The organism is Streptomyces sp. NPDC048361, assembly GCF_040651795.1.
Taxonomy (GTDB): domain Bacteria; phylum Actinomycetota; class Actinomycetes; order Streptomycetales; family Streptomycetaceae; genus Streptomyces.
This window is the reverse complement of sequence record NZ_JBEZKW010000052.1, coordinates 1-57,375: the sequence shown is the minus strand read 5'-3', so window position 1 is coordinate 57,375 and position 57,375 is coordinate 1. Positions and strand designations below refer to the sequence as shown.

The following is a 57,375-nucleotide window of genomic DNA, read 5'->3' as shown; positions in this document are numbered from 1 at the left end:
CAGGCCAGGGCCACATCGGCGGGCTGTTCGCCGATCTCGGCGCACAGCGCCCCGTACGCCCGGGGGGCGGTGCTGTTCGACAGTCTCCCGCACTGCGATGTCGCGCGGCGCCCGTCCTGTGCTTTCTTCAGGCCGCCGCCGAGCAGGCCGCCGCCCAGCGGACTCCAAGGAACAGGCCCAGGCTGTAGTGGCGCAGTGCCGGGATCACTGGTGCGGGGCGGCGGTATCGGTGTAGCCGGGTTCGACGAGCGGGGGTCGCGGAGTGTCGGACGCGAGCATTACTAGGAGTCGGTGTTCTCGGTCCGGTGCAGGCGGACTTCTTCGATGTCGAGGGCGGCCTGCATCTGCCGCAGGACGGTGTCGTCGATGCGGTGGGTATCGCGGAGTTCGATCATGGTGTTGCGTTTGTGCTCGATGACGGCCAGGCGCAGGGCGGTGTACTGCTCGGCCTGTCGTAGTGCGAGGTCGGGTTCGTTGTCGTCGTCGGTGTTCTCGGCGTGGGCGTGCAGGAGATTCAGTTGCTGTTCGAACTCGCGGCGTACCCGGTCGACGACGTCGGTGTCGGTGCCCAGTTGCGCGGCGAGGTCCGGCAGGGCGTTGAGAGCGTCCGTTGAGGTTTGTGTTCGGGCGAGGTGGCGTTCTTCGGCCAGGGCGGTGTCGGTGGGCAGGCGGGCCCAGCGGACGACGCCGGGCAGGGCGGCGCCTTGCAGGATGAGGGTGATGAGGATGACGCCTGTGGTGACGAAGACGATGGTGTTGCGGTCAGGGAAGGGCGTGCCGGCGGTGAGCGTGGTGGGCACGGACAGGGCCAGTGCCAGGGAGATCGCGCCACGAAATCCGGTGAAGGCGCTGACAACGCGGGGTCGGGCGCCGGTGCGGCGCTCTCGTTGCTGGGGGCGGCGGTCGATCAGGCGGATGAGGTAGGGGGAGGTGAACAGGAACGCGAAACGCACGGTGATGACCACGCCAGTAACTGCTACGACCGTGAGGGCGGCGCTGACGAGTTCGGTGCCGGGCAGGTTGCGGGCGACGGACTGGGCTTCCAGACCGACCAGGACGAAGAGGGCGCCGTTGATCAGGAAGGTGGCCAGGGACCAGAACGCCTCGGTCTGCCGACGGCCGGCGGCCTGTCCGACGCGGGGCCCGGCCTGGCTCATGATCAGCCCGCAGATCACGACGGCGAGGACCCCGGAGGCGTGGATGGCCTCAGCCCCGAGGTAGGCGGCGAAGGGGAGGGTGAGGATCGCGGTGTTTTCCAGCAGCGGGTCGGCCAGGCGTTTGCGCAGTTGGATTCCGAGGCAGGCCACTACGGCTCCGGTGAGGGCGCCGCCGCCGTAGGAGAGCAGCGTCAGCCAGGCGACATGGGCAGTGCTGAGGTGTTCCTCGCCGACGGTGATACCGACAGCGAGCCCGTAGACGACCAGGGCGGTGCCGTCGTTGACGAGGCTTTCGGCGCGTAGCAGGGTCACGGTGCGGCGCGGCAGCATCCGCGCCATCGCCCCGACCGCGGTTGCGTCCGTCGGCGCGACGGCAGCGCCCAGCACCCACGCCGGCCCCCAGCCGAGACCGAAGGCGTGGGCGGTGGCGGCGACGGCTCCGGCGCTCAACACGACCAGGATGGTGCTCATCAGGATGATTGGGCGCAGGTTGTGGCGGATCTCCCGCAAGGACGTGGTCAGGCTCTCCCAGTACAGCAGGACGGGCAGGAAGATCAGCAGCACCACTTCGGGCGGGAGGTATGCCTCACGCAGGGCGGGGACGAAGCCCAGGAGCAGCCCGAGGATGAGCAGGACGATCGGTGGAGCGATCCGCAAGCGGGATGCGGCCGTTTTCCCCAGCAGTAGGGCCAGGCCCAGGACGACGATGACTTCGAGACCGAGCACAGCCAGCTTCCTCTTCCAGCGGGGAGGGTCAGTGGGCGGCGGCGACGGCTTGGGCGATCGGTGTGCTGGCACCGGTCAGTGAGTTCGGCCAGCACGGCGGCCATGTCGTCGCGGGGGACGTCGCCGTAGTCGAGGACGGGCCCCGGTCGCACGCTATCGGTGCCGGGGTGGCTGGCCAGGGTGCCGGGCCGCAGGATGACCCAGTCCAGTGCGGTGGCGGCTACGTCGGACCGCTCGTCCGCGGACAGGGCCCCGTTGGTGGTGGCGTTCTCCTGGACCCGCTCGATCCGGCGGGTGCCGGGGATCGGTACGATCGAGGAGTGCCTGGCGAGCGCCAGCGCCACCTGCCCCAGCGTGCCGTTCTTCGCCTAGGCGTCGCGAGCGTGGCACTCGCCTGGCGTCACTTGCCGCTGTAGACGGGGAAGGCGCTGTGCTCGCCGTAGTCCACGTCGCGCAGGTCGCGCAGGGCGTTCATATCATCGCCGGAAATCTCGAAGTCGACGTCGGCATTGGACCGCATGTGCTCGGGATTCGCCGTCTTCGGCAGCGACACGGTACCCAGCTGAAGGGTGTATCGGATGCACAGCTGGGGGACGGATACGCCGTACTTCTCCGCCATGGCCTGGACTTCGGCGTTCTGCAGGATCGCACCGTGGGCGATCGGAGAGTACGCCTCGACGAGGATCTGCTTGCTCTCGCAATAGGCCAGGAGCTCGGAGGGGGTGTTGCCGGCGTGGACGAGCAGCTGGTTCACGTGCGGGACGACGGTCGCGCCCTGCAGGATGTTCTTGAGGTCGTCCTGCTGGAAGTTGGAGACGCCGATGGACCGGATCTTGCCCGCCTGGTGGGCGTCCTCCAGGGCACGCCATGCCTCGCGGTTGCCCTGGGCGTAGTCGCCGCCGCGGAAGTCGTCCCACGGCTGCGGGCTGTGGATCAGCATCAGGTCGATGCGGTCCAGGCCCAGCTTGTTCAGGGAGCCGTCGATCGCGGCGAGCGCCTGGTCGTAGTCCTTGATCTCCGCGGCGAGTTTGCTCGATACGAACAGCTCGTCACGGGGTACGGAGGCGGTGCGCACCCCCTCGCCGACGCCGCGTTCGTTGCCATACGCCTGGGCGGTGTCGATGTTGCGGTAGCCGATCTCCACGGCCGCGCGGACCGCGTCGGCCGCCTGGTCATCGTCGATGAACCAGGTGCCCAGCCCCAGCTTGGGGATCTCGACGCCGTTGGACAGCGTGTAGGTCTCGTCCAGGATGGTCATGCGTTCCCTCCGATCTTCGGCAGCTTGCCGTACACCTCGTCGGTGACGGGCTCGAGCCATTCGTTGCTGACGTCTTCGCCCGGCGTGATGAAGGCGACGTGGGAGAACCACGAGTCGGCCTTCGCGCCGTGCCAGTGCTTCGTGCCCGCCGGGACGCGGACCACCGTTCCCGGCTCCATGTTGACGGGCTCCTCGCCCTCGGCCTGGTACCAGCCGCTGCCCGCCGTGCACAGCAGAATCTGGTCTCCTCCGCCGCCTGCGCCGTGGTGGATGTGCCAGTTGTTGCGGCAGCCCGGCTCGAAGGAGACGTTGCTGACGGGAACGCTCCCCGAGGCGAGCGGGGCCAGGTAGCTCTGGCCAATGAAGTACTGCGCGAAGGCGTCGTTCTTCTCCCCGAGGGGGAAGATCTGATCAAATTCGTGGACAGCCATCTCGTTCTCTCCTTTGAGTCAACGCGCCCCGCTGCCCGTGCGGGGCACCGGTGCGCTGGTCGCGCTGGTGGTCAGGCGGACTGCTCGTCCGCGATCTTCTTCAGTAGCGTGATCGCGGTCATGGCGTTGGGCCATCCGGCGTAGAACGCCAGGTGGGTGATGGCCTCGGAGAGCTCTTCGACGCTCAGTCCGTTCTCCAGGGCCTTGCCCAGGTGGTGTGGGAGCTGCTCGGTGCGGTAGAGCGCGGCCAGCACGCTCACCGTGATCAGGCTGCGGTCGCGGGGGGAAAGCCCGGGGCGCTCCCACACATCGCCGAACAGCACATCGTTCGAGATTTCGACGAGCTTGGGCGCGATCTGTGCCAGCTCCTGAGGCGCGGACTGCTTTGCCATGCGATGACTCCTTGCAATGTACGAACACGGATCCGGCAGATTCACTCTCTATGAGGGCTGCCTGCCCGGCAGCCGCAGCCATCCCGGAGATCAGGGCCGGGGCGGCGTCGTTGCCTTTCTATTGGTTCCTGGGCGATGTCCGCGGACTACCTGATCACGGTCCTCGGGACCCGCACTCCGCCGCTGAAGGTCACTGAGCGGTGTAGCCGCCGTCGATGGGCAGCGCGATGCCGGTGACGTAGCTGGCGCCGTCGCTGCACAGCCACAGGACGGCCTGGGCGATCTCCTCGGCGGTCCCGAGCCGGTCGATGGCCTGGCCGGCTTCGGCCTGGGCGCGGTCGAGTTCCCCGCCTTCGACCATGGCGTCGACCATGGGGGTGGCGATGGTGCCGGGACAGACGGCGTTGATCCGGACGCCGCGGGAGCCGTATTCGAGGGCGGCGCTCTTGGTCAGGCCGATGACGCCGTGCTTGGTGGCGTGGTAGGCGGCGCGGCCCGGGTTGCCGACGAGGCCGCCGAGGCTGGAGCAGTTGACGATGACGCCGCTGCCCTGGTCGCGCATGTGGCGCAATTCGTGCTTCATGCTCGCCCAGATCCCGCGCAGGTTGATGTTCTGGACACGGTCGAACTGCTCGGCGCTTTCGTCGGCGGCGTCGGTGGGCGGGGGCATGATGCCGGCGTTGTTGTAGGCGATGTCGAGCCGTCCGAAGGTTTCCGCCGTGCGGTCAACGGCGGCGGCGACCTGATCCTCGTCGGTGACGTCGCAGACCAGGGCGAGGGCCTGGTGGCCCCCGTCGGTGAGTTCCTTGACGGCCATGGTGACGGCTGCCTCGTCGATGTCGGCGAGGGCGACGGCGGCGCCAGCTTCGGCGAAGGCACGGGCGGTGGCCAGGCCCATGCCGGAGGAGGCGCCGGTGACGAAGGCGACCTTGCCGGTGAAGTCGTAGGTGGGGTTCATGAGTCTCCTTCAGGGTGACCGGGGGTGAGCGGGCGATCAGTGCCGTGCTGAGGCCGGTGCCGCAGGTGCCGCCGGTTCTTCGCAACCGTGCTCGCGGGGCAGGCGGTAAATGTGCTGGGCCACGATCCGGGTCGGGTTGCGGGTGCCGGTGAGGGCGATGAGCGGGACGGTCGTGAGACCGGTCGAACTGCACCACGCCATCCAGGTAACCCGTTCTTCGCGCCGGGAGCGAGACACCATCAAGGGGTGTACCGGCAGTACATCCCTATGGGCGCGGGCGGGACGTACCGTCGAAGGCGTGGACAACCAAGCAGAGGTCCGCGAGTTCCTGACCTCGCGACGCGCCAAGATCACCCCCGAGCAGGCCGGCCTGCCCTCCGGGAGCCGCCGACGGGTACCGGGCCTGCGCCGCAGCGAGGTCGCCGCGCTCGCCGATGTCAGCGTGGAGTACTACGCCAAGCTGGAGCGCGGCAACCTCTCCGGTGCCTCCCCGGCCGTCCTGGAAGCCGTCGCGCGCGCCCTCCAGCTCGTCGACGCCGAACGTGCTCATTTGCTGAACCTGGCGCATGCCGCCGACGGCTCCGACGTCCTCACTCGCCCCCGGCGCCGCGCCGCGCAGTGGAAGGCCCACCGCAGCCTGCAGTGGGTCCTGGACGCCGTCACCGCCGGCCCCGCCTTCGTCCGCAACGGCCGCATGGACCTGCTCGCCGCCAACAACCTCGCCCGCGCCTTCTACGACGACGTCTACGCCTCGGCCGGCAACCAGGCCAACCTGGCCCGCTTCCAGTTCCTCGACCCCGTCTCGCGCCGCTTCTACCCCGACTGGGAGCAGGCCGCCGACATCGCCGTCGCCATCCTGCGCACAGAAGCCGGCCGCAACCCCCACGACAAGGAATTCCACGACCTCGTCGGCGAGCTGTCCACCCGCAGCGACGCCTTCCGCACCCGATGGGGCGCCCACAACGTCCGCCACCACGGCACCGGCACCAAACGCTTCCACCACCACACCATCGGCGACCTGACCCTCGCCTACGAGGGCCTGGAAATGGCGGCCGAACCCGGCCTCACCCTCACCATCTACACCGCCGAACCCGGCTCACCCTCCGAGGAAGGACTGCGGCTGCTCTCCTCCTGGGCCGCCACTGAGGAGGCCGAGCGTTCCTCCCACCAAACAGCCGACTGACTGCAAGAGAACCGAGCGGCCGACCGATCGAGGGCGGTGCCTTCGGCCTAGGACAGCCGTGCGGCAGCGCGGCGGCATTCGGGCGGCGCCTCCGCCCTGCACTGACACCTCTGTCAGGGCCGGCGCCGCCGACGGGTGAGGTCAGGAACGGCGGACTGGGCGGCCACTTGCTGCTCCAGGGCCGTGATGGTCTCCTTGAGCTTGCTGTTCTCGATCTCCAGGACGTGGAGGATCCGGGCCAGGAGCTGTGCCTGTCCGCGCAGATCGTCGCGTTCGGCTCGGACGCGGGCCAGGTCCTGCTGCTGCTTGGCCGCGCGGGCCCGCGCCGAGTCGGGCAGCGCGTCGGGGACGGCAGCGCGGTCCTTGACCAGGGCGTAGAACAGGTCCTTGAGGCCGGTGTGCTTGTGGGTGAGCTTGTTGCGGCGCAGGCCGGCTTCGGTGGCCAGGGAGACGACGGTCAGCTTGCCGTCGGAGTGCAGCGGGGTGCCGATCAGCAGACGCACCATGGCGTCGGTGATGGCTCTGATCTCCTTGGCGTCCTCGGTGTCGTGGCCCTGGGCGCGGGTGAGGGCTTCGCCGACGAGCTGGGCCAGCGCCGCGCCGTCGCGCGGGCCGGACGGGGCCGCGGCGGGGGCGTTCATCGGCGCTCCGTGGGTTCAGGGTCGGCCGGCTGCTGGGCGTCATGGCGGCGGATGATGGCGGTGAGGTGGTCCTTGCGCTGCTGTTCGCGGGCGGCGATGGGGTAGGGGTCGAGGCCGGCGTCGGCATCCGCGTCGATCCGAGCGACCTCGGTGCGCAGGGCGGTGATCTGGCTGTCGGTGCGGCTGATGTTCGTGCACGCCGGGTGGCAGCGGGAATGGTCGGGGGTGCTGCGGCCGCCGTCGCGCACCCGGTCTCGGTCGGGGTTGCACAGCGCGGTGAACGCGTCATGGTTGCAGGTCAGGAACGCCTTCGGGTCTTCGTAGACCTGGAGGCGGGGATTGGCGACCAGCGCGCGCAGTTCGCGCCTGCCGAGGTAGGTCCCGGCGTAGCGGTCGGAGAACTCCGTGGCCGCGGCGCGGTAGCGGTCGGCGGCCGGCCCGCTGACCTTCTCGCCGGCGGCCAGGCGTTCGCCGGCCTCGGTGAGGGTCTCGGCCAGGGCCAGGCCCTTCTCCTGGTCCAGGACCTCGAGCATGTCGGCCTTGGAGCGGCCGGCGTAGGACTCCGACATGGCGGTGGCCGCGTGTCCGTACTGCACCGCGAGCGCGATCCGGCCGCCGGGCTGGCGGTAGATGAACCAGGCGACGGTGCGGCGGAAGCGGCGCAGGGCGACGGCGCCGTCGGGATCGGGCGGGATCAGCTCGTGGGGCCGGTCGTGGGCGGCGGCGAGTTGGTTGGCCCAGGCGGTGAAGGCCCGGATCCGCTCCACGGCGGTGTCGGAGGACAGGCCGGTGCGGGGCATGCAGGTGCCCTTGGCGTACCGGTAGAGGGTGCGGGTGAACAGTTGCTCGCCGTCTTCGAGTTCTTCGACTACGCCGATGGCGCGCGCCACGGGCTCCAGCACGATCCACGGGTCCGCTCGTACTTCGCCTTCGCCGATCGTGTTGCCGTCCTCGTCGAGCACGCCCTTGAAGTGCCGGCCGCGGACCTCGAACCGTACGGTGCCGTCGTCGCGCTCCGCGCGGGTGCAGCAGCCGCGGCGCAGGGCCAGGACCTCCTCGGGCCTCATGCCGGAGAGGTAGGCGCAGCAGATCAGAGCGGCGGTGGACAGGTGCAGCATCAGCACGTCCACGTCGTCGAAGCCGACCTGCTCGCGCCACGGGGCGGCGCCGATCCGGGCGGCGAGCGGAACGTCGAGGCGCGGGGCGGGGCCGAAGTCGGCCGGGTTGAGCTCGTCGGTCAGGAGGCCGCGGGCGCGGGCGATCTGGGAGGTGGTGACGCCGAGGGTGCCCGCCAGGAAGGTGTTGGCCATCGGCGGCAGCGGCCCGCCGAAGCGGGCGCGCACGGCGGTAGCGCCGGGCGCACCGCTGGAGGGCAGCTTCTTCCCGGCCGCGAGCAGGCCGCGCAGGTGGGCCACCGCGGTCTCGGTGCCGCCGCGCGGGGCGCGGTCGGGGATGGCGGCGAGGAGCCGGCGCTGCGCGCGGGCGGCGGCCAAGATGTCCGGGGCCAGGTCCAGGACCGTGCGCAGCGCCCACACCAGCAGCGGGGCCATGACGGCCGGGTGCACGATCGCGACGGCGTTCTCACCGTCCGGGGTGTCGTCGTTGGTGCCGAGGAAGTCGGACATGACCGCGGCCGGGTCTTCCCAGGGCGGCATGACCAGCCGGTCGCGCTCGGGCAGGTAGGGGGCGTAGGCCCACAGCCGGGAGATCACCCACAGGGCCTTGGCGTCGGTGCGCCACTGGCGGCCGAGCGGGCGCAGGTGGTCGGCGTACGCCTCCAGGTCGCCGGTGGTGACCTGGGAGAGCTCGGTGATGCCGCGGCCGCCGAGCCAGACGGCGAAGCGGATCCAGATCTGGAAGTTGTGGCGCAGGGTGCCCGGTTGGGTGGTGGAGCGCGAGGCCCGCTGCTGGAGCAGCACCGCCGGGGTCGGGATGTTCAGCTCGGCAAAGGCCGCGCGCATCACGCCGGGGCGCAGCCCGGCGGGGCAGCGGCTCCAGTCGATGACCAGCGAGCGGTTCGATTCCCTGGCGCTGATCAGCGCCAGACGCCATGCCAGATCACGGAAGCGCGGCAGCTGCTCGGGGTCAAAGCCGGGCCGCAGCCGGTTGAACGGAAGGACGAAGGCGTCCGGGGCCGGGTCGACGACCTCCGGGCCGGCGGGCACGGGCGAGGTCGCGGTCACGGGTCGAGCCTCCGTTCCAGCATCGCGTGGATCAACTCCCGCTCGCTGTCGTCGACGGCGGTGACCAGCTGGGGTCGCGCGTCGGTGGTGGTGTAGGTGGTGAGGAAGTCGCCGATCCGGGCGTGATGCGTCGCCCAGTCCGCGGCCCACACCGCCGGCGTCACGGCCGAGCGCAGGGATTCCAGCGCTTGGTGCAGGTAGGCGATGCGGGGCAGATCGCGGCCGGTGGCCACGGCGTTGCGGCAGGCGAAGCACAGGAGGAACGACACCGCGCACGGCATCCCGGCCGTGCTGTGGTCGGAGTTGAGGAAGTCCGCGCACGAGGCGACCGGGGTGCGCAGCCGGCCGGCCACGATTCGGCGCGCCACCTCCACGTCGATCCCGGCCTCCTTGGCCACGAGCTCGGCGCTCACCTCGCCGGCGGCGTCTTCCTTCTCCACCAGGCGCATGGCGACCGTCTGCCGGGCGGAGGCCAGAGCCTGGGCCAGTCCGAGCTCCACCGCGCCGCGCGAGGCTGTGCGGACGTCCTCGTCCTGAAGCTGGTAGTCCCGCTCGTGGGTGGTCTGGGTGTTGTTGCGGGCCCGGCCGTGGTGCGCCTGCGCGCTGTGGCGCAGCGCCTGGGCGTGCACCCGGGCGGGAAGGTCGACGCCGCCTTCGCGGGCCTGCTGCTGCCAGCGCCGAATCGCGCCCTCCAGGGCCTTGCCGATCTCGTGGTCCCGGAGATTTTCGGCTCCACCCAGACCGCGGTGGCCGACCAGCAGCTTCGTCGTGGGCCGGCCGAGCGCCTCCAGGGTGGTCCGGGCCTGTGCGGTCAGTTCCAGCACGTGCCGCAGGGCGCGGCCGCTGGAGCCCTCGCCGACATCGACGAGCGTGTTGCTCGCGTGGCGGCGCCGTCCGCGCCGGGCCTTGTCCGTGTCGACCTGGTGCACGGCAGGGTCCTCGCGGTCCGCGTTCGGCCACCAGGTGGGCACGTCCATCTTCTTGAGCACCGACTGGTTCCACGCCTCGTGCACGATCAGCAGCACGGCCGCTGCCCCGATCTCCGCCGGCGTCGGAAAGAGCCGGCTCAGCGCGGCGGCGTTGCCCTCGAAGCCGCACGCGCGCTCCGCGTACGCGGTCACCGCGCGGTCGGCGCTGTTGAGGCAGCGCGGCAAGTCCCCGGTGCGGGCCAGTACGTCCAGCACCTCCCCGAGGGGCCAGTCGCCGTCCCCGCGCTCGATCGCCCCGGCCTGCCACCGCTGGAGGAACGCGGTGTTCGCCGCGATCCGCAGCCGCCCGGCGCGCACCGTCGCGGCGGCCGCGTCCCGGATCCGGCGCAGCTCCTCCCGGGTGTGGGCCTGCTTACGCGGCCGCCCGCGCCGTGCCGGCGGCCGACGCCGCGGCGTTTCCATGAACACCTGGGTCGTCTCCGGCACCCCGGGTGCCCGCCGGACGACTGCGGCCAAGACCCGGCGGACGTGGATATCGCCGCTCCACTGCTTCCACCACTCCACCGTGATCTGCTCGGTCGCGGCGACGGGCGGGTCAGCCGCCGCCGCGTCCTTGAACAGCAGCTTCAGCGTGCCGGCGTTGGTCTGGTAGGTGTCCTGGCTGCCCCAGCCTCGGCCCTGTGCGGCCAGCGCGGCCACCAGCGCCCGCCGGAAGTCGACGGAGCCGGGGCTGTTCCGGAAGTCCCATACGCCCAGCGGCCTCCCGGCGCCGCTGACCGGGCGGATGACCAGCCCGTCGGCGTCCAGCACCGGCGCCTTGCAGTAGTCCGCTGGCGGCAGCGTCGCCCGGCGCCCCCGCCCGCTCACGCCGCGTCCAGGATCAGGCCCGTACGCGCCGCCAGCTCCGCGATCTTCTCCGCGTCCACGGGGTTGTCGTCGTCGCCGAGCAGCGACTCCAACTGCAGCCCGCGCACCGGCTCCAGGTACACATCCCGCGTCACCTGGTCGCTGCGGTGCCCGAGCATGTCCTTGACCATCAGCCAGACCTGCCCGTACACCTCCTCGTAGTGCAGACGCTCGGCCGGCGTCAGCCCGAGCCGACGGTCCAGCGCGTTGTGCAGCGCGATCAGGGTCCGCAGGGCCATGGAGTGCCGCAGCATCTTCGGCGTCGCGAAGACCTCGAGCCCCGCGGCCGCGCACCGGTCGCTCGCCCGCTCGAAGACCTTCGTCCAACTCGTGTACCGCAGCGGCAGACCGCTCTCGGTCAGCCACAGCATCGCCGGCTCCAGGCCGTCCTCACCCTCGACGAACAGCAGCATCCGCTCGGCGGCCGTCAGCCTCTTGAGCGCGCTCTCGCCCGTATGCCCGTCCGGGCCCCTCCACTGCACGCGGCCCGCCCGGCTGACCGCCTGGATGATGCGCAGGTCGGGCAGCCGCTCGTAGACGCCGCGCCGGCGAGCGCGGGCCACCGCAAGGGAGCGCGTGCTCATTCGGTAGCCCTCGACGCGCTGAAGCGCCGGATGTCCGAGGTAGAAGGTGTAGCCGGCCCGCTTGGCCACACCCTGGCCCACCCGGCCCGGGTAGTAGTTCCGCCGCCCGAGCGTCGGCAGCTCGCAGAGCAGCAGGGTGCCGCCCTCTCGGCGCCGCAGGCCGCTGGAGTACATCAAGTCGGCGTACGCCGTGTCCCGACCGGCCGAACGGCCGCGCCACGCCTCGTCCTCCAGGCCGCTCGGCAGCATGCCGCCGAGCCCGACGTTGCGCCACAGCCGAAAGGCCCGGGGCGAGAGCCACTTCACGTCCGAGGTCTTCACGTCCGACGGTGGGGCGAGCGTCACCGGGTTCGACGGGACGAGGCCGCGCTTGGCCGCGATGCCGTACAGCAGCTTCATCGCGGCCTGCTCCTTCGCCCACGTGCCGCCGTCGACCGGCGCCGGGTTCGTCGCCCCGCGCCGGCGCCAGTCCTCCCAGTCCTCGACGTCGACCTCCGACGCCTCGTCCCAGTCCAGTCCGCGCTGCCACAGGAACGTGAAGAACAGCCGGTAGAGCGGGGCGTACGTGACCTGCGTGCCCTGCGCCTTGGCCGAGAACGCCGAGCGTCGCAGGCACTCGCTCAGCCGGGGATCGACCCGACCGTCCGGCGCGACGAGGATCGGCTGCCGCTCGCGCAGCCCGAGCGCCCGCTCGCGCACCTTCAGGTCCTCCCAGCCGGGGACGGGTCGATCTCCGACGGGATCGCCCCCGTCACCAACCCAGAACAGCCGCCATTCGTACGCCATTTGACTCCCTCAGCCGCAACACGACATGAGGCAACACAGCGTATGTCCACAGAACACCGGTATCGGCTGGGCCTGGACGTCGAAGATATGGACCGAGGCGGACGGCACGATCTGGTCCCGCGGCACCAAGGCCACCGCCGGTATCTGGGTCCTCGGCATCGTCCTGCGGGTGGGGCTCGCCGGGCTCGGCGCCCTCGCCGGGATCCACCTGGGCACGGGAGCCATCCTGCTCGCCCTCGCCGCCTCCCTGCTCGTACGCGGCGCCATCATGATCTGGCGGACCCAGTCGGCCGTCCCGTCGTACGGTGGTGCCGCCCCCGGCGCCGTCCGCGGGCCGGCCCGGCAGGTGTGGAAGGACCGTGTGTGACCGTGGAGACCTGGCTCGACTGGCCCTCGCGGGAGGCCCTGTCCCGCACCGGCCTGACTCCGGCCAGACGCAATCTCGCGTGGGGCGTCCGGGCCGTCGTGCTCGGCGCTCTGCTCTGGTCCACCTTCTCCCGCGGGCAGGGGCCGGGCCGCTGGGCCTGGGTGGCGGGGCCGGCCCTCGTGGGGGTCTGCGCCGTGCTGGGCCGGACGTTCTACCGCTGCACCTACGCACACCGGCTCGGGCCGTCGCTGGCCTCACTCTTCCTGGTGATGGCGGCCGCGGCCGGGGCGCGGGCCGGAGGCTGGCCGGTGCTGGCGCTGGTCCTGTGGTGCGGCTGCGCGGTGACCGCGCTTGAGCGGCTTCCGCTGGCGGCCGCCGTGCCGTGCACCGCCCTGGCTCTGGGCGCGTACACCCTGGTCGACAACGACAACTGGCTGACCACCGCGGTGACGGCGGCGGGGCTCGGCCTCGCCGGATATGTGCTGCGGCTCGACGCCGAGGCCCGCGGCACCGCCCACCGGCTGCTGAACCAGGAACGGGCCGCGCGGGCCGCCGAGGCGGAGTCCGCCGCGCTGGACGAGCGGGCCAGGATCGCCCGCGAGATCCACGACGTCCTCGCGCACAGCCTCTCGGCTCAGCTGGTCCACCTGGAGGCGGCGCGGCTGCTGATCGAGCGGGAGCCGCCGGGCGAGTTCAGGGAGAAGATCCTGGAGCGGGTGGTGGCCGCGCGGGGCATGGCGCGCGAAGGCCTCGCCGAGACCCGCCAGGCGCTGTCCGCGCTGCGCGGCGAGATGACCCCGGTCGAGGACTTCCTGCACACCCTGGTCGAGGGGGCCGGAGCCGGTACCGGGCTCGCCGCGGGCAGCGGGGTCCACGTGAAGGGGGAGCGCAGGGCGCTGCCGGCGGAGGCGTCGGGAACCGTGCGCCGGGTGGCACAGGAGGCCCTGACCAATGTGCGCAAGCACGCGCCGGGCGCGGCCGTCGCCGTCCGGCTGGAGTACCTGCCGCACGAAGTGACCCTGGAAATACGGGATTCGGGGGGCCTTGGGCCGGCAGGGGAGCTCGCTGTCAGTGGCTCCGGTTACGGTCTGTTGGGGATGAGGGAGCGCGCCGAACTGCTCGGCGGCACCCTGGAGGCCGGGCCGGACGAGGAGGGCTTCGTGGTGCGACTGAGGGTGCCCGCATGACCGGGGCAGGCCCCGGGACACGGGGGGTGATCAAGGTGGTCGTGGCCGACGACCAGTCCGTGGTGCGCGAGGGCATCGTCATGCTGCTCGGGCTGCTGCCCGGCATCGACGTCATCGGCTCGGCGCGCGACGGCGAGGAGGCGGTGACCCTCACGGCTCAACTGGCCCCGGACATCGTCCTGATGGACCTGCGTATGCCGCGCTGCGACGGAGTGGAGGCCACCCGCCGCATCCGGGCCGAGCACCCCGGCACCGAGGTGGTGATCCTCACGACGTACGCGGACGACGACTCGCTCTTCCCTGCTCTCCAGGCCGGTGCCCGCGGGTATCTCACCAAGGACGCCGGGGGAGAGGAGATCGTCAAGTCGATACAGGACGTGCTGTCCGGGCAGGCCGGGCTCGCCCCGTCCATCCAGCGCCGTCTGCTGGAACGGGTGACCACGTCTCCGCCCGTCGCGGTCCCCGGCGAGCTGCCCGACGGGCTCACCACGCGTGAGGGCGAGGTCCTCCGGCTCGTCGCTGAGGGGATGTCCAACCCCGAGATCTCCCGGGCCCTGCATATCTCGACGGCCACCGTGAAGACCCACATCAACAACATCTTCGGCAAGTCCGGGGTGCGCGACCGCGCCCAGGCCGTGCGGTACGCCTATCGGAACGGATTGGCCGATCCGCCCGGAAATCCGCTTCCGTAATTCCCGCTCCCTCACCTAATGGGGTGAAACGACGCCGTAGGAGAGCCTTCGGCCCGTCCTCTCCACCCATCCTTGGGCTCGTGGCCGAACGGGGCCGTGGGGCAAGGAGAGTTGTTCGGTGGAGAAGCAGGAAGGGCGTGATCCCGCGGCGGCGCGGATCGACGACCCTTGGTATGACGCGCTCGCCTCAGGGTGGGGCGAGCTGGACGGTGGGACGGCAGCCGCTACCGTGCCCGCCCAGCAGCGGGCCGGCGAGGACGAACGTCTCAGCCCGTCCGAGATCTATCTGGAAGTGCACCGCAGCGCCGCCTTCCAGGAAGTGCGCCGACGCTACCGCCGGTTCGTCGTCCCGGCCGCTCTCGCCTTCTTCGCCTGGTACCTGGCCTATGTGATCACCGCGGTCGGCGCCCCGGGCTTCATGGCCCGCCCGGTGGCAGGCGCGGTGAACGTGGCGATGATCGCCGGACTCGCCCAGTTTCTGACGACCTTCCTGCTGACCTGGGCCTACGCACGTCACGCCCGGCTGCGCCGGGACCGGGCCGCGCTGGAACTGCGCTGGGTCGTGTTCGAGCAGAACCACCAGCACCGGCACGGCCGGCGGACCGGGCACGCCGGCGGGGTCCGCCGGGACGACGGACAGGGAACGACACGGGAGACCACCAAGTGACCGTCGGCCAAGACCATCAGACTCTGGCATTGCTGCTGTTCAGCGCGTTCGTGGCGGCGACGCTCGCCATCACCACGTGGGTGAGCCGCAACCGGCACGGCTCCGCCGAGGAGTTCTACACGGGCGGCCGATTGTTCTCTCCGATGGAGAATGGTTTTGCCATCGCGGGCGACTACATGTCGGCTGCTTCCTTCCTCGGTATCTCCGGACTGATCGCGCTCTTCGGCTACGACGGCATGCTGTATTCCGTCGGATTCCTCGTGGCCTGGCTCGTGGTGCTGCTCCTGGTCGCGGAACTCGTCCGCAACTGCGGCAAGTTCACCCTTGCCGACGTCGTCGCCGCCCGGATGAGTGAGCGTCCCGTCCGGATCGCGGCGGGAACTTCCTCGGTCACCGTGTCCGTTCTCTATCTGGTGGCCCAGATGGTCGGCGCCGGCAGCCTCGTCGCCCTGCTGCTCGGCGGCACCAGCGGCGCCGCGCGGAACTGGACGGTCATCGGGGTCGGCGCCCTGATGGTGGTCTATGTGTCGCTCGGCGGAATGCGGGCCACCACCTGGATCCAGATCGTGAAGGCCGTCCTGCTCATGGCCGGCACGATCACCCTCACCGTGCTCGTGCTGCTGCGCTTCCACGGCGACATCAACCTGCTGCTCAACACGGCGGCCCAACACAGCGGCCACGGAAAGGAGTTCCTGGCACCGGGCCTCAAATACGGCGGAGACTGGACGGCACGGCTCGACTTCATCAGCCTCGGCCTGGCCCTCGTCCTCGGCACGGCCGGACTGCCGCACATCCTCTCCCGCTTCTACACCGTGCCCACCGCACGGGCCGCCCGCAGCTCGGTCATCTGGTCCATCGGCCTCATCGGCGGCTTCTACCTGATGACGATTGTGCTCGGGTTCGGCGCTGCCGCCCTGGTCGGCTCCGCGGAGGTCAAGGCGTCCAACCCGGCGGGCAACACCGCCGTCGCGCTGCTCGCCTACGACCTGGGAGGCGGAGCGGGCTCCACCGGGGGCACGGTGCTCTTCGCCGTGGTCGCAGCCGTCGCCTTCGCCACGATCCTGGCCGTGGTCGCGGGTATCACCCTGGCCTCGTCGGCATCGGTCGCCCACGACCTGTACGCCTCGCTCAGACGCCGGCACGCCAAGCAGCGCAGCGAGGTCGCGGTCGCGCGGGTCGCCGCGGTGGGGATCGGAGCGGTCGCCATCGCGCTCGGTCTGCTGGCCCGCGACCTCAATGTGGCGTTCCTCGTCGGCCTCGCCTTCGCGGTGGCCGCGTCGGCCAACCTTCCCGTGCTGCTGTACTCCCTGTTCTGGCGCAACTTCACGACCCGGGGCGCCGTGTGGTCGGTGTACGGAGGCCTGGTCCCGGCGCTGATCCTGGTCCTCGTTTCACCCGTGGTCTCCGGCAGTCCGGAATCGCTCTTCCCGGATGTGGACTTCCAGTTCTTCCCGCTGCAGAACCCGGGGCTCCTCTCCATCCCCCTGGGCTTCCTCGCGGGCTGGCTCGGCACGGTGACCTCGCACGAGGTCCCGGACGAGGAGAAACTCGCGGAGACGGAGGTACGGGCTCTGACGGGGGCGGGAGCGGTATAGCCGGGGGCCGCCGTGGCGGCCCGCTCGACGAGCCCGCCCCGGCAGGGCTGGATCCGGCAGGACCGTCCCGGCGGGCCCGCCCCGGCAGGCTTGGCTTCGGCGGGCCCGCTCGACGAGCCCGCCCCGGCAGGCCAGGATTCGGCGGGACCGTCCCGGAGGGCTGTTCCCGCGGGACGGTTCCGGCGGCGGAACGTGCGGGTGCCACGCCCCCGCGCTCACACCGCCCAGGCCCTCACACCGCCCAGGCGTACCGGTGTTCCGGGCGCCCCGTCTCGCCGTAGCGCAGGGTGAGACACAGGCGCCCGGACTGTTCGAGGAGCCGCAGATAGCGCTGGGCGGTCGAGCGGCTCAGGCCGGTGCGGTCGGCGACCTCGTGGGCGGAGAGCGGATGGTCGGCGTCGTGCAGCACGTCGCGGATCAGCTCCGCCGTCGGCACCGAGTGGCGGCTGGGCAGCCCGGTGCGCAGGGCCGCGAAGATCCGGTCGACCTGGTCCTGGTCCTGGTCCTGGGGTTCGGCTCCGGAGCGTCCCGCCGCCCGGTCCACGGTGCGCCGCAGCGTCGCGTACGAGTCGAGCTTGGCCCGCAGCGCGGCGAACGTGAACGGTTTCACCAGGTAGTGCAGGGCGCCGTGACGCATCGCGGCCTGGACGGTCGCCACATCGCTCGCCGACGTCACCATGATCACGTCGGTGTGGTGGCCCTGGTGGCGCATCCGGCGGACCAGGCTGAGCCCGGTCTCGTCGGGCAGGAAGTGGTCGAGCAGAACGAGATCGATCCGGTGGCGTTCCAGTGCGGCCAGCGCCTGGGCGGCGCTGTGCGCACGCGCCACGACCCGGAACCCGGGAACCTTCCCCACGTATGACGCGTTGATCTCGGCAACACGGAAGTCGTCGTCCACGACCAGCACGTCGATCACGTCGCTCTCCTCTCCGGCGCCGGCCCGGCGTTTTCCGCGCTCCGGACCCCGCAGTTGTATCGCGCGCAAAACGAGCACAACAGGGGTTTGCGCGCACAAGTGCGTCCAGTGCCCACAAGGCTGACGCCGGGCAGCGGCCCGCGCCTACGGTCCCGCTCCATGAACACAGACACCGGCCCCGCCATCGAGCTGAGGGGCGCAGGCAAAGCGTTCCGTACGCCGTCCGGGACGCTGCACACCGCCGTACGGGACCTCGATCTGAGCGTGCGACAGGGCGAGTTCGTGGCCGTCGTCGGCCCCACCGGCTGTGGAAAGTCGACGACGCTGACCCTGGTGAGCGGCCTGGAGGAGCCCACCGAGGGCGAGGTCCTCGTGGCCGGGGAGCCGGTCGACGGCATCGGCGACAAGGTCGGCTTCGTCTTCCAGCAGGATGCGGTCTTCCCCTGGCGCACCGTGCTCTCCAACGTCATGGCCGGGCCGCGCTTTCGCGGCGTACCGAAGGCCGAGGCGAAGGAGACGGCCCGTGCCTGGCTCGCCCGGGTCGGGCTGACGGCCTTCGAGGACCGCTATCCGCACCAGCTCTCGGGTGGTCAGCGCAAACGCGTCGCCCTCGCGGCGACCTTCGTCAACGATCCGCGGATCCTGCTGATGGACGAGCCGTTCTCCGCGCTCGACGTACAGACCAGGGCCCTGATGTCGGACGAGCTCCTCGACCTGTGGTCCGGCACCGGAGCCTCCATCGTGTTCGTCACCCACGACCTGGAGGAGTCCATCGCCCTGGCCGACCGGGTCGTTGTGATGACGGCGGGCCCGGCCACCGTGAAGCGGATCTTCGACATCGACCTGCCGCGCCCGCGCAGAGTCGAATCGGTGCGTCTGGAGCCCCGCTTCATCGAGATCTACCGCGAGATCTGGCAGTCCCTGGGCGAAGAGGTCCGGATCACCAGGGAGCGGGGTGCGGCCGATGTCGCCTGACACCCACGGGCCGTCGCCGCTGTCGTCTGGGATCCAGGGGCCGTCGCCGATGTCGCCTGACACCCACGGACCGTCGCCGGTCTCGCCTGGGATCCAGGGGCCGTCGTCGACGAGTCCGACTGCGGCCCTCACCCCGACTGCCGCCCTCACCCCGACTGCCGCCCTCACCCCGGCCGGCGCCACGTCCGCGGCGCGGACGTCGACGCGCGCCCGCGCTGCCCGCAACCGCCGCTACCTGGTACACGGCAGCCGTGTCCTGCTCCTGGCCCTGGTCTTCGGCGCCTGGGAGCTCCTGGCCCGTGCCGATGTCATCGATCCCTTCAACTTCTCGATGCCGTCGGCCATTTGGGACCAGATTCGGGAGTGGGCCCTGCACGGCACCGCGCAGGGATCGCTCTGGGAACAGATCTGGTACACGCTCTACGAGGCGCTGCTCGGCTGGGTCGTCGGGGTGGTCACGGGCGTCGTACTCGGCATCACGCTCGGCCGCATCCGCTTCTTGTCCGATGTCCTCGGCCCGTACATCAAGGTGCTCAACGCCATCCCGCGCATCGTGCTCGCGCCCGTCTTCCTGATTTGGTTCGGGCTGGGGCCGGCGTCCAAGGTCGCGTCCGCCGTCGTTCTCGTCTTCTTCCCCGTCTTCTTCAACGCCTTCCAGGGGGCGCGCGAGGTGGACCGGAACCTGGTGAACAACGCCCGCATCCTGGGGGCGAGCAACCGCAGAGTCACCCTCCAGGTGGTCGTTCCCTCCGCCACCTCCTGGATCTTCACCAGCCTGCACGTCAGCTTCGGGTTCGCGCTGATCGGGGCGATCGTCGGCGAGTACATCGGCGCGACCAAGGGCCTGGGGCTCCTGGTCGCCGCCTCCCAGGGGACCTTCAACGCCGCGGGGGTGTACGCGGCGATGGCCATCCTCGCCGTCGTCGCCCTGCTCACCGAGGGGCTGCTCACCTTCGGCGAGCGGCGGCTGTTCCGCTGGCGCCCGGCAGAGCCCGGCACCGAACGCTGACACCGGGCGCGACCGCGAGCACAGACCGCGAGCACCGACCGCGAGCGCCGACAAGCACGGGGCGCGCTTCCCGTTCCCGCCCCATCCGATCAGTGATCACAAGGACGTGAGGATCATGCGTATCAAGCCCAACCCCTCGCTCGCGCACGGCGTTTCACACTCATCCGCCGCCCACACCCCGCGCAGCGCGCCCTCGGCCCTCCTGGTCGGCGGGCTGTGCGTCGGTCTGCTGATGACGCTCTCCGCGTGCGGCGGCGATACGGCGTCGGACACCAAGAGCGCGTCCGGGCAGGCCACCGTGAAGGTGATGGTGGGCGGTCTCGACAAGGTCATCTATCTGCCCGCGATGCTCACCCAGCGGCTGGGTTACTTCAAGGCCGAGGGCCTGGACGTGCAGTTGCTCACCGAGCCCGCCGGGGTCCAGGCCGAGACCGCGCTGATCTCCGGCGACGTCCAGGGCGCCGTCGGGTTCTACGACCACACCCTCGATCTTCAGGTGAAGGGCAAGAAGGTCGAGTCGGTGGTGCAGTTCTCGCACGCGCCGGGCGAAGTGGAGATCGTCGCCGACCAGGCCGCCGCGACCTTGCAGTCCCCCAAGGACTTCAAGGGCAAGAAGCTGGGGGTGACGGGGCTCGGTTCCTCGACGGACTTCCTCACCAAGTACCTCGCGGTGCGGGACGGCGTGAAGACCAGCGAGTTCACGCCCGTCGCGGTCGGCGCGGGGCAGACCTTCATCGCCGCCCTGAAGCAGGGCTCCATCCAGGGCGGGATGACCACGGATCCGACGGTCGCCGCCGTCGTCGACCAGAAACTCGGCAAGGTCCTGATCGACATGCGCACACCCGAGGGATCGCAGCAGGCGCTCGGCGGCCCGTACCCCTCCTCCAGCCTGTACATGAACACGCAGTGGGTGAACGGCCACCGGCAGACGGTGCAGAAGCTGGTCAACGCGCTGGTGAAGACGTTGCGTTGGATGTCGGCACACAGCGCGGACGAGATCGCCGCGAAGATGCCCGCGGACTACGCGCAGGGCGGCAAGGCGCTGTACGCGCAGGCGATCAAGAGCACCCTGCCGATGTTCACCAAGGACGGTGTCATGCCCGAGAACGGCCCGGAAACGGTCGAGAGGGTGCTCAAGGCGTTCAACCCCAACCTCAAGTCGGCCAAGGTCGATCTCTCCCAGACGTTCACCACGGAGTTCGTGAAAAAGGTCCCGCAGGGCTGACCTCGACGGGCCCAAGGGTGGTCGGGCCCAAGGCCGGTCGGTCCCACGGCTGGTCGGCCCCAAGGCTGGTCGGCCCTAGGGCAAACCGGCCCCGCCCGGGGGGTTTCCTACACCGACGCCACCCATGTGTAGCGGTGCTCTGGGCGGCCGGTCTCGCCGTAGCGCAGGCCGAGCCGCACGCGGCCGGCCCGTTCGAGGAGCTTGAGATAGCGCTGCGCGGTCTGGCGGCTCACCCCGGCCCGCTCGGCGATCTCCTGCGTCGAGAGCGGCCCATGGGCCGCCTTCAGGACTCCGCGCAACAGGTCGGCGGTGGTGGGGGAGTGGCCCTTGGGGAGGTCGGGCTCGGCGGGCACGGACAGCGCCCCGAAGATCTTGTCCACCTCCGCCTGCTCGGCCTCGCCACCGCCGTCCAGGGTGCGGCGCAGCACGGCGTACGCCTCCAGCCTGGTACGCAGCCCGGCGAAGGTGAAGGGCTTGACCAAGTACTGCAACGCGCCCTGACGCATCGCCGCCTGGACAGTGGCGACATCGCGGGCCGCCGTCACCATGATCACGTCGGTGTGATGGCCGAGCCGGCGCAACTCCCGTACGAACGCGAGCCCGTTCTCGTCCGGCAGATAGTGGTCGAGCAGCACCAGGTCCACCGGTTGCGCGACGATCCGGGCGAGCGCCTCGGCGGCCGAATGCGCCTCGGCGACCACCCGGAAACCAGGAACTTTCCCGGTGTACGCGGCATTGATGGAGGCCACCCGGAGATCGTCGTCCACGACCAGTACGTCGATCACCGTGCCTCCTTGACGGTCCCGGGCCGGTTCTGGTCGGCCCCCGCATCCTGACTCGAGCCGGGCGCCGGGCTCGGGTCATCCGGCGTCCCACTCGTCACCCCGCCCGGCTTCCCTCCACCCGACTTCGCTCCCAACCCCACGCCCGCGTCCGCGCTCAGCGCCTCGCTCAGCGCGTCCGGCAGCACCACGGTGAACTCCGCGCCTCCATCGGGGCCGGACCCGACCCGCGCACTGCCGCCCATCCGCTCCGCGAACCTGCCGACCAGCGCGAGCCCGAGACCCCGCTTGCCGTGCGCGGGTGCCTCCTTGGTGGTCCAGCCCTCGGTGAAGACCAGCTCGCGCCGTTCGGCGGGGACTCCGGGACCGTTGTCGCGGACCCGCACCACGACGGTGCGCCCCTCGGCGCGCAGCTCCACCTCGACCGCGGCGCCGGGCGACCCGGCCGTCGCGTCGAGCGCGTTGTCGACGAGGTTGCCGGTGACCGTGACCAGGCCGCGGGGATCGACGAGCCGGTCGGGCAGCAGGGTGGCGGGGGAGAGGCTCAGGGCGACCGCGCGCTCGGCGGCGACCGTCGCCTTGCCGACCAGGACCGCGGCGAGCAGCGGGTCCCTGATTTTCTCGGTGACCTGCTCGGCGGTGGCCCGGTGCACCCCGACCACCTCGGTGACGAAGTCGACGGCCTCGTCGTACAGCTCCAGTTCGAGCAGGCCGAGCAGGGTGTGCAGCCGGTTGGCGTGCTCGTGGTCCTGAGCGCGCAGGGCGTCGATCAGGCCGCGTGTGGAGTCCAGCTCGCGGCCCAGGCGCTCCAGCTCCGTTCGGTCACGCAGTGTCGCCACGGCGCCGCCGTCCTCGGTCGGCATGCGGTTGGCGACCAGGACGCGGTGTCCGCGCACGGTCAACAGGTCGGTGCCCTCGACCCGGCCGGCGAGCACCTCCGTCGTACGGCCCGTGCCCAGGGCCTCCTCAAGGGCTCGGCCGGCGGCTTCGGGGCCGACGCCCAGCAACCGTTGCGCCTCGTCGTTGAGCAGCCTGATCCGGCCGCCGCGATCGAGCGCCACCACGCCCTCGCGGATGGAGTGCAGCATGGCCTCGCGCTCCGCGAGCAGCCCCGAGATGTCGGAGAACGCCAGGTCACGGGTCTGTTTGTGGATGCGCCGCGCGATGAGGTACGCGGCGAGCGCGCCGACCGCGAGCGCGCCGCCCGCGTAGGCGAGGAGCCCCGGGATCGCGTGCAGGAGCCGGGCCCGCACGCTGTCGTACTCGATGCCCACCGAGACGGCGCCCACGATGGTGCCGCTCGCGTCCCGCAGCGGGACCTTGCCCCGGGCCGAGCGGCCCAGGGTGCCGCTGTCGATCTCCATGACGTCACGGCCGGCGAGGGCGTCCGTCGGGTCGGTGGAGACGACCTGGCCGATCTCCCCCACGTCAGGGTGTGACCAGCGCACCCCCCGGGTGTCCATCACCACCACGTACTCGGCGTGCGTCGCGTGCCGCACGCGCTCCGCCTCCACCTGCACCGGGCCGTCGGCGGACGGCCGTGAGGACAGCAGGTCGTCGGCGATCCTCGGCTGGGCGGCGGTGGCCGACGCGATGGCGAGGGCGCGCCGCATGGCCTGGTCGTCGAGCTGGGCGCCGAGCGGGGCGAGGAAGAGCCCGGTCGCGAGGACGGCGACCCCGGCGGCGATGGCCAGCTGCATCAGGAGCACCTGCGAGAAGACGCGCCGCGGCCAGCCCAGGCGCCGCCGACGGGGGGCGGTGGCGGTCGGTGGGGCGGTCATGGACAGGCACGTTAGACGGCTCGGGTCGCTTCTCGAAATCCCCTCGGGATCACGGTGCGGTCTCCGTGGGCGCCTCGACACACCGTGTTAGCGCGATGAAATTCGCTTGCGTTGTTTGCGGATATCTTGCGGGCGCCTGTCGTGCTGTCGGCAAAGCCGCAGGACGCGCCGGTGACAGGGAGGAAAGCGATCGTTCCGGTTCGCCGCGCGGGGCGGACGCCGGTTCGTCGGGGTGGTCGCAGGGATGGACGCCTCGGCACATCTCTGCAACTCTCTCACCGCTCAGCGCAAAATTCGTGGTTCTTCCCTGCAGAAACCCTAGTCGGCAGAAATCCAGTCGCGCAGATCGGGGACACATGAGAACGCACCACTGGAGATGGCGTACGCGGATGAGAATGCTCGCCGCGCTGCTCGCCACCAGCCTGTTCATGATCGGTTGGCCGGCACTCGCCGCCTCGGCGGCGACGGCGGCCGGTCCCGACCTCGCCGCCGGAAAGCCGGCCGCGTCGTCCGGGGCGAACGGCTCCTACGGCGCCAAGAACGTCACGGACGGCGACCAGTCCACCTACTGGGAGAGCGCGGGCAGCGCCTTTCCGCAGTGGGTCCAGGCCGATCTGGGCGCCACCAGCGGCATCGGTGACATCGTCCTGAAGCTCCCTGCCGCCTGGGGCGACCGCAAGGAGACCCTCTCCGTGCAGGGCAGCGCGGACGGCACGAGCTTCAGCACCCTGGTGGGCTCCGCGCCGTACAGCTTCGCGCAGAGCTCGGGCAACACCGTGAAGATAGGGCTTGACAACGCGCGGGCCCGCTTCGTACGGGTCGAGATCACCGCGAACACCGGCTGGCAGGCGGCCCAGCTCTCCGCGCTCGAAGTGCACGCGGCCGGCGGGTCGAGCGACAACCTCGCCCTCGGCAAGACCCTCACCGCGAGCAGCGCCACCCAGACCTATGTCGCCTCCCACGCCAACGACGGAGACAAGGCGAGCTACTGGGAGAGCGCCAACAACGCCTTCCCGCAGTGGATCCAGGCCGACCTCGGCGCCACCGTTCCCGTCAACAAGGTGGTGCTCAAGCTGCCGGACGGCTGGGGCGACCGTACCCAGACCCTCAAGATCCAGGGCAGTGCCAACGGCACCGACTTCACCGACCTGACCGCGTCACAGGGGTACGCGTTCACCGCCGGCAACGGTCTCACCGTGCCCATCGCCTTCGACTCGGCCACCACGCGCTACCTACGGGTGCTCATCTCCAACAACACCGCGCAGCCCGGCGGTCAGCTCTCCGAGCTGGAGATCTATGGCCCGGCAAGCGGTGACACGCAGGCGCCGACCGCGCCCAAGAACCTCGCCTACACCGAGCCGGCCACCGGCCAGATCAAGCTGACCTGGGACGCGGCCACCGACAACACCGCCGTCACCGGCTACGACGTGTACGCCAACGGTGAGCTGCGCACCAGCGTGGCCGGCACCGTCACCACGTACACGGACAGCCAGCCGGCCGGCGCCACCGTCGCCTACTACGTACGGGCCAAGGACGCCGCGGGGAACCAGTCGGCCAACAGCAACACCGTCACCCGTAAAGGTAGTTCGGGCGACACCCAGGCGCCGACCGCACCCGGAAACCTCACCTATAGCGAGCCGGCCGCCGGGCAGATCAAGCTCACCTGGGCGGCGTCCACCGACAACACCGCCGTGACCGGCTACGACATCTACGCCGACAACCAGCTGCTCAAGAGTGTGGCGGGCGATGTCACCACGTACACCGACAGCCGGCCGGCCACGGTGACCGTCTCCTACTACGTGCGGGCCAAGGACGCGGCGGGCAACCAGTCCGGCGCGAGCAACACCGTGACCCGCAACGGCGCCCCCACCGGTGACGGCTCCAACCTCGCGGTGGGCAAGCCGATCACGGCGTCCTCGTCCACCTTCACGTTTGTCGCGGCCAACGCCAACGACAACGACACGGCGACCTACTGGGAGAGCGCGGCGGGCGGTTACCCGAGCACGCTCACCGTCAAGCTCGGCGCCAACGCGGACACCAGCACCGTGGTGCTCAAGCTCAACCCGGACAGCGGCTGGGGCAGGCGGACCCAGAACATCGAGGTCCTCGGACGCGAGCAGAGCGCGTCGGCGTACACCTCGCTGGTCGCGGCCAAGGACTACACCTTCGACCCGGCCGGCGGGAACACGGTGTCCATACCGGTGGCGGCGCGCGTCGCCGACGTCCAGTTGAAGTTCACCTCCAACACCGGCGCGACGGGTGGGCAGATCGCCGAGTTCCAGGTCGTCGGGGTGCCTGCGCCCAACCCGGACCTGGAGGTCACCGCGCTCACGGCGGCCCCGTCCGCGCCGGTCGAGTCGGATGCGGTGACCCTCGCGGCGACCGTGCACAACAAGGGGAACAGCGCCGCGCCCGCCACCACCGTCGCCTTCCAGCTCGGCGGCTCCAAGGCGGCCACCGCAGATGTGCCCGCGCTCGGGGCCGGCGCCTCGCAGACGGTCAGCGCCTCGATCGGCACGCACGACGCGGGAACTTATCCGCTGAGCGCGGTCGTTGATCCGGACAACACCGTCATCGAACAGAACGACACCAACAACACCTTCACGGGCAGCCCCCTCGTCATCAAGCCGGTCTCCTCCTCCGACCTGATCGCCTCCGGGGTCGCCTGGTCGCCGAGCGCCCCCTCGGCCGGCCAGGCGGTGGCCTTCTCCGTGACGCTGAAGAACCAGGGCACCCTGGCCTCGGCCGGCGGCAGCCACGGCATCACCCTGACCCTGCTCGACGACAAGGGCGCCACGGTGAAGACCCTCACCGGCGCCTACAGCGGAACACTCGACGCGGGCGCCACCGCGGCCCCGGTGAACCTCGGCAGCTGGACGGCGGCCAACGGAAAGTACACGGCGAAGGTGGTGATAGCGGACGACGCCAACGAACTCCCGGTCAAGCGCGCCAACAACACCAGCCAGCAGGCGTTCTTCGTCGGCCGCGGCGCCAACATGCCGTACGACACCTATGAGGCGGAGGACGGCGTGACGGGCGGCGGCGCCCAGGTCGTCGGCCCCAACCGCACCATCGGAGACCTCGCGGGCGAGGCCTCGGGCCGCAAGGCGGTCACGCTCAACTCCACCGGAAACTATGTGCAGTTCACAACAAGGGCCGACACCAACAGTCTGGTGACGCGGTTCTCCATCCCGGATTCGGCGGGCGGGGGTGGCATCGGCGCGAGCCTGGACATCTACGTCGACGGCGTCTTCCGCAAGGCCATCGACCTGAGCTCGAAGTACATGTGGCAGTACGGCGCCGAGGCGAGCCCCAACAACTCGCCGGGCTCCGGCGGCCCGCGCCACATCTACGACGAGGCCAACATCCTGCTCGGCGACACCGTGAAGGCGGGCAGCACCATCCGTCTCCAGAAGGACGCCGCCAACACCTCCACGTACGCGATCGACTTCATCAACCTGGAGCAGGTCAGCCAGGTTCCCAACCCCGACCCGGCGGCCTACGTCGTGCCCGCCGGTACTGCGCAGCAGGACGTGCAGAACGCCCTGGACAAGGTGCGGATGGACGCCACGGGCAAGCTCATCGGCGTCTATCTGCCGCCCGGGACCTACATCACGAGCAACAAGTTCCAGATCTACGGCAAGGCCGTGAAACTGGTCGGTGCGGGTCCCTGGTTCAGTCGCTTCGCCACCCCGCCCGACCAGGAGAACACCGACGCCGGTTTCGACGTCCAGTCCTCCGCCAACGGCTCCTCCTTCACCGGCTTCGGCTTCTTCGGCAACTACACCTCGCGCAACGACGGCCCGGGCAAGGTCTTCAACTTCTCGAACGTCGCCAACATGACGATCGACAACGTGTGGGCCGAGCACATGATGTGCCTGTACTGGGGCACCAACACCGACCACATCACCATCAAGAACTCCCGGGTCCGCGACCTGTACGCGGACGGGATCAACCTCACCAACGGCAGCAGCGACAACACCATCAGCAATGTGGAGGCCCGCTCCACCGGAGACGACAGCTTCGCGCTGTTCCCGGCGACCGACATCAACAACGCCGACGAGACCGGCAACGTCTTCGAGAACCTCAGCGCCCTGCTGACCTGGCGGGCCGCCGGATTCGCCGTCTACGGAGGCACCGCCAACACCTTCCGGAACCTGTACGCGGCCGACATGCTGACGTACCCCGGACTGACCATCGGCACGCTGAAGTTCGGCTCGATCCCCGCCCTCGGCTTCGGGACGGATCCGACCACCTTCCAGGGCATCTCCCTGGTGCGCTCCGGCGGCCACTTCTGGGGCGCACAGGCGTTCGGCGCGCTGTGGATGTACTCCGCGGAGTACACGTTCCAGGGGATCCGCATCACCGACCTCGACATCACCGATCCGACGTACTCCGGGATCATGTTCCAGACCAAGTACAACGGCAGTACGCCGCTCAACCCGATCAAGGACAGCGTGCTCACCCATGTGAGCATCAGCGGCGCCAAGAAGAGCGGGGACGCCTTCGACGCCAAATCCGGCATCGGGATCTGGGCCAATGAGCTGCCCGAACCCGGGCAGGGCCCCGCCGTCGGCGAGGTCACCTTCAACAACCTCAAGTTGAGCGGCAACGCTCAGGACATCAGGAACACCACGTCCACCTTCACGATCCACACCAACCCGTAACGGAGGACGCCGAGAGGGCGCCGAGAGGGCGCCGAGAGGGCGCCGCCCCGGGGAATCGGGGCGGCACCCGCACGCCAACCGTCCGGTCTCCGGGCGGTCGACCAGCGCCGCGAACTGCCGGGTGAGCCGGATCGCCTCGGCGCCGAGGTCGACATCGCCCGAGTAGCCCTCGTTGAAGACCGAGTAGAGGACCGAGTAGAGGACGCGCAGCACGGTGGCCACGTCCCCTCTCCGTTACGCAAACCACTTGCATAGCTTGCGCTAGTCTTGCGCTCATGACGCGACGACTTGCTCAGGTGGCGAAGAAGGTTGGAGTCAGCGAGGCCACGGTCAGCCGGGTGCTCAACGGCAAACCGGGAGTCTCCGAATCCACCCGGCAGGCCGTGCTCACGGCGCTCGACGTGCTCGGCTACGAGCGCCCCACGCAGCTGCGCGGTGAACGCGCACGCCTGGTCGGCCTGGTGCTGCCCGAGTTGCAGAACCCCATCTTCCCGGCGTTCGCCGAAGTCATCGGCGGGGCCCTCGCCCAGCAGGGGCTCACCCCCGTCCTGTGCACCCAGACCAAGGGCGGCGTCTCGGAGGCCGACTACGTCGATCTGCTCCTGCAACAGCAGGTCTCCGGCGTCGTCTTCGCGGGCGGTCTCTTCGCGCAGGTGGAGGCCCCGCATGGGCACTACCAGCAGCTCGCCGACCGCAAGGTCCCGGTCGTGCTCATCAACGCCGCCATCGAGCACCTCGACTTCCCCGTCGTCGCCTGCGACGACGCCGTGGCGATGGAACAGGCCTGGCGCCACCTGGCCTCCCTCGGCCACGAGCGCATCGGCCTGGTGCTCGGGCCGCCCGACCACGTGCCCTCGCGGCGCAAGCTGGACGCGGCCCGGGCCCTGGCCGCCGCGGCCGGTACCGAGTTCGCCGAGGACCGCGTCGAGCGCGCGATGTTCTCCCTCGAAGGCGGCCAGGCCGCGACCTCCCGCCTCCTGGAGCGCGGCGTCACCGGCATCATCTGCGCCAGCGACCCGCTCGCGCTCGGCGCGGTGCGGGCCGCGCGCAGGCGGGGCCTGGACGTCCCCCGCGACATCTCCGTGGTCGGCTACGACGACTCCGCGTTCATGAACTGCACCGAGCCCCCGCTGACCACCGTCCGCCAGCCCATCGAGGCGATGGGCCGGGCCGCCGTCGAGCTGCTCTCCGCGCAGATCCAGGGCGGTGTGGTGCCCCCCGGCGAGCTGCTCTTCGAGCCCGAACTGGTGGTCCGGGGGTCGACCGCGCAGGTGCCCCGCTAGCCGGTCCTTACGCAACTTGCGTGTACGCGTCATCCAGCGCGCCGGGCGATTCCGCTCGGCGCGCCCTTGTGTGCGCCCGCAGCACCCATTGCGAACAGGATGCTGTCGAAGTTTTACGAAATCAGCGCGAGATATTGCGCAGTCGCGTCGCCGATGGTTGAGTGTGCCGCGCCCCGCTGCCGTCAGCGACGGGCCTTCCACGCTCCTCCCGAAGGGGTCCTCCCGATGAGACGCACCTGGTTCCGCCCCGCACGACACGCACGCCGCACCGCTGCCACCGCCCTGGCCGGCGCCCTCGCCCTCACCGCCCTCGCCGCCTGCGGAACCAGCAGCAGCGACACGGGAGGCGGTGACAGCAAACCCGGCACCGGATCGAGTGACCCCGCCGCTCCGCTCGACCCGAAGGCCAAGGTCGACCTGACCATCGACTGCATGCCGCCGGCCGCGAAGGCCGCCGAGCTCAAGGAGTGGAAGCAGGACGTCGCGACGTTCAACAAGACCTATCCGAACGTCCACATCATCGGGAAGTCCACGCCGGGACAGTGCGAGGAGCCGCCGCGCTTCACCGCCGCTCTGAAGGCGAAGTCCCAGACCGATGTCTTCTACTCCTACTTCACCGACCTCCAGCAGGTCCTGGACAACAACGGCGCCGCCGACATCTCGGCCTACGTCACCGACAAGTCCGTCCCCGCCCTGAGCAGCATCGACCCGGCCGTGATGGGGGTGTACAAGAAGGACGGCAAGATGTACGGGCTGCCCACCAGCAATTACCAGATGGGCGTCATGATCAACCGGAAGCTGTTCCAGCAGGCCGGGCTCGACCCCGACAAGCCGCCCGCCACCTGGGACGAGGTGCGCGCCGACTCACAGGCGATAGCCAAGCTCGGCAACGGCACCTACGGCTACGGCGAGTACAGCGCCGAGAACACCGGCGGCTGGCACTTCACCGCCGCGGTGTACAGCCTCGGCGGCGACGTGGTGGGCGCCGACGGCAAGGCAGCCTTCGACAACGCCACCGGCAAGCAGGTGCTCCAGCAGCTGCACGACATGCGCTGGACCGACCAGAGCATGAGCAAGACCCAGCTCCTGAAGTGGGGCGACCTCCAGAAGCAGATCACCGCCGACAAGCTCGGCATGTTCCTCGCGGCGCCCGACGACATCGCGTACATGGTCCAGCAACTCGGCGCGAAGTACGAGAACTTCGGCATGGGCCCGATCCCCGGCGCCAAGGCCACTCTCACCGGCGGCAACGGCTACATGATCAAGCAGGGCAGTTCGCCCGACAAGATCAAGGCCGCGATCGCCTGGCTCAACTTCAAGAACCTCTCGCCGGGCAAGGGCCAGTTCGAGTGGGCCCGTACCAAGGCCGACCAGCTCCCGGTCGGGGTGCCGCAGCCCAACTTCTTCACGGGTTCCGTCAAGGCCGACGACCTCAAGTCCCGTACCGCCAACGCCACCATGCCGGTCGCCAACTTCGCGCCCTATCTGGCCAACCCGGTCCCGGGCAAGGCGGAGCCGCCGAAGGCGCAGGAGGTCTACAAGGTCCTCGACAACGCGATGTCCGCGGTGCTCACCAACAAGGACGCCGACATCGCCAAGCTGCTCTCGACCGCACGGACGCAGGTCGACCAGGTCCTCGCGAACCAGTAGCGCGCACGACGGCAGGGGCCGGAGCACCCTCCGGCCCCGCCCGCCCCGGATATCAGGAGTGACGATGTCGGCCTCCACCCTGCCCACCCGGGAAGCGACCCGGTCGCACCAGGGCGCCGAGCTGCCCAGGCAGCGCGGATTCGCGCGGGCGCTGAGACGCAACCTCACCGCGCACGGCTTCCTCATCGGCGCCGTGCTCTGTTTCGCCTTCTTCTCCTGGTACCCCATGGTCAGGGAGTTCGTCCTCGCCTTCCAGAAGACGAAGGACGGCCGCACCACCTGGGCCGGCTGGTCCAACCTCAGCTATGTCTTCCACGACCCGGCGTTCTGGCAGGCCTGGCGCAACACCCTGCTGTTCACCGGTCTCGCCCTGATCCTCGGCTTCGTCCTGCCGTTCCTCGTCGCCGTCCTGCTCAATGAATTCCGGCACGGCCAGGGCTACTTGAGGCTCCTCGTCTACTTGCCCGTGATGCTGCCGCCGGTCGCCTCGGTGCTGCTGTTCAAGTACTTCTACGACCCCGGGTACGGCCTGTTCAACCGGATCTTCGAGCTGTTCGGGCTGCCGGCCCAGCAATGGCTCCAGTCCACCGACACCGCGATGCTCTCGGTGGTGATCGCCGCGACGTGGATGAACATGGGCAGCGCCACCCTCGTCTACCTCGCCGCCCTCCAGGGCATCCCCGGCGAACTGTACGAGGCGGCCGAACTCGACGGCGCGGGGCTGCTCCGCAAGATCTGGCACGTCACCGTGCCGCAGACCCGGCTCGTGCTCTCGCTGATGTTCCTCATGCAGATCATCGCCACGATGCAGGTCTTCACCGAACCGTTCCTGCTCACCAACGGCGCGGGCCCCGAGGGTTCCACGACGACCGTGGTCTACCTCATCTACCAGTACGCCTTCAACTTCAACAACTACGGCGGCGCCGCCGCGCTCGGCCTGTGCCTGCTCGTCCTGCTCGCCGGGTTCTCGGCGGCGTACGTGCGGCTCAGCCGCGACAGCGACACCTAGTTCCGCCGCTTTCAGGGGCGTCGGCCGCGGGCCGTCGATGGCTGATCGCGCAGTTCCCCGCGCCCCTTGGGGGGCGCCCGGCGCCGTGGCGGACCCTCCGCTCACCGCCCGACGACGGCACGACCGGAACGACGACCGGATACGGACTGAGGAACCATGTCGACACGCACACTCATCTCACCGGCCACCCTCGGCCGCACCCGGGGCAAGGTCGTCTACTGGACCGTCTTCGCCTTCGTGATGCTCCTGTTCACCCTCGTCTTCATCGGGCCGCTGTACTGGATGGCCGTCAACGGGCTGAAATCCACCGAGGAGTTCACCAGGATCCCGCCGACCCTGATCCCGCACGGCGTGCACACCGAGAACGTCACCAACGCCTGGCGCGTGATGGACTTCGCGAGGTTGCTGCTCAACACCCTGTGGTACGCGTTCGGCGCGCTCGCCTTCCAGCTGGTGCTCGACGTGGCCGCCGCCTACTCGCTGTCCAAACTACGGCCCGTGTTCGGCAAGGCGATCCTCGCGATGATGCTGGCCACCCTCATGATCCCGGCCGCGGTGCTCGTCGTACCGCAGTACCTGACCGTGCTCGACGTACCGATCTTCAAGCGGAACCTGCTCAACACACCGTGGGCGATCTGGCTGCCGTCCGTCACCAACGCCTTCAACATCTTCCTGCTGAAGCGCTTCTTCGACTCGATCCCGCGTGAACTCCTGGACGCCGCCTCCATCGACGGGGCCTCGCCGCTGCGGACCCTGCGCTCGGTGGTCCTTCCCATCTCCCGGCCGATCCTCGGCGTCGTCTCCATCTTCGCGGTGATCGGCGTCTGGAAGGACTTCCTCTGGCCGATGCTCACCCTGCCCGACCCCACCAAGCAGACCCTCAACGTGGGTATCTACTCGCTCGCCCAGGGCGTCCCCGAGAACTGGCTCACGGCAGCCCTCGCCATGGCGTCGCTCCCCACCCTCCTCATCTTCATCGTGTTCCAGCGCAACATCATGAGCGGTCTCACCGCGGGCGGCCTCAAGGGCTGACCGCCCCCCGACCGCCCGCAGACCGCCCTCCCCGCACTCCGCCGCCGGCTCCACCCACCATGCCCCCGCTGCTCGACGGGGCCGGCGGCGGGATCCCACCTGCCCGAAAGGACCTCCCGTGGCAGCCCACGAAAGCGACCACGAAAGCGACGACTGGTGGCGCTCGGCCGCCATCTACCAGGTGTACGTACGCAGTTTCGCCGACGGTGACGGCGACGGCACCGGCGACCTCGCGGGCGTCCGGGCGAAACTGCCCTACCTCGCCGAACTGGGCGTCGACGCCCTGTGGTTCACCCCCTGGTACCTGTCCCCGCTCGCCGACGGCGGCTACGACGTGGCCGACTACCGCACCATCGACCCCGCCTTCGGCACCCTGGCCGAGGCCGAGAAACTCATCGTCGAGGCCCGCGCCCTCGGCATCCGTACCATCGTCGACATCGTGCCGAACCACATATCGGACCAGCACCCGTGGTTTCAGGCCGCCCTCGCCGCCGGACCCGGCAGCCCCGAGCGGGAACTCTTCCACTTCCGGCCCGGCCGCGGCGAGCACGGCGAACTCCCGCCCAACACCTGGCCGTCCCAGTTCGCGGGGGAGACCTGGACCCGCGTCGAGGACGGCGAGTGGTACCTCCACCTGTTCACCCCGCAGCAGCCCGACCTCAACTGGGCCCACCCCACCGTGCGCCGCGAACACGAGGACGTGCTGCGCTTCTGGTTCGAGCGGGGCGTGGCCGGCGTACGCATCGACTCGGCGGCCCTGCTCGCCAAAGACCCCGCCCTCGCCGATTTCGTCGAGGGCACCGACCGCCACCCCTACATCGACCGCGACGAACTCCACGACGTCTACCGCTCATGGCGCGCTGTCGCCGACGCGTACGGCGCGGTCTTCGTCGGCGAGGTGTGGCTGCCCGACAGTGAGCGCTTCGCCCGCTATCTGCGCCCCGACGAACTGCACACCGCCTTCAACTTCACCTTCCTGACCTGCCCGTGGGATCCGGCACGGCTGCGCGCCTCCATCGACGACACCCTCGCCGAGCACGCCCCGGTCGGCGCGCCCGCCACCTGGGTGCTCTGCAACCACGACGTGACCCGCACGGTCACCCGCTACGGCCGCGCCGACACCGCCTTCGACTTCGCCGCCAAACGCTTCGGCACCCCCACCGACCTGGCGCTCGGCACCCGCCGGGCCCGCGCCGCCGCCCTGCTCTCGCTGGCGCTGCCCGGTTCGGTCTACCTCTACCAGGGCGAGGAACTGGGCCTGCCCGAGGCCGACATCCCCCGCGATCGGATCCAGGACCCCATGCACTTCCGGTCCGGCGGCGTGGACCCGGGCCGTGACGGCTGCCGCGTGCCGCTGCCCTGGACGGCCGAGCCGTGGTCGACCCCCTGGCTTCCGCAGCCCGACGGCTGGGCCCGGTACGCCGCCGACCGCCAGGCCGGCGACCCCTCCTCGATGCTCGCCCTCTACCGCCGGGCGCTGCTGCTGCGCCGTACCCAACCCGGCTTCGGTGACGGCGAGTTGACCTGGCTCGAAGCACCGGAGGGGGTGCTCGCCTTCGCCCGTCAGGACGGGCTGTGCTGTGTGGTCAACCTCGGCGACACAGCGGTCCCGCTCCCCGCACACCGTTCGCTGCTGCTCGCGAGCGGCCCCCTCGCCGACGGGCTGCTCCCCAAGGACACGGCGGTCTGGCTGCGCGCCTGACCCCGTCCGCACCACCCCGCTCCTTCCGCGTCCCCATCCCCGCTCCCCCCACGAAAGAGGGTCTGTCATGCGCATGATCAGAGCCGCACGCGACGCCGTACGTCAGGAGCCACCGCCCCCACCGACGGGAGCGGAGGTGTCCGGCCAAGCAGGGCGGGCCGGACGCACCCTGCCCGCCGGCCGGGCCGCCGCCGCGGTCGCGGCGCTCGCCTGTGTCGTCGCGCTCGGCGCGGTGGGGCTCGGCTCCGGCGCCTCGGCGTCGGCCGCCGAATCCGCCCCGCTCTCGCCGCTCGCCGTGGCGGGACGCGGCGCGAGCGTGCCGTTCACCGAGCTGGAGGCGGAGGCCGCCGCAACCAACGGCACGGTGATCGGCCCGGACCGCACCTACACCTCGCTGCCCTCGGAGGCATCGGGCCGCAGCGCGGTGAAGCTGAGCGCGGCCGGTCAGTACGTCGAGTTCACCCTCACCAAGCCCGCCAACGCCGTCGACATCCGCTACAGCGTCCCGGACAACGCGGCCGGCACCGGCATCAGCGCGCCCGTGGAGCTGAGCACCGGCGGAGCCAAGCTGAAGGACCTCACCTTCACCTCCAAGTACGGCTGGTTCTACGGGAGTTACCCCTTCCAGAACCAGCCGGGCGACAAGCCGCACCACTTCTACGACGAGACCCGCACCCTGCTGGGCAAGACCCTGCCCGCCGGGTCGAAGGTCCGCGTCACCCTGCCCTCGACCAGCGCGACCCCGTGGGCCGTCGTCGACCTCGCCGACTTCGAACTCGTCCCGGACCCGGTGGCCCGCCCCGCGGGCTCCCTCTCCGTGACGGACTACGGCGCCGACGCGAGCGGCGCGGCCGACTCGACCTCCGCCTTCCAGCAGGCCGTCGACGCCGGCAAGGCCCAGGGCAAGGAGGTCTACATCCCGACCGGCACCTTCAAGCTCACCGACCACGTGGTGGTCGACCAGGTGACGCTGCGCGGGGCCGGCCCCTGGTACTCGGTGCTCACCGGCCGCAGCTCCACCGACCGCACCAGGGCCGCCGGGATCTACGGCAAGTACGTCTCCGGCGGCGGCTACAAAGGCGGGATACGCCCGTACGAGGCCGGCGGCCCGAGCCGCAACGTCACGCTCAAGGACTTCGCGCTGATCGGCGAGATCACCGAGCGTGTCGACGAGGACCAGGTCAACGGGATCGGCGGGGCGCTCAGCAACTCGACTGTCGACAACATATGGCTTCAGCACACCAAGGTCGGGGCGTGGATGGACGGCCCCATGGACGACTTCCACATCAAGAACAGCCGGATCCTGGACCAGACGGCGGACGGCGTCAACTTCCACTGGGGAGTGACCCATTCGTCGGTGGAGAACACCTTCCTGCGCAACACCGGTGACGACGGACTCGCCATGTGGTCGGACACCGTGACCGACGCCAACAACACGTTCAAGAACGACACCGTGGTGGCTCCGGTCCTCGCCAACAACATCGCGCTCTACGGCGGCAGGGACAACGCGGCGACCGACAACGTGGTCGCGGACACCGTGACCAACGGTGGCGGTCTGCACGTCGGCAACCGGTTCGACGGCGTCAACCCCGGCAGCGGCACCGACGTCCAGGGCACGATCACGCTCGCCCGCAACACCACGATCCGCGCGGGCAACGCGGACCTCGGCTGGCCGTTCCCGATCGGAGCCGTCTGGTTCGACTCCCGCAACAGCACCATGGACAAGGCGACCGTCAACGTCACCGACACCGACATCCTGGACAGCTCCTACGCGGCCATCCACTTCGTGTCCGGGACCACCAAGGGCGTCAACTTCAGCAACGTCAACATCGACGGCACCGGCACCTTCGCGCTCCAGTTCAACGACCCGGCCCAGCTGACCATGACCGGCGTCACCGCGAAGAACCTCGGCTTCTCCGAGCCGGTCTACAGCTGCCTCGGCGGCAATCTCGCGCTCACCCAGGGCGCCGGGAACTCTGGCTGGAACTCCAAGCTGCCCGCCACCTACTGCGGCGAGTGGCCGGCGCCCAACTACAACCACGGCGGCAGCACGACCCCTCCGAGCAGCCCGCCGCCCACCGGGCCCAGCTCGCCGCCGCCCAGCACCCCGCCCGCCGACCCCGACCTCGCCAAGGGCCGCCCGGTCGCCGAGACCTCGCACACCCAGGTCTACGACGCGGCCAAGGCCGTCGACGGCGACGCCAACACCTACTGGGAGAGCGCCAACAACGCCTTCCCGCAGTCGATCACCGTCGACCTCGGCTCGGTGCGCGGCGTCGGCTCACTGGTCCTGAAGCTGCCGCCCGCCACCGCGTGGGGCGCCCGCACCCAGACGCTCTCCGTACTCGGCAGCACCGACAACGGCTCCTACGGACAGCTCGTCGCGAGCCGCGGCTACACCTTCGACCCGGCCACCGGCAACAAGGCGACCCTCACCCTGCCGGCCGGCACCAGCACCCGCTACCTGCGCCTCACGGTGACCGCCAACACAGGCTGGCCGGCCGCGCAGATCAGCGAGTTCGAGGCGTACGCGCCCTGACGGGCCGGGCCCGGCCGGGGTGCTCAGCCGACGCTGTCGTACAGCTCCAGCGTCAGGTGGGCCACCCGGCCGGGATCGCGCAGCGAGGGGAAGTGGTCGCTGCCGGGCAGCCGGACAAGACGGGACCCCGGGATGCGGGCGGCCACCGCCTCGTTCGACCGGATCACCAGCGGGTGGTCGTGCTCGCCGAGCGCCACCAGGCACGGCACGCCGATCTCGCCGAGCCGGTCGAAGGCGTCCGGGTCCGGGATCTGATGGCCGAGGTTGTTGAACCACCCCGGGATCGCCGCGCGCAGCTGCGCGGCGGCCTCGGGGTCATCGCCCGTTCCGGCCGCGCCCCAGGTGCGCAGGCCCAAGGCGACGAGGGCCTCCATGTCACCCTTCTGGGCCAACGCTCCTATATCCGACAGGAGTTCGCCGGATTGCAGCGCGGGGTCGCCGGTGACGCCGGGGCAGAATAGGGCGAGTCCCGCCACGCGCTCGGGGGCATCGAGCGTGAAGCTGAGGGCGGTCGCGCCGCCCATGCTGGACCCGACGAGGACGGCGCGCTCCACCCCGAAGTGGTCGAGCACGGTGAGCAGGTCGCCGGCGGGTGTGTACTGCTCGGTGGGCGCGGGGGAGCGCCCGAATCCCCGCACGTCGTAGCGGATGACGCGGTGGCGCTCGGAGAGCGGCGGCACGATCGCGTCCCATACGGCGGAGGCGGAGACCCCCGGGTGCAGCAGCACCAGCGGGATGCCCTCGCCGCCGGTGTCCTCGGCCCACACCTCGCCGCCCTTGACCGGCACGTTCAGTTCCATGGGGCAAGTCTGTCGGGTCGGCGCCGCCCAGGCCAAGTTGCCTGGCGGCCAAGCGTGTTCAGACCGCGCCGGACCGGTCAGGAGGGCAGGGGGCGCGGCGGGCGGGGGCCCGTGTAGTGGCCGCTCGGGCGCAGCCGGAGCGGACGTTCCGCGTACTCCTCCAGGGCGTGGGCGATCCAGCCGGCCGTGCGGGCCACGGCGAACACGGTCTCGCCGGCCTCGGCGGGCATGCCGAACGCGACGCTCAGCACGGCGAGCGCCAGATCGACGTTGGCGTGCAGCGCGGTGTGCCGGGCCGTGGTCTCGACGACGTCGCGCGCCGCGGCGAGCGCGTCGGCGGCCCGCGGCACCGTGGCGAGCAGCGCGAACAGGGCCTCGGCGCGCGGGTCTTCACCCGCGTACAGCTGGTGGCCGAGGCCCGGCACGCGCCGTCCCGAGCGCAGATGGTCGGCGACGACCGGGGCCGCGCCGCCGCGTTCGAGCACCTCGGCGAGGGTGCGGTGGGCGAGCCCGCTCGCGGCGCCGTGCAGCGGCCCCTCCAGGGCGCCGAGCCCGGCGGACACGACGGCGTACGGATGGGCGCGGGCGGATGCGGCGACCCGGGCGGCGAGCGTGGAGGCGGCCAGGTCGTGGTCGATGAGCAGCGCGAGTGCCGTGTCCAGCAAGCGAACTGACTGCTCGTCAGGAGCCAGCGGTGTCAGGCGCTGCCACAGCTGCCGTGCCGTGCGGCCCTCGACGGGGCGCCGTGCGTCGGCCGTCGGCAGGGCGCCGACCAGGGTCGGGATCAGGGTGCGGGCGCAGCCGAGCACCGCCGCGGGGGAGAGGTCGAAGCGCAGCGGGTCGGCCGCCGAGACCGCGACGGCGGCGGCCCGCAGCCGGTCCATGGCGCCGCTGTGCGCGGGCAGCGCCGCGACGGCGCGGCGGGCCGCCTCCAGGAACTGCGGGGGCGCGGTGAAGTGCGTTCCATGCGCCGGCTCTCCGGTCCACACCCACTCCGCGACCGCTTCGAAGCCGTAGGCGGCGGCCAGGTCGACCGCGTCGACGCCGCGGTAGTAGTAGCGGTCCTTGTCGATCAGGGTGAGGGCGGTGCGGAAGGCCAGGTCTCCGCCCGAGGTGCTCGCGGCCGGCTCCCGGCGGGCGCCGCGCCGGGCGAGCGCCTCGATCTCCCGCGCGTCGAAGGTGGAGCCCCGGCCGCCCGGCGCGCGCTCGCTGCTGAGCTGCCCCCGGCTGACGTACGCGTAGACCGTCTCGGGCTTCACGCCGAGCCGCTGTGCCGCCTCGCGCGTGGTGAGCCGCTCCTGATCCGTCATGGGGTCACCGTATCCATCGTGATGATGTTGATTCAATCAACATTGACACCTTCGAACTCAATCATAGACAGTCAAGTCAACATGAGGAACAGCAAGAAGACCAGCAAGAGGAACTGAAGGAGGCAGCCACATGGCCGGCACCACCACCGCCCCCACCGCGGTACCCCGCGGGCTCGCGGGCGTCGTCGTCACGGACACCGAACTCGGCGACGTCCGGGGCCGCGAGGGCTTCTACCACTACCGCCAGTACTCGGCCGTCGAGCTCGCCCAGAGCCGTACCTTCGAGGACGTCTGGCACCTGATGTTCCACGGCGCGCTGCCCGACACCGCCGAGCGCGCCGCCTTCACCGCCCGCACCGCCCGGCTGCGCCACCTGCCCGACGGCGTACGCGCGGCACTGCCGGGCATCGCCCGCACCGGGGCCTCCTCCGGTCCACTCGCCGGGCTGCGCACCGCGCTCTCCCTGCTGGGCGCGGCCAAGGGCTTCCGGCCGGTGTACGACCTGGCCGCCGGGGAGCGCGCCGACGACGCGCTCGCCGCGTGCGCCGCCGTCCCCACCCTCCTGACCGCCCTGTACCGGCTCGGCCAGGGACTCGAACCGGTCGAACCCCGCGACGACCTGCCCTACGCCGCCAACTACCTCTACATGCTGACCGGTTCGGAGCCCGAGCCCGAGCGCGCCCGCGCCGTCGAGCGGTATCTGATCTCCACCGTGGACCACGGTTTCAACGCCTCCACCTTCACCGCCCGCGTCGTCGCGTCCACCGGCGCCGACGTCGCCGCGAGCCTGGTCGCCGCCGTCGGCGCGCTCTCCGGCCCGCTGCACGGCGGCGCCCCCAGCCGCGCCCTGGACACCCTGGACGCGATCGGCACCCCGGACCGCATCGACGGCTGGATCCGCGAACGCGTCCTGGCCGGGGAACGGATCATGGGGTTCGGACACCCCGTCTACCGCACCGAGGACCCGCGGTCACGCATGCTGCGCGGGATCGCCGAGGGGTTCGGGGGGCCGCTCGTCTCGTTCGCCGTCGAGGTGGAGCGCCGGGTCGAGGCGATCCTGGCCGAGCTCAAGCCCGGCCGTGAGCTGCACACCAATGTGGAGTTCTACGCCGGCGTGGTCATGGAACTGTGCGGGCTGCCGCGCGCCATGTTCACGCCCACCTTCTGTGCCGCCCGGGTCGTCGGCTGGAGCGCCAATATCCTGGAGCAGTCGGCGGACTCGAAGATCATTCGACCGGCGGCCCGCTATGTGGGCCCGCCCCCGCCGCAGCCCGTACCCGCAATCTGAGAAAGGCCGCCGGTGGACAGCGCGAGCAAGCAGATCCCCGTCATCGTCCTCGCGGGCTTCCTCGGCTCCGGCAAGACCACCCTGCTCAACCATCTGCTCCGGGCCGGCCGCGGCACCCGGATCGGGGTCGTCGTCAACGACTTCGGCTCCATCGAGATCGACGCCATGACGGTGGCGGGCCAGCTCGGCGACTCCACCGTCTCGCTCGGCAACGGCTGCCTGTGCTGCGCGGTCGACGCGAGCGAACTCGACGTCTACCTGGACCGGCTCGCCCGGCCCGCCGCCCGCCTCGATGTCATCGTCATCGAGGCGAGCGGCCTCGCCGAGCCACAGGAGCTGGTGAAGATGGTGCTCGCAGGGGAGAACCCGCGGACCGTGTACGGGGGCCTGGTCGAGGTCGTCGACGCGGCGGAGTACGACACCACCCGCGACAGGCACCCCGAGATCGAGCGTCATCTGGCCGTCGCCGACCTGGTGGTGCTCAACAAGACCGACCGGGTCGACGCGGCGGCCATCGCCCGGCTGCGTACCACTCTGCCGGGAACGTGCGCGGTCGTCGAGTCCACGTACGGCCGGGTCGACCCGGAGCTCTTCTTCGACACGCGGCCCCGCACCGAACGGGTCGGCCAGCTCGCCTTCGAGGACCTCCTGGACGACGAGGCGCCCGGATGCGGCGAGGACCACGAGCACCACGCCGGGTGCCACGGGCACGGCGCGCATCTGCACGCCGGGTACGCATCCCTCGCCTTCACCTCGGAGGTGCCCCTGGACCCGCGCCGCCTGATGGCCTTCCTCGACACCCGGCCCGAGGGCCTCTACCGCATCAAGGGGTTCGTCGACTTCGGGGCGGCCGACCCCCGGAACCGGTACAGCCTGCACGCCGTCGGCCGCTTCCTGCGCTTCTACCCCGAGCCGTGGCCGCCCGGGCCGGACCGCCGCACCGAACTCGTCCTCATCGGCGCGGGCATCGACGCCTCAGCGCTCGACGAGCAGCTCGCCGGGTGCGTGGCCGCGACCACGGACGGGCCCCCGCCCGAGGAGGCGATGTGGGGCGTCCTGCGCTACGTTCCCGAGCCGGAGCGGGAGCCGCAGGACACGGTCCGGGACACGGACGAGGCCGGGGAGTTCGATGAACTCCCCGGCCCCATCGGCTAGTTGATGCCTCCGGCCCCGTTACGAGGCCGGGCCCGCCAGGATCGCCACGGGGGAGACCAGCGGTGTGCCCGAACCGTCACGGCGCGGGTCGAGCTCCGGGAGCTGCGCCGGGGCGCCGTTGGCCTGGGCGGCGCGCACCGGGGCCGGGCCGGCCCAGGCGAGCACCAGCTTGTCCTCACCCCTCAGGAACCGCTGACAGCGCACCCCGCCGGTGGCCCGGCCCTTGCGCGGATACTGGTCGAAGGGGGTCAGCTTCGCGGAGACCGCCGCATCGCCAAGGAGCGTCGCCCCCGAGCCCGCCACCGAGAACACCGCCGCGTCGCCCGCCGGGTCGACCACCGTGAACGAGATGACCTTGGCGCCGTCGGCCAGCTTGATGCCGGCCATGCCGCCCGCCGGCCGCCCCTGCGGGCGCACCTGGCTCGCCTGGTAGCGAAGGAGCTGGGCGTCGTCGGTGATGAAGACCAGGTCCTCCTCGCCGGTGCGCAACTCGGCCGCGCCCACGATCCGGTCACCGTCCTTGAGGGTGATGACCTCCAACTCGTCCTTGTTGGACGGGTAGTCGGGCACCACGCGCTTGACGACGCCCTGCTCGGTCCCGATCGCGAGCCCCGGTGACGACTCGTCGAGCGTGGTCAGGCACACCACCGTCTCGTCCGGCTCCAGCGAGGAGAGGAACTCCGAGATCGGGGCGCCGCCCGACAGGTTGGGCGCGGACGCCGTGTCCGGGAGCTGCGGCAGGTCGATCACCGCCAGCCTGAGCAGCCGTCCGGTGGACGTCACCACGCCCACATCGCCGCGCTGGGTCGCCGGCACCGCCGAGACGATCACATCGTGCTTGACCCGCTTGTCGTCCTCGCCCGGCACGAACGGCTCGCCATGGGCGGTACGCGCCAGCAGGCCCGTCGAGGAGAGCAGCACCCGGCACGGGTCGTCCGCGACCTCCAGGGCGACGGCCGAGACCGGGGCGCCCGCCGACTCCAGCAGGACCGTGCGCCGGTCGGTGCTGAACTTCTTCGCCACCGCGGCCAGTTCGGCCGAGACGAGCTTGCGCAGCTCGCCGTCCGAGTCGAGGATCCCGGTCAGCTCGTCGATCTCGCCGGTCAGCCGGTCGCGCTCGCTCTCCAGCTCGATCCGGTCGAACTTGGTGAGCCGGCGCAGCGGGGTGTCCAGGATGTACTGCGTCTGGATCTCGCTCAGCGAGAAGTGCTCGATGAGCCGCTGCTTCGCCTGCGCCGAGTTGTCACTCGACCGGATGATCCTGATGACCTCGTCGATGTCGACGAGCGCCACCAGCAGACCCTCGACCAGATGCAGCCGGTCGCGGCGCTTGGTGCGGCGGAACTCGCTGCGCCGGCGCACCACGGTGAAGCGGTGGTCGAGGTAGACCTCAAGGAGCTCCTTGAGACCCAGCGTCAGCGGCTGGCCGTCCACCAGGGCCACGTTGTTGATGCCGAAGGACTCCTCCATCGGCGTCAGCTTGTAGAGCTGCTCCAGAACGGCCTCCGGGACGAAGCCGTTCTTGACCTCGATGACCAGACGCAGGCCGTGCGAACGGTCGGTCAGGTCCTTCACATCGGCGATGCCCTGGAGCTTCTTCGAGCCGACCAGGTCCTTGATCTTGGAGATGACCTTCTCCGGGCCGACCGTGAACGGCAGCTCGGTGACGACCAGGCCCTTGCGGCGCGCCGTCACGTTCTCCACCGAGACCGTGGCCCGGATCTTGAAGGTGCCGCGCCCCGACTCGTACGCGTCCTTGATGCCCTGAAGGCCCACGATCCGCCCGCCCGTCGGCAGGTCGGGACCGGGCACGAAGCGCATCAGCGCCTCCAGGTCCGCCTGCGGATGCCGGATCAGATGGCGGGCCGCGGCGATGACCTCGCCCAGGTTGTGCGGCGGCATATTGGTCGCCATACCGACCGCGATCCCGGACGACCCGTTGACCAGCAGGTTCGGATAGGCGGCCGGCAGCGCGACCGGCTCCTGCTCCTGACCGTCGTAGTTGGAGGCGAAATCGACGGTGTCCTCGTCGATCGACTCCGTCATCAGCGAGGTGGCGTCCGCCATCTTGCACTCGGTGTACCGCATCGCGGCCGGCGGATCGTCGTTGCCGAGCGAACCGAAGTTGCCGTGCCCGTTGACCAGGGGCAGGCGCATCGAGAACGGCTGCGCCATGCGCACCAGGGCGTCGTAGATCGAGGCGTCGCCGTGCGGGTGCAGCTTGCCCATCACCTCGCCCACGACGCGGGCGCACTTCACATAGCCGCGGTCCGGGCGCAGGCCCATCTCGTTCATCTGGTAGACGATGCGGCGCTGGACGGGCTTCATCCCGTCCCGCGCGTCCGGCAGGGCCCGCGAGTAGATCACGGAGTACGCGTACTCGAGGAAGGAGCCCTGCATCTCGTCGACGACGTCGATGTCGAGGATCCGCTCCTCGAAGTCGTCGGGCGGCGGCGGGGTCTTCGTGCTGCGGCGGGCCATCGCGGCTGCTGCTCCTTCACGTACCGGATCGGATCTGGATCCGACCATTGTGGACCGTCCCACTGACAACGCCGACCGCGACCCGGGAACTTCGCCAGGTGCCCACGCGCTTGCATACAGTGGCAGGACTTCTTCATCCAGGACTTCTTCACCCAGGACTTCTTCACCCAGGTAGGACTTCCTCCGCCAGTACTCCACACTGCGGTACTGCACATCGCGAACGAAGGGACGTACATGCCCATGGGTCACACGGCCACAGCGCAGGCCGGCTCCGGCGGCCTGACAGCGACGGAGCACCGACTGGCCAACGGCCTGCGCGTGGTGCTCTCCGAGGACCACCTGACCCCGGTCGCCGCGGTGTGCCTCTGGTACGACGTGGGCTCGCGCCACGAGGTCAAGGGCCGCACCGGTCTCGCCCACCTCTTCGAGCACCTCATGTTCCAGGGCTCCCGGCAGGTGCACGGCAACGGCCACTTCGAGCTGGTGCAGGGGGCCGGCGGCTCGCTGAACGGCACCACCAGCTTCGAGCGCACCAACTACTTCGAGACCATGCCCGCCCACCAGGTGGAGCTCGCGCTCTGGCTGGAGGCCGACCGCATGGGCTCGCTGCTGGCCGCCCTCGACGAGGAGTCGATGGACAACCAGCGCGACGTCGTCAAGAACGAGCGCCGCCAGCGCTACGACAACGTGCCCTACGGCACCGCCTTCGAGAAGCTCACCGCCCTCGCCTACCCGGAGGGCCACCCCTACCACCACACCCCGATCGGCTCGATGGCCGACCTGGACGCGGCGACCCTCGACGACGCGCGGCAGTTCTTCCGCACGTACTACGCGCCCAACAACGCGGTGCTGTCGGTGGTCGGCGACATCGACCCCGAGCAGACGCTGGCCTGGGTGGAGAAGTACTTCGGCTCCATCCCCTCGCACGACGGCAAGCAGCCGCCCCGCGACGGCGCCCTGCCCGGCACCATCGGCGGTCAGCTGCGCGAGGTCGTCGAGGAGGACGTGCCGGCGCGCGCCCTGATGGCCGCCTACCGGCTGCCCCACGACGGCACCCGCGAGGCCGACGCCGCGGACCTGGCGCTGACCGTCCTCGGCGGCGGCGAGTCCTCCCGCCTCCACAACCGTCTGGTCCGCCGTGACCGCACCGCGGTCGCCGCCGGCTTCGGCCTGCTGCGGCTCGCCGGCGCCCCCTCGCTCGGCTGGCTCGACGTCAAGACCTCCGCCGGCGTCGAGGTCCCCGACATCGAGGCCGCCGTCGACGAGGAGCTCGCGCGGTTCGCCGCCGAGGGCCCGACCGACGAGGAGATGGAGCGCGCGCAGGCCCAGTTGGAGCGCGAATGGCTCGACCGGCTCGGCACCGTCGCCGGCCGCGCCGACGAACTGTGCCGCTACGCCGTCCTGTTCGGCGACCCGCAGCTCGCCCTGACCGCCGTCGACCGCGTCCTGGAGATCACCGCGGACGAGGTCAAGGCGATCGCCGCCGCGACGCTGCGCCCCGACAACCGGGCGGTCCTGGTGTACGAGCCCACCGCGGCACCCGAGGCAGGCAACGAAGAGGAAGAGGCGGGCCAGTGACGGACGCTGTCGTGACCATGGAGTTCCACCCGCAGCCCACCGCGGGCTCCGCCAAGCCGTGGGCCTTCCCGGCGCCCGAGCGCGGCACGCTCGACAACGGCCTGACGGTGCTGCGCTGCGACCGCCCCGGCCAGCAGGTCGTCGCCGTCGAGATCTTCCTCGCGGCGCCGCTCGACGCCGAGCCCGAGGGCCTCGACGGCGTTGCCACGATCATGGCGCGCGCCCTGACCGAGGGCACCGACAAGCACTCGGCCGAGGAGTTCGCCGCGGAGCTTGAGCGGTGCGGGGCCACCCTCGACGCGCACGCCGACCACCCCGGCGTCCGGGTCTCCCTCGAAGTGCCGGTCTCGCGGCTGCCCAAGGCGCTCTCGCTGCTCGCCGAGGCGCTGCGGGCCCCCGCGTTCGCCGAGTCCGAGATCGAGCGCCTCGTGGCCAACCGGCTCGACGAGATCCCGCACGAGCAGGCCAATCCGGCCCGGCGCGCCGCCAAGCAGCTCTCCAAGGAGCTGTTCCCGGCCACCGCGCGGATGTCCCGCCCCCGCCAGGGCACCGAAGAGACCGTCGCGGCGATCGACGCGGCCGCGGTGCGCGCCTTCTACGAGGCGTACGTGCGGCCCGCGACGGCCGTCGCCGTCATCGTCGGCGACCTGTCGGGCACCGACCTCGACGCGATCCTCGCGGACACCCTGGGCGCCTGGACCGGCACCACCGCGAAGGCCCGTCCCGTCCCGCCGATCACCGCCGACGACACCGGCCGGGTCGTCATCGTGGACCGCCCCGGCGCCGTCCAGACCCAGCTGCTCATCGGCCGTATCGGCGCCGACCGCCACGACCGCGTGTGGGCGGCCCAGGTGCTCGGCACGTACTGCCTGGGCGGCACCCTCACCTCGCGCCTGGACCGCGTCCTGCGCGAGGAGAAGGGCTACACCTACGGCGTGCGCTCCTTCGGCCAGGTGCTGCGCTCGGGGCCGGACGGCGGCGCCGCGATGCTCGCCATCAGCGGCTCGGTCGACACCCCCAACACCGGGCCCGCCCTCGACGACCTGTGGAAGGTGCTGCGCAAGCTCGCCGCCGAGGGTCTGACGGACGCCGAGCGCGAGAGCGCCGTACAGAACCTGGTGGGGGTCGCGCCCCTCAAGTACGAGACGGCGGCCGCGGTCGCCGCGACCCTCGCCGACCAGGTCGAGCAGTTCCTGCCGGACGACTACCAGGCGCAGTTGTACGCACAGCTCGCCGAGACCGGCACCGTGGAGGCGACGGCGGCCGTCGTCAACGCCTTCCCCGCCGACCGGCTCGTCACGGTCCTCGTGGGCGACGCGGCCCAGATCGAGGAGCCCGTGCGGGCGCTCGGCATCGGTGAAGTGAGCGTCGTCACAGGCTGATTGACACGTCTTTGGGCCCCGGACCCCCGGGGCATACGGGACCCCGGTGGCGGCTGCGCCCCCGGGGTCTCCCCATATGTCCGGTTTATTGCAGAGGTTGCCTGTCTGGCGTGTGGCGTGCGCAACAAAAACCTGTGTCTGTTTGGTGATTGAAAGATCAGCCGTCTAGCGTCAACCGCGCTGTCCGTCACCACCCGTCGCAGCCGCGGCACCGGACAGTGATCGCCGAGTCCCCGTATGGCGCGAGCCTGGGGAGCCGGGGACCCACTCAGTCCCTGGGGTGAATCGGACGCCTCCGCCCGCGGAGGAGCCCGTAGGAGACCTTCCTGCTCCGAACCCGTCAGCTAACCCGGTAGGCGAGATGGAAGGAAAGGACACCGCCACTCCATGGCGTTCACCCGTGCCACCGGGAAACACCGCGCGCCCAGCCGGATGACGCGCCGCAGCGCGAACATCGCGGGCATCGCCACCCTCGCCACCGCCGGAGTCGTAGGCACCCTCGCCTCCCCGGCCGTCGCCGCCCCGAGCACCACCACCGACACCGGCCTGACTCAGGCCATCGTCATCGGCGACACCCTCGCCGACCAGCTGGACGCCCAGGCCGACGCGCAGAAGCAGGCCGCCGCGAAGGCCAAGGCGAAGGCGGAGGCCGAGGCGGAGGCCAAGCGCAAGGCCGAGCAGCGCGCCCAGGAGGCACGCGAGGCCAAGGAGCGCGCGGCGCGCGAGGCGGAGCGCAAGCGGCTCAACACCTTCGTCGCCCCCATAGCCAACAGCTATGTGTCCACGGGCTACAAGACCGGCGGATCGCTGTGGTCCTCCGGCAGCCACACCGGTATCGACTTCCACGCGGGCATCGGCACCCCGGTGCACGCGGTGGGCATGGGCACCGTCGTCGAGGCCGGCCCGGGCGGCGCGTACGGCAACAACATCGTGATCAAGATGCACGACGGCACGTACACGCAGTACGGCCACCTCTCGGTCATCCAGGTCTCCGTCGGTCAGTCCGTGGAGCCGGGCACCCAGATCGCCCTCTCGGGCAACACCGGCAACACCACGGGCCCGCACCTGCACTTCGAGGCCCGCACCGGCCCGGAGTACGGCTCGGACATCGACCCGGTCGCCTATCTGCGCTCGCACGGCGTGACCGTCTGAGGCGTCCCGCCGACCCCCGCGCACACCGAAGACCCCTGGCTCCGCGCCGGGGGTCTTCGCCGTTGGCCCGCCGGCCCGTTGGCCGAAAGGCGTTCCCGCGCGCCGCCCGTCACCCGGACGTAACAGGCCTGCCCTACAGTCCCCGGACGGCCGCCGACGAGGCGCTGCCCAGCCGCTTTCGGCGACGATCCCAGAGGAGGTCCGGCGTGCGGGTTCCGGCGCGTTCCATCGTCACGGCTCTGCGCGGTGACATCGTCTCGGGTGTCTTCGCGCCCGGCGCCCGGCTCGCCGAGGAGGCCCTCGCGCGCCGTTACGGGGTCTCCCGCGTCCCGGTCCGCGAGGCGCTGCGCACCCTGGAGTCCGAGGGGTTCGTCACCACCCGCCGGCACGTCGGCGCCTGTGTCGCCGAACTCGGCGACCAGGAGGCCGCCGACCTCCTCGAACTGCGCCTGCTCCTGGAGCCGTTGGCCGCGGCCCGCGCCGCCCAACGGCACGAAGAGGCCCATCTCCGGGTACTGCGCGGCCTGGTGAGGCTGGGTCAGGAACGGGCAGGGCGCAGCCGGGGCGAGGACGCGCGCTCACTGTGGGGCTGGTTCCACGAGACGCTGGCCCAGGCCTCCGCGAGCCCCGGCCTGATCGCGCTGCTCACACAGGTGCGGCACAAGGTGGACTGGATGTACGTGACCGACCCGCCGGAGCGCCCGGCCGAGGCCTGGGCCGAACTCGGCGCGATCACCGACGCGGTGGCACGCGGCGACGCCCAACGCGCCCGCGCACTCACCGCCCAGCACGCCGAGCGCACCTTTCCGGCCCATCGGCTGCGCAGCCCCGATGCGGTGAGCACCCCGCAACGCGCCGTCAACACGGCGGGTGCGCGCGCGTAACGGGGGTGCCGCGCAGGCAGGGGCGACGCAGGTGCGGCTGCCGGGACCGGAGCGTGCGGGGGGACCCGCGGACAGACAAAAGGACCGCCGGGCCCGCATCCGGGTCCCGCGGTCCTCCGGTGTGACGTCGACCGGGTCAGACGGTCTCGGGGAGCTCCTCGAGACCCTCCGCGACCAGCTTGGCCAGACGGTCGAGCGCGGCGTCCGCGCCCTCGGCGTCGGAGGCCAGCACGATCTCCTCGCCGCCCTGCGCACCCAGGCCGAGCACCGCGAGCATGGACGCGGCGTTGACCGGGTTGCCGTCGGCCTTGGAGATCGTCATGGGGACTCCGGCGGCCGTGGCGGCACGGACGAAGATGGACGCGGGGCGGGCGTGCAGGCCCTCGGCCCAGCCGACGTTGACGCGGCGCTCAGCCATGGTGTTGCCCTTCGAAATCTCTGACGGTTGTCTAGACCAGTCTCTCATGGGGTGTGCGGTGCTCCTACCGACCTTAGGCCCGGGTGTGCCGCCGATCGGCCCTTGCCACTTTCCCCCGCCCCGTACGGCCCCGCGACCCGTACGCTTTCCGTATGACGACGGCGTCCGACCCCGCGTACCCCGCCCACTGGGAGGCCGACGTGGTGCTCCGCGACGGCGGCACCGCGCGCATCAGGCCCATCAACGCCGAGGACGCCGACCGGCTCGTCTCCTTCTACGAGCTGGTCTCGGACGAGTCGAAGTACTACCGCTTCTTCGCGCCCTACCCGCGCCTGTCCGCCAAGGACGTCCACCGCTTCACCCATCACGACTACGTCGACCGGGTCGGGCTGGCGGCGACCGTCGGCGGCGAGTTCATCGCGACCGTCCGCTACGACCGGATCAACGCCCAGGGCCGGCCGGCCTCCGCACCCGCCGACGAGGCCGAGGTCGCCTTCCTCGTCCAGGACGCTCATCAGGGCCGGGGCGTCGCCTCCACCCTGCTCGAACACATCGCGGCCGTCGCCCGCGAGCGCGGCATCCGGCGGTTCGCGGCCGAGGTGCTGCCCGCCAACAGCAAGATGATCAAGGTGTTCACGGACGCCGGCTACCAGCAGAAGCGCTCCTTCGAGGACGGCTCGGTCCATCTCACCCTCGATCTGGAACCCACCGCCGAGTCGCTCGCCGTGCAGCGCGCCCGTGAGCACCGCGCCGAGGCGCGCTCCGTGCAGCGGCTGCTCGCGCCCGGCTCGGTCGCGGTCATCGGCGCCGGCCGCGCCCCCGGCGGTGTCGGCCGCGCGGTGCTGCGCAACCTCCTGGACGCGGGCTTCACGGGCCGCGTCCACGCCGTGAACCACGCGCTCACCGCGGAGCAGCGCGAACTCGACGGTGTCCCCGCCGTCCCCTCCGTCGGCGCGATCGGCGAACCGGTCGACCTCGCGATCATCGCGGTGCCCGCCGAGCGGGTGCCGCAGGCCGTCGCCGACTGCGGCGAACACGGCGTCCAGGGCCTGGTGGTCCTGTCGGCCGACTACGCGGAGAGCGGCCCGCGGGGCAGGGAGCGCCAGCGCGCCCTGGTGCGCCAGGCCCGTTCGTACGGGATGCGTCTGATCGGCCCCAACGCGTTCGGGATCATCAACACCGCGGCCGGCGTCCGCCTGAACGCCTCGCTCGCCCCGGAGGCGCCGCCCGCCGGCCGCATCGGCCTGTTCACCCAGTCCGGCGCGATCGGCATCGCCCTCCTGTCCGGGCTCTACCGGCGTGGTGCGGGCCTGTCCACGTTCATCTCGTCGGGCAACCGGGCCGACGTCTCGGGCAATGACTTCCTCCAGTACTGGTACGAGGACCCCGACACCGATGTCGTGCTGCTCTACCTCGAATCCATCGGCAATCCGCGCAAGTTCACCCGTCTCGCCCGCCGTACGGCCGCGGCCAAGCCCGTCGTGGTGGTCAAGGGCGCCCGGCACAGCGGCACCACCCCGCCGGGCCACGCGGTGCCGGTGACCCGGGTGCCGGACGCCACGGTCTCGGCGCTGCTGCGTCAGGCCGGCGTCATCCTGGTGGGCACGGTCACCGAACTCGTCGACGCCGGCCTGCTCCTCGCGAGCCAGCCGCTGCCGGCCGGGCCGCGCGTGGCGATCCTCGGCAACTCCGAATCGCTCGGCCTCCTGACGTACGACGCCTGTCTGACCGAGGGGTTGCGTCCACGCAGGCCGCTCGACCTGACGACGGCGGCGACCCCGGCCGACTTCCGCACGGCGCTGGCTGCCGCGCTGGCCGACAACAGGTGCGACGCGGTCGTGGTGACCGCCATTCCCTGGGTCGGCGAGAGCGGAGCGCTGGAGTCCGGCGACGGCCGGGTCCTGGCCGACGCCCTGCGCGAGGCCGCCGCCACGGCTCCGGCGAAGCCGGTCGCGGTGGTCCACGTGGAGATCGGCGGCCTCGCGGAGGCCCTGTCGGCGGCCACCCGCACGGCCCCCCGCCCCGCCGGCCCGATCGAACCGTCCCCCCAGCCCACGGCATACGCGACCTCGCCGAGCCCCGCTACAGCACGGCCCGGCACCCCCACCGGCAGTCAGTCGGAAAGCGGCCCGGCGCGCGCCCCGGCCACCCCCGCCGCGGCGCAGCCAATCCCCGCCTACCCCGCCGCCGAGCGAGCCGTACGGGCCCTCGCCGAAGCCGTGCGCTACGCCGAGTGGCGGCGCGCGGCGGCCGACCCCGGCAAGGTGGGGGAGTACGACGACATCGACGAGACCGGGGCCGCCGCGCTGATCGAGCGCCTGCTCGGGCCGGACCCCGACCCCCGCGGCACCACCCTGGCCGCCGCGGACGGCGAGGAGCTGATGGCCCGGTACGGCATCGCGGTGCACCCCACGCTGCCCGCGCCGGACGTGGCCCACGCCGTCGAGGCCGCAGGCCGCCTCGGCTACCCCGTCGCCCTCAAGACCACCGCCCCGCACCTGCGCCACCGCCCCGACCTCGGCGGCGTCCGCCTCGACCTCGCCGACGAACACCAACTCGCCCGTGCATATGCCGAATTGACGGCCACGCTCGGCAAGCCGGAAGAGCTGGCTCCGGTCGTGCAGGCCATGGTCCCGCGCGGCGTGGACACCGTCGTACGCGCCTCGATCGACTCCGCGGTCGGCGCGGTGCTCTCGTTCGGCCTTGCCGGAGCCGCGTCCGAGCTCCTCGGCGACACCTCCCACCGGCTCATCCCGGCCACCGACCGTGACGCGGCCGAGCTGCTCAGAACCATCAGGACGGCGCCGCTCCTGTTCGGGTGGCGCGGCTCCGCGCCCGTCGACACCGCGGCCCTCGAAGAGCTGCTGCTGCGGGTGGGGCGGCTGGTCGACGACCACCCCGAGGTGGTCGCCGTCGGCCTTGAGCCCGTCATCGTCGCCCAGCAGGGCCTCGCGGTGCTCGGCGCGACGGTCCGTCTCGCCCCCGCCCCGGCCCTCGGCGATCTCGGTCCCAGGCGTCTGCCCAGCTACTGAGAGCCCGCGCCGGGCCACCGGCCCCCTGCGGCCCCTTAAGATGGACCCCATGGCGAAGACCGGTACGACGACCCAAGGGCTCCGCGCGGCGATCGAGCGCAGCGGCTACTACCCGGCCCTGGTGGCCGAGGCGGTGGAGGCCGCAGTCGGCGGGGAGCCGATCGCGTCGTACCTGGTGCACCAGGAAACCACCTTCGACGCCAACGAGGTACGCCGCCATGTGACGGTCCTCGTGCTCACGGACAACCGTTTCATCGTCAGCCACACCGACGAGCAGAACGCCGACACCAGCTCCCCGACGCCGTACGCGACGACCTCGACGGAGTCCGTGAAGCTCGCCCGGATCTCGTCCGTCGTGGTGAGCCGTGTCGTCGCCAACCCCGAGTCGTACACCCCGGGCACCCTGCCCCGCGAGGTCGTCCTCACCATCGGCTGGGGCGCGGTCTCCCGGCTCGACCTGGAGCCCGCCGCCTGCGGCGACCCCAACTGTGACGCCGACCACGGATACACCGGCAACTCCACCGCCGACGACCTGAGCCTGCGGGTCAGCGAGGCGGGTGACGGCCCCGACACCGTCCGCCAGACCCTGGCCTTCGCCCAGGCGCTGTCCGAGGCGACCGCGGCGACCGGCCGCTGATGGCCCAGCCCGCCTGGCAGGATCCCGAACCCCTCGCCCTCGACACCGCGCCCGTCCCCGAGTACGGCACCGGATCGCTCGCCGATCTGCTGCCCACCCTCGTGGCCGGCCAGGGCGTACCCGGATTCGAGCAGCGCATCGCCGAGCTCACGCCCGCCGACCGCAACTGTGTCTTCCTCATCGACGGCCTCGGCTGGGAGCAGATCAGGGCCCACCCCGACGAGGCGCCTTATCTGCACGCCCTGCTCCCCACCTCGCGGGGCGGCACCGGGCGGCCGATAACCGCGGGATTCCCCGCGACCACCGCGACCTCGCTCGCCTCGGTCGGCACCGGGCTCGCCCCCGGCGAGCACGGGCTGCCCGGCTACACCGTGCGCGACCCGGACGCCGGCGAGCTGATGAACCAGCTCCGCTGGAAGCCCTGGACCGACCCGCACGTCTGGCAGCCGTACCCCACCGTCTTCCACCTCGCCGACCAGGCCGGTGTGCACACCGCGCAGGTCTCCGCGCCGGACTTCCAGCACACCCCGCTCACCAAGATCGCACTGAGCGGCGGCACCTTCCGCGGCAAGCTCTCCGGCGAGGACCGCATGGACCTCGCAGCGGCCCAACTCGCCGCCGGAGACCGCTCGTTGGTCTACACGTACTACTCCGAGGTCGACGGCAAGGGTCACCGCTTCGGCGTCGACTCGGACGCCTGGCGCGGCCAGCTGATGTACGTCGACCGGCTCGCCCAGCGCCTCGCCGAACAGCTCCCGCCCCGCGCGGCCCTCTACATCACCGCCGACCACGGCATGATCGACATCCCCTTCGACGAACAGTCCCGCATCGACTTCGACGAGGACTGGGAGCTGCGGGCCGGTGTCGCCCTGCTCGGCGGCGAGGGCCGGGCCCGCCATGTGTACGCGGTGCCGGGCGCCCAGGCGGACGTGCTGACCTGCTGGCGCGAGGTGCTCGGCGAGCAGTTCTGGGTGGCGGGCCGCGACGAGGCGATCGCCGCGGGCTGGTTCGGTCCCCGGATCGACGAGCGGGTGTACGGCCGGATCGGCGACGTGGTGGCCGCGGCCCGCGACGACGTCGTCATCACCGCGTCGCGGCGCGAGCCCCACGAGTCCCTGATGGTCGGCAACCACGGCTCGATGACCCCGGTGGAACAGCTCGTACCGCTCCTCGAAGTACGCTCGTAGCCACCCACCCCTCAGATCTGAAAGGCCGTCACCCTCCCATGCCCGAGCTGGTGTTCTTCTCCGGAACGATGGACTGCGGAAAGAGCACCCTCGCTCTTCAGATCGAGCACAACCGCTCGGCGCGAGGCCTTCAGGGCATGATCTTCACGCGGGACGACCGCGCGGGCACGGGCAAGCTGTCGTCCCGGCTCGGTCTCGTCACCGACGCGGTCGAGGCCGCCGACGGCTTCGACTTCTACGCCCACCTCGTCGCCCACCTCTCCAAGGGCGGCCGCTGCGACTACGTCATCGCGGACGAGGCACAGTTCCTCGCGCCGGAGCAGATCGACCAGCTGGCCCGGGTCGTCGACGACCTCGACCTCGACGTCTTCGCGTTCGGCATCACCACCGACTTCCGCTCCAAGCTGTTCCCCGGCTCCCAGCGGCTCGTCGAACTCGCCGACCGCGTCGAGGTGCTCCAGGTCGAGGCGCTGTGCTGGTGCGGCGCCCGCGCCACCCACAACGCCCGCACCATAGGCGGCCAGATGGTCGTCGAGGGCGCCCAGGTCGTCGTCGGCGACGTCAACCAGGCGGCGGACGAGGTCGGTTACGAGGTGCTGTGCCGGCGCCACCACCGGCGCCGCATGACCGCCGCCGCGGCCCGTGCCGCCGCGCTCTCCCCGGACGTACTCCCGGTCGACGCCGAAGCGGCCCGCGCCTGAGAACCCGCGGGCTCAGACCGACCGTACGAGGGTGAACACCGCGCCCTCGGGGTCGGCGACCGTCGCGGCCCGGCCGCTCGTGTCCTCGCGTGGCCGGCGCAGCACGTGACCGCCCAGTTCGGAGACCCGCAGAGCCGCCCCGTCGACGTCCGCCACCTCGAAGTACGTCATCCAGTGCGAGCCCTTGTCGCGGGGCAGTGCGTTGCCCGCGCCGTGCAGCGAGGCGACGGGCCTGCCCTCCAGGTGCAGGGTCACCTGGTCGAAGTCGGCCGAGATGACGGGCTCCACGTCGTAGCCGAACAGCGCCTGGTAGAACTTGGCGACCGATGAGGTCTCGCGGGTGACGAGTTCGTTCCAGGTGGGCGTGCCGGGCGCGCCCGCGACGGCGGCGCCGATGTGCGCGCCGCCCTGCCAGATGCCGAACACGGCGCCGGCGGGATCCGACGCGATCGCCATCCGGCCCGCCTCGCCCGCGTCGAGCGGGCCGACCCCCACGGTGCCGCCGCAGTGCCGGATCGTCTCGGCGGTCGCGTCCGCGTCGTCGGTCGCCAAGTAGGTGGTCCACGCGATCGGCAGATGACGGTCGGGCGGCAACTGGCCGATCCCGGCGACCTCCTGGCCGTCGAGCAGGGCGCGGACGTAGGGGCCGAGCTGCTGCGGGCCGGGGATGAACTCCCAGCCGAACAGTGCGCCGTAGAACTCCTGGGTCGCGGCCAGACCGTGCACCATGAGACTCACCCAGCAGGGTGTGCCAGGGATGCGCCGGGTCTCCGACTGGGTCATCGTCACTCTCTCCTCGGCCGTCGCGAAACTGCTGCTCGCAGGGTGCGCTGCACAAACCCGCGCACCCGGGCCGATGGTTCCACCACGGACGCCGCGGAGCGCCCCGGCCGCGCCGCATTTGGCGCGTTCCCGCAGGAGCTTGCCCGCTTTGGGGCCGCTCACCCGTTTCCTGGGCGTTACGTTCCGGGCGGACTCTGCGCGAGGATGACCCCATGAATCACCTCATCACCGCAGCCGACCTCGCGACCGAACTGGCAAGCCACCGGCCGCCGGTCCTGCTCGACATCCGCTGGCAGCTGACCTCCGCGAAGGCGGCGGGGGCCGCGCCGTTCGACGGCCGGGCCGCGTACGAGGCCGGGCACCTGCCCGGCGCCGTCTTCGTCGACCTCGACGCGGAACTCGCCGGGCCGCCCGGATCCGGCGGCAGGCACCCGCTCCCGGACATGGCCGGATTCGGCCGGGTGATGCGCGGCGCCGGCGTGTCGAGGGGTACGCCGGTCGTGGTCTACGACGGCGGTCAGGGCTGGGCCGCGGCCCGCGCCTGGTGGCTGCTGCGCTGGGCCGGCCACGACGACGTACGGGTGCTCGACGGTGGACTCGCCGCCTGGACGGGCCCGCTCTCCACCGGCCTTCCCGCGCCTGTCGAGGGCGACTTCCGGCCCGAGCCGGGCGCGGTCGGGCTCCTCGACGCGGACGGGGCGGCCGCGCTGGCCCGCTCCGGAGTGCTGCTCGACGCACGCGCGGCGGAGCGGTACCGCGGGGATGTCGAGCCCATCGACCGGGTGGGCGGGCACATCCCGGGTGCCCTGTCGGCGCCGACGACCGAGAACGTGGGCCCGGACGGCCGCTTCCTGCAGGCCGCCGAACTGGCCGCCCGCTTCAAGGCGCTTGGCGCCGCGGACACTGAGGTCGGTGTCTACTGCGGCTCCGGTGTCTCCGGCGCGCACGAGGTGCTCGCGCTGGCCGTGGCGGGCATCCCGGCGGCGCTGTACGCCGGTTCGTGGTCCGAGTGGTCCTCGGACGAGTCCCGCCCGGTGGCGACGGGCCCCGACCCCCAGTAGCCCCGGGACGCGCTCTCGGCACGGCTCCGCCGCGGTGGGGCGGGGGTGGCCTTGGTGTGCAGGGTGCCCTGCGTTTCTTGGGGGCGCGGGGGAACTGCGCGACCAGCCACGCACGGTCCGCACCCGGCCGGGGTTGCCGGGGCTTCGCCCCAGGCCCTGGGATGCCCCACCCCGCCCCTTCCCGAAACCCTCCAGGGGCTGGGAACGGGCTGAGGCCCAAACCCCGGGGGGGGGGCCGGCCCGGAGCGCGGGCGGCCGCACCGGCCCCGGGCCGAGAGCCACGCCCGGGGGGGGGGGGGGCGCGGGCCCGGCAG

General features: G+C 71.2%; 46 protein-coding genes, 1 pseudogene and 1 riboswitch (1 of these 48 only partly in view). Of the genes and pseudogenes, 28 read left to right on the top strand and 19 right to left on the bottom strand.

The window, feature by feature from the left end:
• Together AB0D31_RS26210 and AB0D31_RS26205 are read right to left on the bottom strand one after the other, a co-directional pair.
• On the bottom strand, positions 1 to 131 hold the 5' portion of the coding sequence (locus AB0D31_RS26210) for a hypothetical protein (RefSeq protein ID WP_362727563.1). 109 nt of this gene lie to the left of the window's left edge; the window shows 131 of its 240 coding nt (coding positions 1–131); it begins with the start codon at positions 129 to 131; its stop codon lies off the left edge, out of view.
• Positions 132 to 281: 150 nt separating this feature from the next.
• Entirely contained in the window at positions 282 to 1,883 is a 1,602-nt protein-coding gene (locus AB0D31_RS26205; RefSeq protein WP_362727551.1) for a Na+/H+ antiporter, read from the bottom strand.
• 195 nt (positions 1,884 to 2,078) lie between these two features.
• Here AB0D31_RS26205 and AB0D31_RS26200 point away from each other — a divergent pair, with 195 nt between their 5' ends.
• On the top strand, positions 2,079 to 2,255 hold the full coding sequence (locus AB0D31_RS26200) for a hypothetical protein (protein WP_362727565.1): 177 nt from the start codon (positions 2,079 to 2,081) through the stop codon (positions 2,253 to 2,255).
• Positions 2,256 to 2,283: 28 nt separating this feature from the next.
• On the opposite strand, the gene AB0D31_RS26195 is transcribed toward AB0D31_RS26200, so the two are convergent.
• The 4 genes from AB0D31_RS26195 to AB0D31_RS26180 form a co-directional block, all read right to left on the bottom strand.
• Positions 2,284 to 3,141, bottom strand: coding sequence for an aldo/keto reductase (locus tag AB0D31_RS26195; protein ID WP_362727549.1), 858 nt, complete (start codon positions 3,139 to 3,141; stop codon positions 2,284 to 2,286).
• Positions 3,138 to 3,572: a cupin domain-containing protein gene (locus AB0D31_RS26190; protein WP_362727547.1), complete on the bottom strand. Its 435-nt coding sequence runs from the start codon at positions 3,570 to 3,572 to the stop codon at positions 3,138 to 3,140. Before AB0D31_RS26190 ends, AB0D31_RS26195 begins: the two co-directional genes overlap by 4 nt.
• 71 nt (positions 3,573 to 3,643) lie before the next feature.
• Entirely contained in the window at positions 3,644 to 3,964 is a 321-nt protein-coding gene (locus tag AB0D31_RS26185) for a carboxymuconolactone decarboxylase family protein (protein WP_362727545.1), read from the bottom strand.
• 190 nt (positions 3,965 to 4,154) lie between these two features.
• Complete coding sequence (locus AB0D31_RS26180) at positions 4,155 to 4,922, bottom strand: glucose 1-dehydrogenase (protein WP_362727543.1); 768 nt, start codon at positions 4,920 to 4,922, stop codon at positions 4,155 to 4,157.
• 298 nt (positions 4,923 to 5,220) lie between these two features.
• Here AB0D31_RS26180 and AB0D31_RS26175 point away from each other — a divergent pair, with 298 nt between their 5' ends.
• Positions 5,221 to 6,105 (top strand): helix-turn-helix transcriptional regulator, encoded by an 885-nt coding sequence (locus AB0D31_RS26175; protein WP_362727542.1) that lies wholly within the window; start codon positions 5,221 to 5,223, stop codon positions 6,103 to 6,105.
• A gap of 113 nt (positions 6,106 to 6,218) precedes the next feature.
• Here the strand turns inward: AB0D31_RS26175 and AB0D31_RS26170 are convergent, their stop codons facing one another.
• Genes AB0D31_RS26170 through AB0D31_RS26155 form a run of 4 tightly spaced genes read right to left on the bottom strand, consistent with a single transcriptional unit; the run spans position 6,219 to position 12,134 of the window.
• Positions 6,219 to 6,746 carry a hypothetical protein gene (locus AB0D31_RS26170; protein ID WP_362727540.1) on the bottom strand — a complete coding sequence of 176 codons (528 nt, stop codon included), beginning with the start codon at positions 6,744 to 6,746 and terminating at the stop codon, positions 6,219 to 6,221.
• Positions 6,743 to 8,929: a hypothetical protein gene (locus AB0D31_RS26165; RefSeq protein ID WP_362727538.1), complete on the bottom strand. Its 2,187-nt coding sequence runs from the start codon at positions 8,927 to 8,929 to the stop codon at positions 6,743 to 6,745. The genes AB0D31_RS26170 and AB0D31_RS26165 overlap by 4 nt, the downstream gene beginning before the upstream one ends.
• A complete protein-coding gene (locus tag AB0D31_RS26160; RefSeq protein WP_362727536.1) occupies positions 8,926 to 10,725 on the bottom strand; it encodes a hypothetical protein in 1,800 nt (599 codons plus the stop codon). Before AB0D31_RS26160 ends, AB0D31_RS26165 begins: the two co-directional genes overlap by 4 nt.
• On the bottom strand, positions 10,722 to 12,134 hold the full coding sequence (locus tag AB0D31_RS26155; protein ID WP_362727534.1) for an integrase: 1,413 nt from the start codon (positions 12,132 to 12,134) through the stop codon (positions 10,722 to 10,724). Before AB0D31_RS26155 ends, AB0D31_RS26160 begins: the two co-directional genes overlap by 4 nt.
• Before the next feature lie 25 nt (positions 12,135 to 12,159).
• Between AB0D31_RS26155 and AB0D31_RS26150 the strand changes: the two genes are divergently transcribed.
• The 5 genes from AB0D31_RS26150 (at position 12,160) to AB0D31_RS26130 (ending at position 16,642) form a co-directional block, all read left to right on the top strand.
• Entirely contained in the window at positions 12,160 to 12,501 is a 342-nt protein-coding gene (locus AB0D31_RS26150) for a hypothetical protein (RefSeq protein WP_362727532.1), read from the top strand.
• Positions 12,498 to 13,688, top strand: a complete 1,191-nt coding sequence (locus AB0D31_RS26145; RefSeq protein ID WP_362727530.1) for a histidine kinase — start codon at positions 12,498 to 12,500, stop codon at positions 13,686 to 13,688. The genes AB0D31_RS26150 and AB0D31_RS26145 overlap by 4 nt, the downstream gene beginning before the upstream one ends.
• Positions 13,685 to 14,380 (top strand): response regulator transcription factor, encoded by a 696-nt coding sequence (locus AB0D31_RS26140; RefSeq protein WP_362727529.1) that lies wholly within the window; start codon positions 13,685 to 13,687, stop codon positions 14,378 to 14,380. Before AB0D31_RS26145 ends, AB0D31_RS26140 begins: the two co-directional genes overlap by 4 nt.
• 118 nt (positions 14,381 to 14,498) lie before the next feature.
• Positions 14,499 to 15,047 (top strand): DUF485 domain-containing protein, encoded by a 549-nt coding sequence (locus tag AB0D31_RS26135; RefSeq protein WP_362727527.1) that lies wholly within the window; start codon positions 14,499 to 14,501, stop codon positions 15,045 to 15,047.
• On the top strand, positions 15,044 to 16,642 hold the full coding sequence (locus AB0D31_RS26130; protein WP_362727525.1) for a cation acetate symporter: 1,599 nt from the start codon (positions 15,044 to 15,046) through the stop codon (positions 16,640 to 16,642). The genes AB0D31_RS26135 and AB0D31_RS26130 overlap by 4 nt, the downstream gene beginning before the upstream one ends.
• 232 nt (positions 16,643 to 16,874) lie before the next feature.
• Here the strand turns inward: AB0D31_RS26130 and AB0D31_RS26125 are convergent, their stop codons facing one another.
• On the bottom strand, positions 16,875 to 17,558 hold the full coding sequence (locus AB0D31_RS26125) for a response regulator (protein WP_362727523.1): 684 nt from the start codon (positions 17,556 to 17,558) through the stop codon (positions 16,875 to 16,877).
• A 159-nt stretch (positions 17,559 to 17,717) separates the two neighbouring features.
• On the opposite strand from AB0D31_RS26125, the gene AB0D31_RS26120 reads away from it, so the two are divergent.
• From AB0D31_RS26120 to AB0D31_RS26110, 3 genes are all read left to right on the top strand, one after another.
• Positions 17,718 to 18,533 (top strand): ABC transporter ATP-binding protein, encoded by an 816-nt coding sequence (locus AB0D31_RS26120; protein WP_362727521.1) that lies wholly within the window; start codon positions 17,718 to 17,720, stop codon positions 18,531 to 18,533.
• 49 nt (positions 18,534 to 18,582) lie between these two features.
• Positions 18,583 to 19,542, top strand: a complete 960-nt coding sequence (locus tag AB0D31_RS26115; RefSeq protein ID WP_362727520.1) for an ABC transporter permease — start codon at positions 18,583 to 18,585, stop codon at positions 19,540 to 19,542.
• A gap of 232 nt (positions 19,543 to 19,774) precedes the next feature.
• Positions 19,775 to 20,767 carry an ABC transporter substrate-binding protein gene (locus tag AB0D31_RS26110; RefSeq protein ID WP_362727561.1) on the top strand — a complete coding sequence of 331 codons (993 nt, stop codon included), beginning with the start codon at positions 19,775 to 19,777 and terminating at the stop codon, positions 20,765 to 20,767.
• Positions 20,768 to 20,874: 107 nt separating this feature from the next.
• On the opposite strand, the gene AB0D31_RS26105 is transcribed toward AB0D31_RS26110, so the two are convergent.
• Together AB0D31_RS26105 and AB0D31_RS26100 are read right to left on the bottom strand one after the other, a co-directional pair.
• On the bottom strand, positions 20,875 to 21,552 hold the full coding sequence (locus tag AB0D31_RS26105) for a response regulator (RefSeq protein WP_362727518.1): 678 nt from the start codon (positions 21,550 to 21,552) through the stop codon (positions 20,875 to 20,877).
• A complete protein-coding gene (locus tag AB0D31_RS26100; protein WP_362727516.1) occupies positions 21,549 to 23,330 on the bottom strand; it encodes a sensor histidine kinase in 1,782 nt (593 codons plus the stop codon). The genes AB0D31_RS26105 and AB0D31_RS26100 overlap by 4 nt, the downstream gene beginning before the upstream one ends.
• Before the next feature lie 356 nt (positions 23,331 to 23,686).
• Between AB0D31_RS26100 and AB0D31_RS26095 the strand changes: the two genes are divergently transcribed.
• Positions 23,687 to 27,997, top strand: coding sequence for a discoidin domain-containing protein (locus AB0D31_RS26095; RefSeq protein ID WP_362727514.1), 4,311 nt, complete (start codon positions 23,687 to 23,689; stop codon positions 27,995 to 27,997).
• An 87-nt stretch (positions 27,998 to 28,084) separates the two neighbouring features.
• Here AB0D31_RS26095 and AB0D31_RS26090 read toward each other — a convergent pair.
• Positions 28,085 to 28,245, bottom strand: a pseudogene (locus tag AB0D31_RS26090) (RNA polymerase subunit sigma-24); the annotation flags it as partial.
• Positions 28,246 to 28,272: 27 nt separating this feature from the next.
• Between AB0D31_RS26090 and AB0D31_RS26085 the strand changes: the two are divergent.
• The 6 genes from AB0D31_RS26085 to AB0D31_RS26060 all read left to right on the top strand — a co-directional run bounded on the left by AB0D31_RS26085 (position 28,273) and on the right by AB0D31_RS26060 (position 37,212).
• Positions 28,273 to 29,280 carry a LacI family DNA-binding transcriptional regulator gene (locus tag AB0D31_RS26085; RefSeq protein WP_362727512.1) on the top strand — a complete coding sequence of 336 codons (1,008 nt, stop codon included), beginning with the start codon at positions 28,273 to 28,275 and terminating at the stop codon, positions 29,278 to 29,280.
• Between the two features lie 225 nt (positions 29,281 to 29,505).
• Positions 29,506 to 30,930 carry an extracellular solute-binding protein gene (locus AB0D31_RS26080; protein WP_362727511.1) on the top strand — a complete coding sequence of 475 codons (1,425 nt, stop codon included), beginning with the start codon at positions 29,506 to 29,508 and terminating at the stop codon, positions 30,928 to 30,930.
• Positions 30,931 to 30,994: 64 nt separating this feature from the next.
• Positions 30,995 to 31,939, top strand: coding sequence for a sugar ABC transporter permease (locus AB0D31_RS26075; RefSeq protein WP_362727509.1), 945 nt, complete (start codon positions 30,995 to 30,997; stop codon positions 31,937 to 31,939).
• A 156-nt stretch (positions 31,940 to 32,095) separates the two neighbouring features.
• Positions 32,096 to 32,971 carry a carbohydrate ABC transporter permease gene (locus AB0D31_RS26070; protein ID WP_362727507.1) on the top strand — a complete coding sequence of 292 codons (876 nt, stop codon included), beginning with the start codon at positions 32,096 to 32,098 and terminating at the stop codon, positions 32,969 to 32,971.
• A gap of 118 nt (positions 32,972 to 33,089) precedes the next feature.
• Positions 33,090 to 34,673, top strand: a complete 1,584-nt coding sequence (locus AB0D31_RS26065; protein ID WP_362727505.1) for a glycoside hydrolase family 13 protein — start codon at positions 33,090 to 33,092, stop codon at positions 34,671 to 34,673.
• Between the two features lie 67 nt (positions 34,674 to 34,740).
• Positions 34,741 to 37,212 (top strand): discoidin domain-containing protein, encoded by a 2,472-nt coding sequence (locus AB0D31_RS26060; protein WP_362727503.1) that lies wholly within the window; start codon positions 34,741 to 34,743, stop codon positions 37,210 to 37,212.
• 23 nt (positions 37,213 to 37,235) lie between these two features.
• On the opposite strand, the gene AB0D31_RS26055 is transcribed toward AB0D31_RS26060, so the two are convergent.
• Together AB0D31_RS26055 and AB0D31_RS26050 are read right to left on the bottom strand one after the other, a co-directional pair.
• Complete coding sequence (locus tag AB0D31_RS26055) at positions 37,236 to 38,012, bottom strand: alpha/beta hydrolase (protein ID WP_362727502.1); 777 nt, start codon at positions 38,010 to 38,012, stop codon at positions 37,236 to 37,238.
• A gap of 77 nt (positions 38,013 to 38,089) precedes the next feature.
• Complete coding sequence (locus AB0D31_RS26050; RefSeq protein ID WP_362727500.1) at positions 38,090 to 39,322, bottom strand: citrate synthase; 1,233 nt, start codon at positions 39,320 to 39,322, stop codon at positions 38,090 to 38,092.
• A gap of 130 nt (positions 39,323 to 39,452) precedes the next feature.
• Here AB0D31_RS26050 and AB0D31_RS26045 point away from each other — a divergent pair, with 130 nt between their 5' ends.
• Both AB0D31_RS26045 and AB0D31_RS26040 read left to right on the top strand, forming a co-directional pair.
• Positions 39,453 to 40,610 carry a citrate synthase/methylcitrate synthase gene (locus tag AB0D31_RS26045; RefSeq protein ID WP_362727499.1) on the top strand — a complete coding sequence of 386 codons (1,158 nt, stop codon included), beginning with the start codon at positions 39,453 to 39,455 and terminating at the stop codon, positions 40,608 to 40,610.
• Positions 40,611 to 40,622: 12 nt separating this feature from the next.
• Complete coding sequence (locus AB0D31_RS26040; RefSeq protein ID WP_362727498.1) at positions 40,623 to 41,765, top strand: GTP-binding protein; 1,143 nt, start codon at positions 40,623 to 40,625, stop codon at positions 41,763 to 41,765.
• An 18-nt stretch (positions 41,766 to 41,783) separates the two neighbouring features.
• Here AB0D31_RS26040 and AB0D31_RS26035 read toward each other — a convergent pair whose 3' ends face one another.
• Positions 41,784 to 44,246, bottom strand: a complete 2,463-nt coding sequence (locus AB0D31_RS26035; RefSeq protein WP_362727497.1) for a DNA topoisomerase IV subunit A — start codon at positions 44,244 to 44,246, stop codon at positions 41,784 to 41,786.
• Between the two features lie 240 nt (positions 44,247 to 44,486).
• Between AB0D31_RS26035 and AB0D31_RS26030 the strand changes: the two genes are divergently transcribed.
• From AB0D31_RS26030 to AB0D31_RS26015, 4 genes are all read left to right on the top strand, one after another.
• The gene (locus AB0D31_RS26030; RefSeq protein WP_362727559.1) at positions 44,487 to 45,824 is read left to right on the top strand and encodes a pitrilysin family protein; all 1,338 of its coding nucleotides are present in this window, start codon (positions 44,487 to 44,489) and stop codon (positions 45,822 to 45,824) included.
• A 17-nt stretch (positions 45,825 to 45,841) separates the two neighbouring features.
• On the top strand, positions 45,842 to 47,206 hold the full coding sequence (locus AB0D31_RS26025) for a pitrilysin family protein (protein ID WP_362727557.1): 1,365 nt from the start codon (positions 45,842 to 45,844) through the stop codon (positions 47,204 to 47,206).
• 213 nt (positions 47,207 to 47,419) lie between these two features.
• A riboswitch (cyclic di-AMP (ydaO/yuaA leader) is annotated at positions 47,420 to 47,580 on the top strand.
• Positions 47,581 to 47,593: 13 nt separating this feature from the next.
• The gene (locus AB0D31_RS26020) at positions 47,594 to 48,358 is read left to right on the top strand and encodes a M23 family metallopeptidase (protein ID WP_362727495.1); all 765 of its coding nucleotides are present in this window, start codon (positions 47,594 to 47,596) and stop codon (positions 48,356 to 48,358) included.
• 206 nt (positions 48,359 to 48,564) lie between these two features.
• Complete coding sequence (locus AB0D31_RS26015) at positions 48,565 to 49,242, top strand: GntR family transcriptional regulator (protein ID WP_362727493.1); 678 nt, start codon at positions 48,565 to 48,567, stop codon at positions 49,240 to 49,242.
• Positions 49,243 to 49,378: 136 nt separating this feature from the next.
• Here AB0D31_RS26015 and AB0D31_RS26010 read toward each other — a convergent pair whose 3' ends face one another.
• Entirely contained in the window at positions 49,379 to 49,660 is a 282-nt protein-coding gene (locus AB0D31_RS26010; protein ID WP_362727492.1) for an HPr family phosphocarrier protein, read from the bottom strand.
• Between the two features lie 152 nt (positions 49,661 to 49,812).
• Between AB0D31_RS26010 and AB0D31_RS26005 the strand changes: the two genes are divergently transcribed.
• The 4 genes from AB0D31_RS26005 to AB0D31_RS25990 are packed head-to-tail and all read left to right on the top strand — an operon-like array spanning position 49,813 to position 55,217.
• On the top strand, positions 49,813 to 52,692 hold the full coding sequence (locus AB0D31_RS26005; RefSeq protein WP_362727490.1) for a GNAT family N-acetyltransferase: 2,880 nt from the start codon (positions 49,813 to 49,815) through the stop codon (positions 52,690 to 52,692).
• A gap of 49 nt (positions 52,693 to 52,741) precedes the next feature.
• The gene (locus tag AB0D31_RS26000; RefSeq protein ID WP_267056834.1) at positions 52,742 to 53,329 is read left to right on the top strand and encodes a DUF5998 family protein; all 588 of its coding nucleotides are present in this window, start codon (positions 52,742 to 52,744) and stop codon (positions 53,327 to 53,329) included.
• Entirely contained in the window at positions 53,329 to 54,516 is a 1,188-nt protein-coding gene (locus AB0D31_RS25995) for a nucleotide pyrophosphatase/phosphodiesterase family protein (protein ID WP_362727488.1), read from the top strand. The genes AB0D31_RS26000 and AB0D31_RS25995 overlap by 1 nt, the downstream gene beginning before the upstream one ends.
• A 38-nt stretch (positions 54,517 to 54,554) precedes the next feature.
• A complete protein-coding gene (locus tag AB0D31_RS25990) occupies positions 54,555 to 55,217 on the top strand; it encodes a thymidine kinase (protein WP_362727486.1) in 663 nt (220 codons plus the stop codon).
• A 12-nt stretch (positions 55,218 to 55,229) separates the two neighbouring features.
• Here the strand turns inward: AB0D31_RS25990 and AB0D31_RS25985 are convergent, their stop codons facing one another.
• Complete coding sequence (locus AB0D31_RS25985; RefSeq protein WP_362727485.1) at positions 55,230 to 56,000, bottom strand: VOC family protein; 771 nt, start codon at positions 55,998 to 56,000, stop codon at positions 55,230 to 55,232.
• A gap of 212 nt (positions 56,001 to 56,212) precedes the next feature.
• On the opposite strand from AB0D31_RS25985, the gene AB0D31_RS25980 reads away from it, so the two are divergent.
• A complete protein-coding gene (locus AB0D31_RS25980; protein ID WP_362727483.1) occupies positions 56,213 to 57,061 on the top strand; it encodes a sulfurtransferase in 849 nt (282 codons plus the stop codon).
• The last annotated feature ends 314 nt before the right edge of the window (positions 57,062 to 57,375 follow it).

Excerpts from the sequence above, each read along its gene's own strand:
- AB0D31_RS25985 (WP_362727485.1), bottom strand. The coding sequence starts at position 56,000 with ATGACCCAGTCGGAGACCCGGCGCATCCCTGGCACACCCTGCTGGGTG.
- AB0D31_RS26025 (WP_362727557.1), top strand. The coding sequence starts at position 45,842 with ATGGAGTTCCACCCGCAGCCCACCGCGGGCTCCGCCAAGCCGTGGGCC.
- AB0D31_RS26010 (WP_362727492.1), bottom strand. The coding sequence starts at position 49,660 with ATGGCTGAGCGCCGCGTCAACGTCGGCTGGGCCGAGGGCCTGCACGCC.
- AB0D31_RS26110 (WP_362727561.1), top strand. The coding sequence starts at position 19,775 with ATGACGCTCTCCGCGTGCGGCGGCGATACGGCGTCGGACACCAAGAGC.
- AB0D31_RS26200 (WP_362727565.1), top strand. The coding sequence starts at position 2,079 with ATGACCCAGTCCAGTGCGGTGGCGGCTACGTCGGACCGCTCGTCCGCG.
- AB0D31_RS26155 (WP_362727534.1), bottom strand. The coding sequence starts at position 12,134 with ATGGCGTACGAATGGCGGCTGTTCTGGGTTGGTGACGGGGGCGATCCC.
- AB0D31_RS25980 (WP_362727483.1), top strand. The coding sequence starts at position 56,213 with ATGAATCACCTCATCACCGCAGCCGACCTCGCGACCGAACTGGCAAGC.
- AB0D31_RS26190 (WP_362727547.1), bottom strand. The coding sequence starts at position 3,572 with ATGGCTGTCCACGAATTTGATCAGATCTTCCCCCTCGGGGAGAAGAAC.
- AB0D31_RS25990 (WP_362727486.1), top strand. The coding sequence starts at position 54,555 with ATGCCCGAGCTGGTGTTCTTCTCCGGAACGATGGACTGCGGAAAGAGC.
- AB0D31_RS26055 (WP_362727502.1), bottom strand. The coding sequence starts at position 38,012 with ATGGAACTGAACGTGCCGGTCAAGGGCGGCGAGGTGTGGGCCGAGGAC.
- AB0D31_RS26020 (WP_362727495.1), top strand. The coding sequence starts at position 47,594 with ATGGCGTTCACCCGTGCCACCGGGAAACACCGCGCGCCCAGCCGGATG.
- AB0D31_RS26115 (WP_362727520.1), top strand. The coding sequence starts at position 18,583 with ATGTCGCCTGACACCCACGGACCGTCGCCGGTCTCGCCTGGGATCCAG.
- AB0D31_RS26170 (WP_362727540.1), bottom strand. The coding sequence starts at position 6,746 with ATGAACGCCCCCGCCGCGGCCCCGTCCGGCCCGCGCGACGGCGCGGCG.
- AB0D31_RS26035 (WP_362727497.1), bottom strand. The coding sequence starts at position 44,246 with ATGGCCCGCCGCAGCACGAAGACCCCGCCGCCGCCCGACGACTTCGAG.
- AB0D31_RS26075 (WP_362727509.1), top strand. The coding sequence starts at position 30,995 with ATGTCGGCCTCCACCCTGCCCACCCGGGAAGCGACCCGGTCGCACCAG.
- AB0D31_RS26000 (WP_267056834.1), top strand. The coding sequence starts at position 52,742 with ATGGCGAAGACCGGTACGACGACCCAAGGGCTCCGCGCGGCGATCGAG.
- AB0D31_RS26005 (WP_362727490.1), top strand. The coding sequence starts at position 49,813 with ATGACGACGGCGTCCGACCCCGCGTACCCCGCCCACTGGGAGGCCGAC.
- AB0D31_RS26150 (WP_362727532.1), top strand. The coding sequence starts at position 12,160 with ATGAGGCAACACAGCGTATGTCCACAGAACACCGGTATCGGCTGGGCC.
- AB0D31_RS26120 (WP_362727521.1), top strand. The coding sequence starts at position 17,718 with ATGAACACAGACACCGGCCCCGCCATCGAGCTGAGGGGCGCAGGCAAA.
- AB0D31_RS26045 (WP_362727499.1), top strand. The coding sequence starts at position 39,453 with ATGGCCGGCACCACCACCGCCCCCACCGCGGTACCCCGCGGGCTCGCG.
- AB0D31_RS26195 (WP_362727549.1), bottom strand. The coding sequence starts at position 3,141 with ATGACCATCCTGGACGAGACCTACACGCTGTCCAACGGCGTCGAGATC.
- AB0D31_RS26100 (WP_362727516.1), bottom strand. The coding sequence starts at position 23,330 with ATGACCGCCCCACCGACCGCCACCGCCCCCCGTCGGCGGCGCCTGGGC.
- AB0D31_RS26030 (WP_362727559.1), top strand. The coding sequence starts at position 44,487 with ATGGGTCACACGGCCACAGCGCAGGCCGGCTCCGGCGGCCTGACAGCG.
- AB0D31_RS26050 (WP_362727500.1), bottom strand. The coding sequence starts at position 39,322 with ATGACGGATCAGGAGCGGCTCACCACGCGCGAGGCGGCACAGCGGCTC.
- AB0D31_RS26180 (WP_362727543.1), bottom strand. The coding sequence starts at position 4,922 with ATGAACCCCACCTACGACTTCACCGGCAAGGTCGCCTTCGTCACCGGC.
- AB0D31_RS26070 (WP_362727507.1), top strand. The coding sequence starts at position 32,096 with ATGTCGACACGCACACTCATCTCACCGGCCACCCTCGGCCGCACCCGG.
- AB0D31_RS26140 (WP_362727529.1), top strand. The coding sequence starts at position 13,685 with ATGACCGGGGCAGGCCCCGGGACACGGGGGGTGATCAAGGTGGTCGTG.
- AB0D31_RS26080 (WP_362727511.1), top strand. The coding sequence starts at position 29,506 with ATGAGACGCACCTGGTTCCGCCCCGCACGACACGCACGCCGCACCGCT.
- AB0D31_RS25995 (WP_362727488.1), top strand. The coding sequence starts at position 53,329 with ATGGCCCAGCCCGCCTGGCAGGATCCCGAACCCCTCGCCCTCGACACC.
- AB0D31_RS26095 (WP_362727514.1), top strand. The coding sequence starts at position 23,687 with ATGAGAACGCACCACTGGAGATGGCGTACGCGGATGAGAATGCTCGCC.
- AB0D31_RS26185 (WP_362727545.1), bottom strand. The coding sequence starts at position 3,964 with ATGGCAAAGCAGTCCGCGCCTCAGGAGCTGGCACAGATCGCGCCCAAG.
- AB0D31_RS26085 (WP_362727512.1), top strand. The coding sequence starts at position 28,273 with ATGACGCGACGACTTGCTCAGGTGGCGAAGAAGGTTGGAGTCAGCGAG.
- AB0D31_RS26060 (WP_362727503.1), top strand. The coding sequence starts at position 34,741 with ATGCGCATGATCAGAGCCGCACGCGACGCCGTACGTCAGGAGCCACCG.